General features: G+C 69.7%; 56 protein-coding genes and 2 pseudogenes (1 of these 58 only partly in view). 25 read left to right on the top strand and 33 right to left on the bottom strand.

The genetic code is table 11. The features are described from left to right. Positions 1–129: 129 nt before the first annotated feature. The 3 genes from CES90_RS06895 to afsQ1 are packed head-to-tail and all read right to left on the bottom strand — an operon-like array spanning position 130 to position 3,022. Entirely contained in the window at positions 130–759 is a 630-nt protein-coding gene (locus CES90_RS06895) for a hypothetical protein (protein WP_189782375.1), read from the bottom strand. 8 nt (positions 760–767) lie between these two features. Then, positions 768–2,348 (bottom strand): sensor histidine kinase, encoded by a 1,581-nt coding sequence (locus CES90_RS06890; RefSeq protein WP_189782376.1) that lies wholly within the window; start codon positions 2,346–2,348, stop codon positions 768–770. Then, the gene (gene afsQ1, locus CES90_RS06885; protein WP_055515961.1) at positions 2,345–3,022 is read right to left on the bottom strand and encodes a two-component system response regulator AfsQ1; all 678 of its coding nucleotides are present in this window, start codon (positions 3,020–3,022) and stop codon (positions 2,345–2,347) included. The genes CES90_RS06890 and afsQ1 overlap by 4 nt, the downstream gene beginning before the upstream one ends. Before the next feature lie 275 nt (positions 3,023–3,297). Between afsQ1 and CES90_RS06880 the strand changes: the two genes are divergently transcribed. Beyond that, positions 3,298–4,062 carry a SigE family RNA polymerase sigma factor gene (locus CES90_RS06880; protein ID WP_189782377.1) on the top strand — a complete coding sequence of 255 codons (765 nt, stop codon included), beginning with the start codon at positions 3,298–3,300 and terminating at the stop codon, positions 4,060–4,062. A 215-nt stretch (positions 4,063–4,277) separates the two neighbouring features. Here the strand turns inward: CES90_RS06880 and CES90_RS06875 are convergent, their stop codons facing one another. From CES90_RS06875 to CES90_RS06845, 7 genes are all read right to left on the bottom strand, one after another. Beyond that, positions 4,278–4,919: a uridine kinase family protein gene (locus tag CES90_RS06875; RefSeq protein ID WP_229913745.1), complete on the bottom strand. Its 642-nt coding sequence runs from the start codon at positions 4,917–4,919 to the stop codon at positions 4,278–4,280. 109 nt (positions 4,920–5,028) lie between these two features. Then, positions 5,029–5,916, bottom strand: a complete 888-nt coding sequence (locus CES90_RS06870; protein ID WP_189782378.1) for an aldehyde dehydrogenase family protein — start codon at positions 5,914–5,916, stop codon at positions 5,029–5,031. After that, positions 5,909–7,345, bottom strand: coding sequence for an aldehyde dehydrogenase family protein (locus tag CES90_RS06865; protein WP_189782379.1), 1,437 nt, complete (start codon positions 7,343–7,345; stop codon positions 5,909–5,911). Before CES90_RS06865 ends, CES90_RS06870 begins: the two co-directional genes overlap by 8 nt. A gap of 5 nt (positions 7,346–7,350) precedes the next feature. Continuing rightward, positions 7,351–8,301, bottom strand: a complete 951-nt coding sequence (gene deoC / locus CES90_RS06860) for a deoxyribose-phosphate aldolase (protein WP_189782442.1) — start codon at positions 8,299–8,301, stop codon at positions 7,351–7,353. Between the two features lie 19 nt (positions 8,302–8,320). After that, complete coding sequence (grpE, locus tag CES90_RS06855) at positions 8,321–9,334, bottom strand: nucleotide exchange factor GrpE (RefSeq protein ID WP_208921407.1); 1,014 nt, start codon at positions 9,332–9,334, stop codon at positions 8,321–8,323. A 2-nt stretch (positions 9,335–9,336) separates the two neighbouring features. Next, a complete protein-coding gene (locus CES90_RS06850; RefSeq protein ID WP_189780459.1) occupies positions 9,337–10,218 on the bottom strand; it encodes a C39 family peptidase in 882 nt (293 codons plus the stop codon). After that, on the bottom strand, positions 10,215–11,951 hold the full coding sequence (locus CES90_RS06845) for a dynamin family protein (protein WP_189780458.1): 1,737 nt from the start codon (positions 11,949–11,951) through the stop codon (positions 10,215–10,217). The genes CES90_RS06850 and CES90_RS06845 overlap by 4 nt, the downstream gene beginning before the upstream one ends. 576 nt (positions 11,952–12,527) lie before the next feature. On the opposite strand from CES90_RS06845, the gene CES90_RS06840 reads away from it, so the two are divergent. Then, positions 12,528–13,841 carry a hypothetical protein gene (locus CES90_RS06840; protein WP_229913530.1) on the top strand — a complete coding sequence of 438 codons (1,314 nt, stop codon included), beginning with the start codon at positions 12,528–12,530 and terminating at the stop codon, positions 13,839–13,841. Positions 13,842–14,082: 241 nt separating this feature from the next. After that, a complete protein-coding gene (locus tag CES90_RS06835) occupies positions 14,083–15,051 on the top strand; it encodes a hypothetical protein (RefSeq protein ID WP_189780457.1) in 969 nt (322 codons plus the stop codon). 107 nt (positions 15,052–15,158) lie between these two features. Here CES90_RS06835 and CES90_RS06830 read toward each other — a convergent pair whose 3' ends face one another. Further along, on the bottom strand, positions 15,159–15,533 hold the full coding sequence (locus tag CES90_RS06830) for a hypothetical protein (RefSeq protein ID WP_189780456.1): 375 nt from the start codon (positions 15,531–15,533) through the stop codon (positions 15,159–15,161). Between the two features lie 225 nt (positions 15,534–15,758). On the opposite strand from CES90_RS06830, the gene CES90_RS06825 reads away from it, so the two are divergent. Next, entirely contained in the window at positions 15,759–16,988 is a 1,230-nt protein-coding gene (locus CES90_RS06825; RefSeq protein ID WP_373313240.1) for an MFS transporter, read from the top strand. A gap of 72 nt (positions 16,989–17,060) precedes the next feature. Then, a complete protein-coding gene (locus CES90_RS06820; RefSeq protein ID WP_189780455.1) occupies positions 17,061–18,836 on the top strand; it encodes a glycoside hydrolase family 35 protein in 1,776 nt (591 codons plus the stop codon). Here CES90_RS06820 and CES90_RS06815 read toward each other — a convergent pair. Continuing rightward, complete coding sequence (locus tag CES90_RS06815) at positions 18,799–19,101, bottom strand: hypothetical protein (protein WP_189780454.1); 303 nt, start codon at positions 19,099–19,101, stop codon at positions 18,799–18,801. The genes CES90_RS06820 and CES90_RS06815 overlap by 38 nt on opposite strands. Before the next feature lie 439 nt (positions 19,102–19,540). On the opposite strand from CES90_RS06815, the gene CES90_RS06810 reads away from it, so the two are divergent. Beyond that, positions 19,541–20,641, top strand: coding sequence for a LacI family DNA-binding transcriptional regulator (locus tag CES90_RS06810; protein ID WP_373313239.1), 1,101 nt, complete (start codon positions 19,541–19,543; stop codon positions 20,639–20,641). Between the two features lie 132 nt (positions 20,642–20,773). Here the strand turns inward: CES90_RS06810 and CES90_RS06805 are convergent, their stop codons facing one another. From CES90_RS06805 to CES90_RS06795, 3 genes are read right to left on the bottom strand one after another with little or no spacing between them, the layout of a single operon-like run. Further along, the gene (locus CES90_RS06805) at positions 20,774–21,589 is read right to left on the bottom strand and encodes an SAM-dependent methyltransferase (RefSeq protein WP_189780453.1); all 816 of its coding nucleotides are present in this window, start codon (positions 21,587–21,589) and stop codon (positions 20,774–20,776) included. 57 nt (positions 21,590–21,646) lie between these two features. After that, positions 21,647–21,988: a DUF397 domain-containing protein gene (locus tag CES90_RS51905; RefSeq protein ID WP_373313238.1), complete on the bottom strand. Its 342-nt coding sequence runs from the start codon at positions 21,986–21,988 to the stop codon at positions 21,647–21,649. A gap of 1 nt (position 21,989) precedes the next feature. Further along, the gene (locus tag CES90_RS06795) at positions 21,990–22,865 is read right to left on the bottom strand and encodes a helix-turn-helix domain-containing protein (RefSeq protein ID WP_189780452.1); all 876 of its coding nucleotides are present in this window, start codon (positions 22,863–22,865) and stop codon (positions 21,990–21,992) included. Positions 22,866–23,247: 382 nt separating this feature from the next. Here CES90_RS06795 and CES90_RS06790 point away from each other — a divergent pair, with 382 nt between their 5' ends. Beyond that, positions 23,248–23,802 carry an ATP-binding protein gene (locus CES90_RS06790; RefSeq protein WP_189780451.1) on the top strand — a complete coding sequence of 185 codons (555 nt, stop codon included), beginning with the start codon at positions 23,248–23,250 and terminating at the stop codon, positions 23,800–23,802. Positions 23,803–24,230: 428 nt separating this feature from the next. Continuing rightward, positions 24,231–24,356 (top strand): annotated as a pseudogene (locus tag CES90_RS06785) (adenosine kinase); the annotation flags it as partial. A gap of 4 nt (positions 24,357–24,360) precedes the next feature. On the opposite strand, the gene CES90_RS06780 reads toward CES90_RS06785, so the two are convergent. From CES90_RS06780 to CES90_RS06770, 3 genes are all read right to left on the bottom strand, one after another. After that, positions 24,361–24,972, bottom strand: coding sequence for a GTP-binding protein (locus tag CES90_RS06780; protein ID WP_189780450.1), 612 nt, complete (start codon positions 24,970–24,972; stop codon positions 24,361–24,363). Then, complete coding sequence (locus CES90_RS06775; protein WP_189780449.1) at positions 24,969–25,397, bottom strand: roadblock/LC7 domain-containing protein; 429 nt, start codon at positions 25,395–25,397, stop codon at positions 24,969–24,971. Before CES90_RS06775 ends, CES90_RS06780 begins: the two co-directional genes overlap by 4 nt. 72 nt (positions 25,398–25,469) lie before the next feature. Then, the gene (locus CES90_RS06770; RefSeq protein WP_229913529.1) at positions 25,470–25,721 is read right to left on the bottom strand and encodes a hypothetical protein; all 252 of its coding nucleotides are present in this window, start codon (positions 25,719–25,721) and stop codon (positions 25,470–25,472) included. A 664-nt stretch (positions 25,722–26,385) separates the two neighbouring features. Here CES90_RS06770 and CES90_RS06765 point away from each other — a divergent pair. Beyond that, entirely contained in the window at positions 26,386–27,621 is a 1,236-nt protein-coding gene (locus tag CES90_RS06765; protein WP_189780447.1) for an acyl-CoA dehydrogenase family protein, read from the top strand. A 365-nt stretch (positions 27,622–27,986) separates the two neighbouring features. On the opposite strand, the gene CES90_RS06760 is transcribed toward CES90_RS06765, so the two are convergent. The 6 genes from CES90_RS06760 to CES90_RS06735 form a co-directional block, all read right to left on the bottom strand. Further along, complete coding sequence (locus CES90_RS06760; protein WP_189780446.1) at positions 27,987–28,586, bottom strand: GAF domain-containing protein; 600 nt, start codon at positions 28,584–28,586, stop codon at positions 27,987–27,989. Positions 28,587–28,623: 37 nt separating this feature from the next. Next, positions 28,624–29,226 (bottom strand): GTP-binding protein, encoded by a 603-nt coding sequence (locus tag CES90_RS06755; protein ID WP_189780445.1) that lies wholly within the window; start codon positions 29,224–29,226, stop codon positions 28,624–28,626. Next, positions 29,204–29,572, bottom strand: coding sequence for a DUF742 domain-containing protein (locus CES90_RS06750; RefSeq protein WP_189780444.1), 369 nt, complete (start codon positions 29,570–29,572; stop codon positions 29,204–29,206). The genes CES90_RS06755 and CES90_RS06750 overlap by 23 nt, the downstream gene beginning before the upstream one ends. A gap of 4 nt (positions 29,573–29,576) precedes the next feature. Further along, a complete protein-coding gene (locus tag CES90_RS06745) occupies positions 29,577–30,014 on the bottom strand; it encodes a roadblock/LC7 domain-containing protein (RefSeq protein ID WP_189780443.1) in 438 nt (145 codons plus the stop codon). Next, positions 30,001–31,842 carry a sensor histidine kinase gene (locus CES90_RS06740; RefSeq protein ID WP_189780442.1) on the bottom strand — a complete coding sequence of 614 codons (1,842 nt, stop codon included), beginning with the start codon at positions 31,840–31,842 and terminating at the stop codon, positions 30,001–30,003. Before CES90_RS06740 ends, CES90_RS06745 begins: the two co-directional genes overlap by 14 nt. Before the next feature lie 556 nt (positions 31,843–32,398). Continuing rightward, positions 32,399–33,352, bottom strand: coding sequence for a helix-turn-helix domain-containing protein (locus CES90_RS06735; protein WP_189780441.1), 954 nt, complete (start codon positions 33,350–33,352; stop codon positions 32,399–32,401). A 378-nt stretch (positions 33,353–33,730) separates the two neighbouring features. Here CES90_RS06735 and CES90_RS06730 point away from each other — a divergent pair, with 378 nt between their 5' ends. From CES90_RS06730 to CES90_RS06710, 5 genes are read left to right on the top strand one after another with little or no spacing between them, the layout of a single operon-like run. Then, positions 33,731–35,140, top strand: coding sequence for an ATP-binding protein (locus CES90_RS06730; RefSeq protein WP_189780440.1), 1,410 nt, complete (start codon positions 33,731–33,733; stop codon positions 35,138–35,140). Further along, complete coding sequence (locus CES90_RS06725; protein ID WP_189780439.1) at positions 35,137–35,550, top strand: roadblock/LC7 domain-containing protein; 414 nt, start codon at positions 35,137–35,139, stop codon at positions 35,548–35,550. Before CES90_RS06730 ends, CES90_RS06725 begins: the two co-directional genes overlap by 4 nt. Then, positions 35,547–35,906: a DUF742 domain-containing protein gene (locus CES90_RS06720; protein ID WP_149826198.1), complete on the top strand. Its 360-nt coding sequence runs from the start codon at positions 35,547–35,549 to the stop codon at positions 35,904–35,906. Before CES90_RS06725 ends, CES90_RS06720 begins: the two co-directional genes overlap by 4 nt. Next, entirely contained in the window at positions 35,884–36,492 is a 609-nt protein-coding gene (locus CES90_RS06715) for a GTP-binding protein (RefSeq protein ID WP_189780438.1), read from the top strand. Before CES90_RS06720 ends, CES90_RS06715 begins: the two co-directional genes overlap by 23 nt. A 38-nt stretch (positions 36,493–36,530) precedes the next feature. Further along, positions 36,531–37,841 (top strand): cytochrome P450, encoded by a 1,311-nt coding sequence (locus CES90_RS06710; protein WP_189780700.1) that lies wholly within the window; start codon positions 36,531–36,533, stop codon positions 37,839–37,841. Between the two features lie 249 nt (positions 37,842–38,090). Here the strand turns inward: CES90_RS06710 and CES90_RS06705 are convergent, their stop codons facing one another. Next, complete coding sequence (locus tag CES90_RS06705) at positions 38,091–39,338, bottom strand: cytochrome P450 family protein (RefSeq protein ID WP_189780437.1); 1,248 nt, start codon at positions 39,336–39,338, stop codon at positions 38,091–38,093. A 228-nt stretch (positions 39,339–39,566) separates the two neighbouring features. On the opposite strand from CES90_RS06705, the gene CES90_RS06700 reads away from it, so the two are divergent. After that, the gene (locus CES90_RS06700) at positions 39,567–39,956 is read left to right on the top strand and encodes a hypothetical protein (protein ID WP_189780436.1); all 390 of its coding nucleotides are present in this window, start codon (positions 39,567–39,569) and stop codon (positions 39,954–39,956) included. A 118-nt stretch (positions 39,957–40,074) separates the two neighbouring features. On the opposite strand, the gene CES90_RS06695 is transcribed toward CES90_RS06700, so the two are convergent. Both CES90_RS06695 and CES90_RS06690 read right to left on the bottom strand, forming a co-directional pair. Beyond that, positions 40,075–40,470 carry a DUF6114 domain-containing protein gene (locus CES90_RS06695; protein WP_189780435.1) on the bottom strand — a complete coding sequence of 132 codons (396 nt, stop codon included), beginning with the start codon at positions 40,468–40,470 and terminating at the stop codon, positions 40,075–40,077. Further along, complete coding sequence (locus CES90_RS06690) at positions 40,467–41,129, bottom strand: DUF6230 family protein (RefSeq protein WP_189780434.1); 663 nt, start codon at positions 41,127–41,129, stop codon at positions 40,467–40,469. Before CES90_RS06690 ends, CES90_RS06695 begins: the two co-directional genes overlap by 4 nt. A 728-nt stretch (positions 41,130–41,857) precedes the next feature. Here CES90_RS06690 and CES90_RS06685 point away from each other — a divergent pair. Beyond that, complete coding sequence (locus CES90_RS06685) at positions 41,858–42,511, top strand: Tat pathway signal sequence domain protein (protein ID WP_189780433.1); 654 nt, start codon at positions 41,858–41,860, stop codon at positions 42,509–42,511. 13 nt (positions 42,512–42,524) lie between these two features. Here CES90_RS06685 and CES90_RS06680 read toward each other — a convergent pair whose 3' ends face one another. After that, on the bottom strand, positions 42,525–43,472 hold the full coding sequence (locus CES90_RS06680; RefSeq protein WP_229913528.1) for a lytic polysaccharide monooxygenase auxiliary activity family 9 protein: 948 nt from the start codon (positions 43,470–43,472) through the stop codon (positions 42,525–42,527). 747 nt (positions 43,473–44,219) lie between these two features. Here CES90_RS06680 and CES90_RS06675 point away from each other — a divergent pair. The 4 genes from CES90_RS06675 to CES90_RS06660 all read left to right on the top strand — a co-directional run bounded on the left by CES90_RS06675 (position 44,220) and on the right by CES90_RS06660 (position 49,120). Continuing rightward, complete coding sequence (locus CES90_RS06675) at positions 44,220–46,034, top strand: S8 family peptidase (protein WP_189780432.1); 1,815 nt, start codon at positions 44,220–44,222, stop codon at positions 46,032–46,034. 122 nt (positions 46,035–46,156) lie between these two features. Then, positions 46,157–46,765 (top strand): hypothetical protein, encoded by a 609-nt coding sequence (locus tag CES90_RS06670; RefSeq protein WP_189780431.1) that lies wholly within the window; start codon positions 46,157–46,159, stop codon positions 46,763–46,765. Further along, positions 46,758–47,912, top strand: a complete 1,155-nt coding sequence (locus CES90_RS06665; protein WP_189780430.1) for a damage-control phosphatase ARMT1 family protein — start codon at positions 46,758–46,760, stop codon at positions 47,910–47,912. The genes CES90_RS06670 and CES90_RS06665 overlap by 8 nt, the downstream gene beginning before the upstream one ends. A gap of 38 nt (positions 47,913–47,950) precedes the next feature. After that, on the top strand, positions 47,951–49,120 hold the full coding sequence (locus CES90_RS06660; protein ID WP_189780429.1) for a penicillin-binding transpeptidase domain-containing protein: 1,170 nt from the start codon (positions 47,951–47,953) through the stop codon (positions 49,118–49,120). A gap of 217 nt (positions 49,121–49,337) precedes the next feature. Here the strand turns inward: CES90_RS06660 and CES90_RS06655 are convergent, their stop codons facing one another. Together CES90_RS06655 and CES90_RS06650 are read right to left on the bottom strand one after the other, a co-directional pair. After that, entirely contained in the window at positions 49,338–49,703 is a 366-nt protein-coding gene (locus tag CES90_RS06655) for a group II intron maturase-specific domain-containing protein (RefSeq protein WP_208921406.1), read from the bottom strand. Beyond that, a complete protein-coding gene (locus CES90_RS06650; RefSeq protein ID WP_189780428.1) occupies positions 49,700–50,068 on the bottom strand; it encodes a reverse transcriptase domain-containing protein in 369 nt (122 codons plus the stop codon). Before CES90_RS06650 ends, CES90_RS06655 begins: the two co-directional genes overlap by 4 nt. 357 nt (positions 50,069–50,425) lie before the next feature. On the opposite strand from CES90_RS06650, the gene CES90_RS06645 reads away from it, so the two are divergent. Together CES90_RS06645 and CES90_RS06640 are read left to right on the top strand one after the other, a co-directional pair. After that, a complete protein-coding gene (locus CES90_RS06645) occupies positions 50,426–51,265 on the top strand; it encodes a hypothetical protein (RefSeq protein WP_229913527.1) in 840 nt (279 codons plus the stop codon). Further along, entirely contained in the window at positions 51,262–51,897 is a 636-nt protein-coding gene (locus tag CES90_RS06640) for an IS5 family transposase (RefSeq protein WP_189780427.1), read from the top strand. Before CES90_RS06645 ends, CES90_RS06640 begins: the two co-directional genes overlap by 4 nt. A gap of 210 nt (positions 51,898–52,107) precedes the next feature. Here the strand turns inward: CES90_RS06640 and CES90_RS06635 are convergent, their stop codons facing one another. The 3 genes from CES90_RS06635 to CES90_RS06625 form a co-directional block, all read right to left on the bottom strand. Beyond that, positions 52,108–52,443, bottom strand: coding sequence for a hypothetical protein (locus CES90_RS06635; protein WP_189780426.1), 336 nt, complete (start codon positions 52,441–52,443; stop codon positions 52,108–52,110). A gap of 526 nt (positions 52,444–52,969) precedes the next feature. After that, positions 52,970–53,194 (bottom strand): hypothetical protein, encoded by a 225-nt coding sequence (locus CES90_RS06630; RefSeq protein ID WP_189780425.1) that lies wholly within the window; start codon positions 53,192–53,194, stop codon positions 52,970–52,972. Next, positions 53,191–53,400: a hypothetical protein gene (locus CES90_RS06625; RefSeq protein WP_189780424.1), complete on the bottom strand. Its 210-nt coding sequence runs from the start codon at positions 53,398–53,400 to the stop codon at positions 53,191–53,193. The genes CES90_RS06630 and CES90_RS06625 overlap by 4 nt, the downstream gene beginning before the upstream one ends. A 122-nt stretch (positions 53,401–53,522) precedes the next feature. On the opposite strand from CES90_RS06625, the gene CES90_RS06620 reads away from it, so the two are divergent. The 3 genes and pseudogenes from CES90_RS06620 to cyc2 all read left to right on the top strand — a co-directional run. Next, a complete protein-coding gene (locus tag CES90_RS06620; RefSeq protein WP_189780423.1) occupies positions 53,523–53,933 on the top strand; it encodes a hypothetical protein in 411 nt (136 codons plus the stop codon). 18 nt (positions 53,934–53,951) lie between these two features. Next, a pseudogene (locus CES90_RS06615) lies at positions 53,952–54,258 on the top strand (4a-hydroxytetrahydrobiopterin dehydratase). 215 nt (positions 54,259–54,473) lie between these two features. After that, positions 54,474–55,113, top strand: the start of a protein-coding gene (gene cyc2 / locus CES90_RS06610; RefSeq protein ID WP_189780422.1) for a germacradienol/geosmin synthase Cyc2. The gene runs 1,568 nt beyond the window's last position; the window shows 640 of its 2,208 coding nt (coding positions 1–640); its start codon is at positions 54,474–54,476; the stop codon falls past the right edge of the window.

The raw sequence follows: 55,113 nt of genomic DNA, 5'->3' as shown, positions 1-55,113 counted from the left end.
ACGCCCCCCAAGACGCGCCCTCCGGCACGATCGGTTCCGCCGGTTTGTCCGGGAACCGTAACGACCGGGACCGTAAACGACCGGGACCGTAACGACCGCGCGGGAAAGCGCGCGGCCCCGGTGCCCGGCTCAGGAAACCCCGACCTCCGTCGACGGCGGTGTTCCCGAGCCCGGGTTCGACTGGACCTCCGCGGTGCAGTCGTAGCGACGCAAGGTGTCGGCGCTGGTGCTGCCGAGGACGACCGAGCCGTTGTCGCCGGCGGCCGCGGAGTCGGCGAAGGTGCAGACGATCTGGGCGAGGGCGTACTGGGGCAGGGCGTCCGGCGGGGTGGAGAGGCGGAGGGTGTCGACGGGATCGGCGGGGCGGGGGCCGGTCACCGTGAGGCCGGTCGGGACGGCGGTCCGGTAGCCGGCCTCGTCCTCGGCGTCGGATGGGTCCCCGGCCAGGGCGTCCAGCAGACTCTGGGCGACCACATCCCGCCGCTGCGTCTCGTCGGCGCCCTCGGTGACCTGCACCGAGCGGTTGACCCGCACGAGTGCCCCGGAGCAGAGCAGGAACACCTCGACGGGTATGCCGGACGGCGTGGCCTGCGTCGCGAGGTCCGTCACCGACAGCTCGCAGGGCACCATCGAGGGCGCCGGACCGAAGTCCGTCGGCACCTGCGTGGCACGGATGCCGCAGCCCGCGAGCAGCCCGGCGAGGACGCCGACCACGCCCAGCACCCGTACGTCTCGGGCGCGTACGCCTCGTATCGTCACTGCCCGTCTCACTGCACGTCCCCCTCGGTATCCTCCGTGTCGCCGTCGTCCCGCTCCTGTGCGATCAGCGGGGCCGCGTCCCGGGGCAGGCGCAGGGTGAACACAGCGCCGCCCTTGGGGGAGTTGGCGGCGGTGATCTCACCGCCGTGGATGTGGGCGTTCTCCAGGGCGATGGACAGACCGAGCCCGCTGCCCTCGGAGCGCGGGCGGGAGGCGCTCGCCTTGTAGAACCGGTCGAAGACGTGCGGGAGGACATCCTCGGGGATGCCCGGACCGTGGTCCTGGACGTCGATGACCAGGTCCTCGCCCTCCTCGCGGACCGAGACCCGAACCGGCGAACCGCCGTGCTTGAGCGCGTTGCCGATCAGGTTCGCCATGATCACGTCCAGGCGGCGCGGGTCCAGATTGGCCATGATGCCGCGCTCGGCGTCCAGCTCCACCGCGTCCAGCCAGGCGCGGGCGTCGATGCAGGCGGTGATCTGGTCGGCGATGTCCACGTCGTCGAGGACCAGCCTGGCCGTGCCCGCGTCGAAGCGGGTCACCTCCATCAGGTTCTCGACCAGGTCGTTGAGCCGTCGTGTCTCGCTGACGACGAGTCGTACCGCCGGCTCGATCATGGGATCGAGGCTGCCCGTGTCGGCGTCCAACTCCTCCTCCAGCACCTCCGTGACGGCCGTGATCGCCGTCAGTGGCGTACGCAGCTCATGGGACATGTCGGCGACGAAACGCCGGGATGCCTCCTCGCGGGCGCTCATGTCGTCGACCTTCTTCTCCAGGGACTCCGCCGCGAGGTTGAACGTCCGGGAGAGATCGGCCAGTTCGTCCGTGCCGGAGACCCTGAGCCGGGTGTCGAGCTTGCCCTCGCCGAGCCGCCGGGCGGCGACACCGAGCCGCTGTACCGGCTTCAGCACGGTCGTCGCGGCGGCCTGCGCGAGCAACGCCGAGCCGATGAGCGACAGACCCGTCGCGATGCCGAGCGACCAGGCCAGCGAGTTGAGGTCCTTCGCCTCCGAGGCGAGGGACTTGCGCACATAGCCGGTCGGCCCCCCGCCGATCATCTTCGCGCCGCCCACCAGGTAGGGGGTATCGCCGTCGATGACACGCTGCCAGTACACGTGATACGCGTGCCTGTTGCCGGACGTGATCTTCTGCCGCTTGTTGACGGCCTTCTGCAGGGACGCGGGCACGTCCTCCAGCGAGAAGCCGTCCAGTGAGTTGTCGGTCGAGGACCCGGTCACCGTCCGGCCGTCGGCGCCCTCGGCGACGAGCAGCACACTGGACCGCTCGCCGCCCTCCGCCATCCTCCGTGCCGCGACGCGCAGTTGCTCCTGCGTCGGGTTCGGGCGCAGCGTGCTCACATGGCTCTGCATCTCCCGCTCGAAGTCGTTGAGCGCCGCGTTCTGCGCCCGCGTCTGCACGGCCTCGCGGTTGAGCCAGTACGCGATCCCGGACGCCGACACGGCCGCCGTGAGCGCAACCAGCCCGAAGACGACCACCAGACGCAGCCGCAGACTCGTGAAACGGATCCGTGACTGTACTTTCCTGCGAGCCGCGGACCAGCCGCGGATCCCCCTTCGGGCCTCCGTCACTGAGGAACGTCCAGCCGGTAGCCGACACCACGCACGGTACGGATCAGGGTCGGCGACGACGGCACGTCCTCGACCTTGGCGCGCAGCCGCTGCACGCACGCGTCCACCAGCCGGGAGTCGCCCAGATAGTCGTGCTCCCACACCAGACGCAGCAACTGCTGCCGCGACAGGGCCTGTCCGGGCCGGCGGCTCAGCTCCAGGAGCAACCGCAGCTCGGTGGGCGTCAGCTGGAGGTCCTCGCCGTTCTTCGTCACCGTCATCGCCGCACGGTCGATCACAAGGCTGCCGAAGGTCGCCGCGTCATTGGCCTCGCGCTCACCGCGCCGCAGCACCGCGCGGATACGGGCGTCCAGCACCCGCCCCTGCACGGGCTTGACCACGTAGTCGTCGGCACCGGACTCCAGGCCCACCACGACGTCGATGTCGTCGCTGCGCGCGGTCAGCAGGATGATCGGCAGCTGGTCGGTGCGCCGGATCCGCCGGCACACCTCGAAGCCGTCGATGCCGGGCAGCATCACGTCCAAAACGATCAGATCCGGCCGCTGTTCGCGCAGCAGCTTGAGACCATCCTCGCCGGTGGCGGCGGTGGCGACACGGTGCCCCTGGCGCGTCAGTGAGAGCTCCAGGGCCGTGCGGATGGCGTCGTCGTCCTCGATCAGCAACAGGGAAGGCACGGGCTCATTCTGGCCCATGGCATGGCGCCGAATCGACCGTTGGAGCGCTCCCACCCATCTCTCCCACATGATCGTGCCGTCCGCGTAGCCGTACGACTCTTCTCTGTGATCAAGCTGTGTCTTCCCTGAGGCCGACCCCTGTGACAGGTCTGTGACAGTCGGCGGACACAGCCATGAAGGTGGCCGGGCAGTCTTTTCGGCACAGGCAAGGAAGCACCGCCCGACGGACCGAGCGGCGGGGCGAACGACCGGAACTCCACGACGGGGGGCGCGAGATGAACACGCTGCACAGCACCAGCACTAGCGCAGTTGTCACGCGTCTCCACGACGTCATCCGGAACACGGAGAAGTCCGGTGCCGTGAGCGGGCGGGGGTGCGCTCGCGGCACCGGGCGTCAGCACACCACGTACATGTCGGTGGTTGACGCGCATGTGGGGGGAAGCACCACGGGGGTGACCCACGGGGGAACGGGGGTCGCGGCCGCGTACGGGGAGGGCACGGGGGAGCGCCGTTCTGTGTCGGAGGCGGAGTTCACCGCCTACGTCCAGGAGCGTCGTGCCTCCCTGTACGCAACCGCCTACCACCTGACCGGTGACCGCTTCGAGGCCGAGGACCTCCTCCAGAGCGCCCTCTTCTCGACGTACAAGGCATGGGACCGGATCAGCGACAAGGCCGCGGTCGGGGGCTACCTCCGCCGCACCATGACGAACTTGCACATCAGCGCGTGGCGCCGCCGCAAGCTGAACGAGTACCCGACCGAGGAGCTGCCGGAGACCGCCGGCGACACGGACGCCATGCGCGGCACCGAACTGCGCGCCGTCCTGTGGCAGGCGCTCGCCCGGCTCCCCGAACTCCAGCGCACCATGCTGGTCCTGCGTTACTACGAGGGCCGCACGGACCCGGAGATCGCGGAGATCCTCGACATCAGTGTCGGCACGGTGAAGTCCAGCATCTGGCGGTCCCTCCGCCGGCTGCGCGAGGACGAGGTCCTCAGCTTCGGCCGTGACGAGGAGGAGTCCTTCGGGGAGCTTGTCGCCTGAAGGTCTGCGGGGGGAAGTAAGTGAAGTAGGTAACGGGGGAGTACCCGGGGGGGGGACAGAGGAACCGGCGGGGCCACGGGGGACACGGGGCCGCGCCGGGGACAAGGGGAAAACGGGGGAAGCAGGAAAACGGGGGAAGCGGGACTGGAGGGCCGGGGGGTCCGTCCAGTCCCGCTTTTGTTTGTGTCCACGGGGCTTGCGGTGCCGTACGGCTGTTACGTCGCCGCCTGTGCGCAGCGGCCCTCGGCGGCCGCGGCCAAGCGGCCCAGGGCCTCGGCCTTGTCGCAGGGATGGGCGCCCAACTCCGTCTGGCGGGCCACGATCGAGCGTTCCTGACGCATCAGCCGCCAGCCGCGCCGCAGCAGGAACGGCACCGACTTGCGGCCCTCCTTCAGATCGCGCAGGAAACGGCGGCGGAAGGTCTTCACCGGGCCCCGGGTCAGGCACAGGGCATCCGCCAGTACACCCAACTCCCGGCAGCGCTCGACGATCTCGGCGGCGAAGATGCCCTCCGCGATGAACAGCGGGGTCCGCTCGATGTGCAGCGCCTCCGCGCCGGTGCGGGCGCTGAGGGAGATGTCGTACGTCGGCACGGTCGTACGGCCCGTGCGGCACAGTTCCTCGATCGCCGCGACGGCGGTGTCCGCGTCCCACGACAGCGGGTGGTCCCAGTCGATGTCCGAGCTGCCTTCCACCAGGGGCAGCGTCGGGTCGTCGCCCTCCTTGTAGAAGTCGTCCAGCCGCAGCACGGGCAGGGCGGAACGGGCGGCGAGCAGGGACTTGCCCGAGCCGGACGGACCGGACAGCAGGACGACCCGGGTCGGTATCGGGGGATGTATCGGGGGATGCGAACTCACGAGAGTCCAGTGTGAGGCATCGAGCGGCTCCCGCCGAGACGGCGGGTCGCCTTTGGCGCAACATCACACCTCAAGGCCGGGGCGGCCACCCCGGCCTTGAGGTGCCTTCTCAGTACGACGACCCCGACGCGCCCAGCGAGCCTGTCGGGTGCCAGACCGTCTTCGTCTCCAGGAACGCCGTCATACGGTCGATTCCGGGGGGCGTCGACCAGTTGTCCACAGGCTGTGGACGAAGGACCCGCTTCAGGTTGTCGGCGGCCGCGATCTCCAGTTCCTTCGCCAGTACGTCGTCCGCGCCGGCCAGGTCGATCGCGTTGACGTCCTGGTGGGCGGCGAGCGGGGTCGCGATCTCCGCCGTGCGGCCGGAGAGGATGTTGACCACGCCGCCGGGGACGTCGGACGTGGCGAGGACCTCGCCGAGGGAGAGCGACGGGAGGGGGGACTTCTCGCTCGCCACCACTACCGCCGTGTTGCCCGTGGCGATCACCGGGGCCACCACCGAGACCAGGCCCAGGAAGGACGACTCCTGGGGGGCGACGACGGCTACGACGCCGGTCGGCTCGGGGGTGGAGAGGTTGAAGTACGGGCCCGCGACCGGGTTTCCGCCGCCGACCACCTGGGCGATCTTGTCGGTCCAGCCCGCGTACCAGACCCAGCGGTCGATCGTCGCGTCCACCTGGTCCGCGGCCTTGGACTTCGACAGGCCCTCGGCGTCGGCCACCTCGCGGACGAACTGGGCCTTGCGGCCCTCCAGCATCTCCGCCACTCGGTAGAGGATCTGGCCCCGGTTGTACGCCGTCGCGCCCGACCAGGCGCTGAACGCCTTGCGGGCCGCGACGACCGCGTCACGGGCGTCCTTGCGGGAGGAGAGCGGTGCGTTCGCCAGCCACTGGCCCTTTGCATCGGTCACTTCGTACACCCGGCCGCTTTCGGAGCGGGGGAACTTGCCCCCGACGTACAGCTTGTAGGTCTTGAAGACGCTCAAACGGTCAGACATCGAGGTACGCCTCCAGGCCGTGGCGGCCGCCCTCGCGGCCGAAGCCCGACTCCTTGTAGCCGCCGAACGGCGAGGTCGGGTCGAACTTGTTGAACGTGTTGGACCAGACGACGCCCGCGCGGAGCTTGTTCGCGACGGCCAGGATCCGGGAGCCCTTCTCGGTCCAGATGCCCGCCGAGAGGCCGTACTGGGTGTTGTTGGCCTTGGCGACGGCCTCGTCCGGAGTGCGGAAGGTGAGGACCGACAGCACCGGGCCGAAGATCTCGTCCCGCGCGATGGTGTGTGCCTGGGTGACGTTCGTGAAGAGCGTCGGGGCGAACCAGTAGCCGGACGTGGGCAGTTCGCAGGCCAAGGACCAGCGTTCGGCGCCCTCCGCCTCGCCGCGCTCGACGAGCGAGGTGATGCGCGAGAGCTGTTCCTCGGAGTTGATCGCGCCGATGTCCGTGTTCTTGTCGAGGGGGTCGCCCAGGCGGAGCGTGGAGAGCCTCCGCTTCAGGGAGTCGAGGAGCTCCTCCTGGATCGACTCCTGGACGAGGAGGCGGCTGCCCGCGCAGCAGACCTGGCCCTGGTTGAAGAAGATCCCGTTGACGATCCCTTCCACCGCCTGGTCGATCGGGGCGTCGTCGAAGACGATGTTCGCACCCTTGCCGCCCAGTTCGAGGGTGAGCTTCTTGTGGGTGCCGGCGACTGTTTTCGCGATCTCCTTGCCTACGGCTGTGGAGCCGGTGAAGGCGACCTTGTTGACGTCCGGGTGCGCGACCAGTGCCGCGCCCGTGTCGCCGTAGCCCGGGAGGATGTTGACGACGCCCTTCGGCAGGCCTGCCTGGCGGCAGATGTCCGCGAAGAACAGGGCCGAGAGGGGGGTCGTCTCGGCGGGCTTCAGGACCACCGTGTTGCCTGTCGCCAGGGCCGGGGCGATCTTCCACGCCAGCATCAGGAGGGGGAAGTTCCAGGGGATGACCTGGCCTGCCACGCCCAGTGGCCGGGGGTCCGTGCCGAAGCCGGCGTGGTCGAGTTTGTCGGCCCAGCCCGCGTAGTAGAAGAAGTGCGCGGCGACCAGGGGGAGGTCGGCGTCGCGGGTCTCCTTGATGGGCTTGCCGTTGTCGAGGGTTTCCAGGACGGCCAGTTCGCGGCTGCGTTCCTGGATGATGCGGGCGATGCGGAAGAGGTACTTCGCGCGTTCCGTGCCGGGGAGCGCGGACCACTTCTCGAACGCCTTGCGGGCCGCCTGCACCGCGCGGTCCACGTCCGCCTCGCCCGCCTGGGCGATCTCGGCGAGGACCTCCTCGGAGGCGGGGCTGACCGTCTTGAAGACCTTGCCGTCGGCGGCCTCGGTGAACTCGCCGTCGATGAACAGGCCGTAGGACGGGGCGATGTCCACGATCGCGCGGGACTCGGGGGCCGGTGCGTAATCGAATGCCGATGCCATGGTGATCAGTCCACCGTCACGTAGTCGGGGCCGGAGTAGCGGCCGGTGGCCAGCTTCTGACGCTGCATCAGCAGGTCGTTCAGGAGCGAGGAGGCGCCGAAGCGGAACCAGTGGTTGTCCAGCCAGTCCTCGCCGGTCGTCTCGTTGACCAGGACGAGGAACTTGATGGCGTCCTTGGTGGTGCGGATGCCGCCGGCGGGCTTCACGCCGACCTGGATGCCGGTCTGGGTACGGAAGTCTCGTACCGCTTCCAGCATAAGCAGCGTGTTCGCGGGGGTGGCGTTGACCGCGACCTTGCCGGTGGACGTCTTGATGAAGTCCGCACCGGCGAGCATGCCGAGCCAGCTGGCCCTGCGGATGTTGTCGTACGTCGAGAGTTCGCCCGTTTCGAAGATGACCTTCAGACGGGCGAGTCCGCAGGCCTCTTTCACGGCGACGATCTCGGTGAAAACCTTCATGTAGTCGCCCGCGAGGAACGCGCCGCGGTCGATGACCATGTCGATCTCGTCGGCGCCTGCGGTGACGGCCTCGCGGACGTCCGCCAGCTTCACGGCGAGGGGGGCGCGGCCCGCGGGGAACGCCGTGGCGACCGAGGCGACCTTCACGCTCGAGCCCGCGACGGCTTCCTTGGCCGCGGCCACCATGTCGGGGTAGACGCAGACGGCCGCGGTCGGGGGTGTGGCGCGGTCGGTCGGGTCGGGGTGGACCGCCTTGGCGCCGAGGGCCCGGACCTTGCCCGGGGTGTCCGCGCCTTCCAGGGTCGTCAGATCGACCATCGAGATGGCCAGGTCGATGGCGTACGCCTTGGCGGTCGTCTTGATGGAACGGGTGCCGAGGGAGGCGGCGCGGGCCTCCAGGCCGACCGGGTCTACGCCGGGGAGTCCGTGGAGGAAGCGGCGGAGTGTGCGATCGGATGTGGTGACGTCGGCTAGGGCGTGGGGTGCGGCTGTGGACATGGTCACCAGGTGAGCATATCTACGCGCGTAGCGAGTGTACAGCCCTACGTCTGCCTCCGGCGGTTGGGCGGGGGTGTGTGGGGTTCGTTGGGGGGCGGGGCGGTGTCGGTGTCGGTGTGTCTGTCCGTGGCTTGGTGTGGGGTGGTGCCGGTAGGTCTGCCCGTCGCTTGGTGCGGGGTGCCTCCGGCGGGTGGGCCGGGGCGCGTGGTGTGCGTTGGCCGGGTGCCTGGGGTTTCTCTTGGGAGTCGGGTGGCCGGGGTTTGTCTTGAAGACCGGGCGCCGCCCATGGTTCGTCTTCGGGATCGGGTGGCCAAGGTTTGTCCTCGGGACCGGATGCCGGGGGGTCCTCGGTGAGGCCGGACTGCCAGGGTTCCTCGGTGAGGTCGGCTCGCGAGGGTTCGTCGGCGGGCTCGTACCCCAGGCGTTCCCCCAGGCGTTCCCCCAGGCGTTCCCCCAGGCGTTCCCCCAGGCGTTCCCCCAGGAGTTCGGCCGTGCGGCGTTCCCCGGCGGTATCCGTCGACGCCGTCGCGGGGCCCGGTTGTCTGGGCGGTATGTAGGCGACGACCTCCTGGTGACGCAGTACCGCCTCGCCCCACAGGTAGCCCGGTCGGACCGTCTCCGCGATGGCACCGCGGCGCAGGCCGGACGGGTCGTCGCGGGTGGCCACCACGTTGTGCCGGGTGGGGTCCACCGGGCCCGTGTCCTCGACCGGGGTGACGCCGGACGCGGCCAGCGCGGCCAGTACGCTACGGCGCACCCAGTCCAGCACCGGGTCGCGTCCTTCTGCTCGGCCTTCGACCGAACCGGCGGCCGGGGGCAACTCGGCCATCCGGTCCAGCAGTTGGATGAGCGGGGCCGCGGCCGCCGGTGGGTGATCAGCCGGGGGTGGCCGCCGGCCGTACTCGGCCCGTAACTCCCCCTCGATGCGGTCCCGTTCCGCAGTGAGCCAGTCGGCGCACCTGGCGGCGAGCCCGGCCAGGTCCCCGGGACGGCCGACGTCCCGCTCGACCCCCTTCGCGTCCCCCGCCTTCATGGTCACACCTCCCGTGGTGCGCCCGCGGCGACGAGGAAGTTGCCGGAGTCCTGCCAGGCGCCCATGAACTCGTCGAGCGGCACTTCCAGGCCCTGCCCGTCGGGGTGACCGGAGTCGTTGAGCACGACCATCGGGTTGGCGGGGTCGCTGTTGTCGATGCCGGTGACCCACACGGCGTGGTTGGCCCCCTGACCGGGGATCCCCGGCGCGTCCCCGACCGTGTCGTCGCCGGGGTCGTGCCCCGGCGCCCAGATCTCGTCGGCGTCCAGGCCGACGATCGCCGCGCCACCGTCAGCGAGCACCCCTTCCAGCTGTTCGAGGGAGGCACCCTCCACCTGCTGCACGGGGACACCGTGGAGTTCGAGCAGATTCCCCACGTCGGCGGGCGCCGTACCGTTCGCGTCGTACCACCCCTGGCTCGCCGCCTCGTCGATCAGCTGCTCCTCACTGACGCGCTGACCCGTGAGGTACTCCAGCACCATCCCCTGGGCTCCGATGGCGCAGGCGTTCTCGCCGGTGTGCTGCTGCCACACGTCCATGGCCGCACCGGGGTTGCCGAGCACGGCGGTGGGATCGCTCTGCGCGGGGTCGAAGTTCGGCAGATCGGGCACACCGCCGACGGACGGACCGACGTCCGAGCCTTCATCCGGACCAAAGCCCGGATCAAAGCCCGGATCAAAGCCCGGACCAAAGCCCGGACCAAAGCCCGGATCAAAGCCCGGACCCACGTCCGGACCCACGTCCGGGCCGACATCCGGTACGGCCGTGGGGTCGGCGAAGGGATCCACGATGCCCGGCGGTGCCGTCGGGTCCTCGACGGTCGTCGGGTCCGGCCCCGGACCGAAGTCCGGCTCGGCACCCGGGTCGTACGGATCCCAGCTCATGGAGCACTCCTCTCACCGTTCCGTTCACCGTTCCGTCCGACCGGCTCGTCGTCCCCGTACAGCAGGACGCGCGCCCGGTCCACGAGATCCGCCACACGTTCGTGGGAGCGCAGCACCACGCGCGCCACCATGAGCGTCTGCCGGTCGAGCAGCGGGTCTCCGGCGCGGGCGGCCCAGTGGGCGGCGCGCTCGCGGGCCGTCGCCAGCAGGACGTCGACCGGGGTGCCGGGCGGCAGCGCGAGCCGGGCCGCGCAGCTCGTACCCCGCTCTCCGGTGACCGCGAGGAGCTCGGCCCGCTCCCGCTCGGTCAGGTTCAGCCGGCTGCGGTAGTGGGCGCCCAGCGCGGCGAGTTCGGAGGGCCCGGGGTCGCTGACCCGCATGCTCTCCAGCAGCCCCGCGATCCGGTCCGCCACCGGCGGCGGCCGCCGTCCCGCGCGCTGCGCCGTGGCCCGCAGCCGGGCCACCGCGTCCGCGATCTCGCGCTGCCCGTGGTCCAGTTTGATCAGCGCGGCCCGGTTGCCGAAGTGCCGCAGCACCAGACTCCGCAGCTCGGTCACGCCGCTGCGCTCCAGCAACCGCTCGCGCACCGCCGCCTCGCCCAGCCCGTCCCGGAGGAATCCGGCGGCCAGGAACACCCCCCAGGCGCCCAGCCGCCCCACCAGCGCGGCCCGCACCTCGGCCGGAACGGGCAGGTCCGGGTAGTCGCGTACGCAGAACAGGTGGACGTCCTCCATCCGCTCGGCCAGCAGCCGCGGCTCCACCTTCGCCAGGTCCGCGAGCGGCCCGAACCCGTCGCCGGGCAGGCACTGCGCGCCCACCCCGAGCAGCCCGGAGACGGGCACGACCGTGCGGAACACCCGCCGGACCAGGGGCCGTTCGAGGTAGGAGTCGGCGATACGGCGGGCGGTCGCCATCGGGTCGTAGCCGAAGTAGTCGGACGGGTCCAGGGGCATGCCGTCCCGGCCGGTCTCGCCCACGGGAGGCCAGTACTGGTCACTGCGGGAGAGCACCCCGAACGCCTTCAGCGGGCTGACCACCTCCCCGTACGCCCCGGTGAAGGACTCCACCGCCTGCTGGTCGGCTCGGCCCAGACCACGGCTGAACACGAAGACGACCGCGTCGGCCCGGTCCATCTCGGCGGCGCTCTCGGCATGCACCGAACGGGCGTCCTGGCCGAGCTCCTCGAGCACCTTGGCCGCCGCCGCGCGCTCGGCGGGATCGTCGATGCCGAGGAAGGCGAGGGTGTTCTCGGCGTCGGTGCCGTGCACACTGCTGAGGCCAGGGGTGTCCACCAGGCGGAACCGGCGCAGCAGAGGGCTGGGCCGCCCCACCTCCACCTTGCGCACCGAACGCAGCAGACCCAGCCCGTCCGGCGAGCGTACGGTCAGCCGGGACAGCGCCTCCGGCGGCCACTCCTCCGTCGCCCGGCCGTCCTTGAAGTGGACGAGCAGGCGGGGGCGTTCGGCGTGGTGGAACTCGCAGACATTGAACGTCAGCTCCAACTGCCCGGTGTCGGACACCTCTTCGCCGAGCAGCGCGTTCACCAGCGTCGACTTGCCGCGTTTGATCTGGCCCGCCACCGCCACGCGCATCGGCCGCCCCATACGGGCGCGCGCGGCGCCCACGACGGTGCGGAGGTCGCCCGCGACGGGGTCGGCCGGGTCGATCGCCCGGGCGATCTTGTCGAAGACCTGGTCGTGCGGTGGTAGGGCGTCGCCGTCCGTACTCGGCATGCCGTCACCCCGCTGCCGCGTGGCGTGACGTACGGCCCGTACGCCCAGTACGGCCCGTACGCCCAGTACGGGCCGAGTGAAGTGCCCCCGAAATACACAGAGTTGAGCCCGTGCATGGCTGTGGCATGTGTTCCCCCGATGCCGTGCCAGGACCGGTCCCCCCGCCCCTGTGCCGACGGCAACAGAGTGGCAGTGCGTCGGCCCTCAGGCGAGGGTTTTGGCGGGAACCGTCCGGTTGCTGGGGCGCGCGGCGTATTCGTGGGGGCGTGCGGGGGTATGTGATTCGCTCCGGAGGCGCCCGGGGGTCGTCGGGTGCCGGGGTGTCGTAGGGGGATGGGCCGCCTGACCCTTGACCCGACGGAAAGCGCTTGCCACACTCGCGGCCCGTCACAGGGATCGGCTGCCGTGGCACCGCGGTCGAATCGGGTTCGACGAGACATGGGCCGGCGGCTCACGGCGAACGAACGGCAGGCGAGCCGATCCCGCCCGCAATTCCGCCGCACCCCCGCCCGCAATTCCCCTGCCCCCCGCACCCCCACGCACCCACACACCCACGCCCCCACAGGAGAAACCGAGATGGGACGCAGAGCCGCAACTCACCTCCTCCAAGGCACCGTTGAGACTGCTCAGCCCACCACCCACCGCAGGCGAGCCCTGGTCACCGCAGCCTGCACCACCGCCCTGCTCACCGGCGCCGCCGTACTGACCGCCCCCGCGAGCGCGGCCCCGGAGCCGGCCGCGGCCCCGGAGTCGGCCGCGGCCCCGGAGCCGGCCGCGGCCCCGGAGTCGGCCGCGGCCCCGGAGTCGGCCGCGGCCCCCGGGCCGGCCGAGGTTTCCACCGCGTGCGGCGAGGGCTCGTACCAGGCGGAGGCCGTGCTGAACGGCAGTACCTGGACCGCCCGGCGCGGCAGCAGCGTCACGTACACCGGCACCGACATGCGCGCCGCGATCCAGGCCGCCGTCAACAGCCTGACGTCGGGCCGGACGTCGAAGGAACGCGTCGTGGTGCGCGGCTCGGGCTCCATCAGCGCCGGGTCCCGGGTCTCGCTGCCCAGCTACACCGTGCTCGACGTCTGCGGCACGATCAACGTCACCGGCACCGGATCGGGCGACCAGGCGCCGGTCTACTCCCGCGGCACCCGGGACATCGAGGTCCAGCACCTCAACCTCACCGGCACCCCGCTGTACGGGATCTTCCTGCGCAACGTCCAGAACGTCGTCCTCGGCCGGCTCGACATGCGCCTCTCGCGCGGCCTCGGCGTCCGCATCGACAACCGCGGCGACACCAGCCAGTGGACGCGGAACGTCAGGATCGACAGCGCGTACGTGTCGGGTGCGAGCAGCCACGCCGTCGAGACGTACGGCGTCGACGGCCTGATCGTAGGCACGGTGACCGCCCGCAACGTCGGCGAGTCCGGCCTGCTCCTCAACCAGACCATCAACGCCACCGTCACCAGGGTCGACGCCGACGGCGCGGGCACCGGCACCGGTTACGCGGCCTTCCGCATGGCCAACCGCAACGGCCGGGTCGGCAGTTCGTACCCGACCAACATCCGGGTCGGCGAGGTGATCGCGCGCGGCGGCGGACGCGGTGTCTTCTGTGTCTCCGAGAGCGGCGGCGCGGTCATCGACCGGATCAACCTCACCAACACCGGCAACAACGCGGTCCTGATCGAGAACTGCTACAACGTGAACCTCGCCGCCCAGAGCGGCACCGTCTCCGGCGGCGGCGAGATCCGCCTCGCGGCCCGTTCGGAGTTCCCCAACAACCGCGACATCACCGTCCAGAACCTGACGGTCACCAACTCCTCCATCAGGGAGAGCCCCTGCGGCGAGAACACCACCTTCCGCAACAACCGCCTGGTGAACAGCACCGAGACCATCTGCTGAGGGGGGCAATTGGCAGATCCGTCTCACCGAAACGCCGACTCCATCCCATCAAAGCGGTGCATGAGTGACATATCGCTGGGACGGATCTGCCAATCACTCACCATCACTGGCCCGTACCCAGTCGCGCGGGGCTTGTGATGTGGTTGTGGGGCCGTTGTTACACGCTGCTGGTTGCTTGAGGGCTTGCCCGAGGCGGACGACAGGCTCGGGCGAGAACCCGAGAGCACGTCAAGGAGCTCGAATGTCCTCAACGCTCGCACCTCCGGAACCGGTGCCCATTGGGGAGCAACGCACCGCTTTCCGGCCCCGTACCCGCCCCCGGCCCCGCGTGATCGCGTCGGTGGTCTCCACTGTGATGCTGGCGCTGTGCGCCACCTTGCTGGGGCCCCTCGGCGTGGTGGGGACCGCCCGTGCGGACGGCGACCCCTGCCCCGGAGGCGCCGCCTCGGGGTCCGGCGGAGAGTGGTGTTCCAGTCTGCGCAACCAGAATCTCAATGCGGAGCGGCAATTCCCCGCGAACCTGTATCGAGGGGATTCCCGCTCACCGGATGTGATTTTCCGGGACGGTTTCACGGCCCGGGGAAGCAACAACGACCTCGTCAACCATGTCACCGGTGACCGGTCGCTGACCAGCAACTACATCTCGACGTCGGGATCGCAGAGCGAAGCGGAGCGATTCGCCCGGAGCCAGGGGCAGAACAACCTGGCCACCGTGGCCATGGAGCCGCGCTGCACGAGGGGGCAGTTCCTGGCCCGCCTCTTCATCCCGGGGATCGGTCCTTTCCTGGCGTCGCAATGCCAGGCGGGACAGATAACCGCGCACACCTACGTCTATGTGATCGATCCGACGTGGGCGAGCAACGCGCTGAACGTGGTGGACCAGCTGGAGCGGGAACGTCCGGACCTGGCCAAGCGCTATGAGTCCCAGGACGAATGGGCCTACGTCCACCACATTCCGAACTACGCGATCGTCGGTGTGCGGGTCTATCGGATGACGGCGCACGAGAGCAATGGATTCCTCGATCTCCGTCGGCCCATCACCTTCGACTACGAGAGTTTCGTGGCCAATCCCCACCATGTGGCGGCACGCGTCGAATACGACCCCGCCAATGACGGGTACGCGCACTGGGGTTTCGACACGGACCTGATCTCGGACGACGCGAACGGCTACACCCGAGGTTGCAACCCGATCACCCAGTGCCGTGGCTGATGCCGGACTCCAGGTAGATGCCCTGCGCACTGTCTGACCGAACACCGAACACCGAACACACGTAGGCGCGCCCGGACCCCTGTCCCGGGCGCGCCCGCGTGCACTGCTCAGTACTTCGTCGGGAACAGCTGGATCTTGGCCTTGCCGCCCGAGACCGACTTCACCCAGATCTTCAGGTTGTTGAACTGGACGGTGCCGTTGCCGCTGCCGCTGGTGCTGGCCTCCGAGTAGCCACCGCTCCACCTGGCCCAGAACGTCACCCGGCTGGGGCTGACACCGGCGACCTTGAGCGTGCCGAAGCCGAACTTCTTGCTGCTGACCTTGATGGTCCTGCCCTTGCTCACGGTGGTCTTGCACCGGCCGTCGTAGCAGGGCCCGTTGGCGGCGTTCGCGCCCGGGGCCATCAGGCCGAGGCCCAGCGTTCCGGCCATGGTCAGCGTCAGGGCGGTGGTCGTGGTCCGCCGGAGCACACCCGTAGTCATCAGTTGGACCTCCAGTCCTCTGGGGGATTTCCCGCACGGCTTTTGTAGCCCGCCCCCTACGGGACCCCTCCCGAGGAAACCCCGACCCCCGCGCGCCGGCGGCCGTACCTCGCACGCACCCTCGGCGGCAGCTTGACGGGCTTGATGTTACCGGTAACACTTGCCTTCGCCGGTGTTACCGGTAACACCGGCGAAGGTCCCTGTCACGAAGAGGTGGAGTTCCGCGTGCCCGACCTACCGATCGCGCAACAGGTGCACCCTCCCCGACTCGCCCCGGACACACGGACGTTCAGCCCGGCCGCCGTGGTCGCCTCCTGTGTGGGCTTCGTGCTCATCGGTGTGCTCCAGGCGCTCTACGGCCCCGCGATCCCGGCGTTCCGCGAGGAGTTCGCGCTGTCGCCCTCGGCCGCCGGACTCGGGCTGAGCGCGCACTTCGTCGGCGGGGTCGCCGGGGTGCTGCTCTTCGACCGGCTCTACGGCCGCATCGGCAACCGGGCGATCCTCGGCACCTCGTATCTGCTGATGGCCCTCGGCGCGGCCGGCTTCGCGCTCGCGCCGAACTGGCCCGTCGGACTCGTCGCCGCCCTGCTCGCCGGACTCGGCTTCGGCGGCATCGACTACGGCCTCAACCAGCTCTTCGCCGTCGGCTTCGGCCACCGCTCGACCGCGATGCTGAACATCCTCAACGCGCACTTCGGCATCGGCGCGATCCTCGGCCCCGTCCTGATCGCCACGGTCGGCGCCGAGCACTACCCGGCGGTCTTCCTCGCCTTCGCCGCCGCCAACCTGCCGCTGCTGCTGTGCCTGCGCGGCGTACGCGACCGGGCACCCCTGGCCGTATCCGACACCTCCGGCGCCCGGAGCGGCGGGTCGTCGGCCCGCGGCCGCAGCCTGACCTCGGTGCTCGCCGTGTTCGTCACCCTCTATGTGCTGCACGTGGGCATCGAGGCCGGGGTCGGCGGCTGGGAGCCCACCCACCTGGAGACGGTCGGGTACGGTGCCGGGGCCGCCGCCACCGCCACGTCCGTGTACTGGCTGATGATGACCGTCGGCCGCTTCCTGGTCGCCCCCATCGCCCTGCGCCACTCGGCCCGGACGATCATCACCGTGTCCTGCGCGGGCATGACCGTCTGTCTGCTGCTCGCCTCGGTCCCCTGGCTCGCCCCGTACGCGTACGCCGGTGTCGGGCTCTTCATCGCCCCGATCTTCCCCACCGGCCTGCCCTGGCTGAACGCGGTCGCACCCCGGGCCCGCCGGGCCGGAGCGCTGGTCATCGCCGCGTCCATGGTCGGGGGAGTGGCCGCCGGCCCCGCGCTGGGCAAGGCCATCGAGTGGTCCGGCGTCCGCGCGGTGCCGCTGCTGCTGTGCGCGGTCTCGGCGCTGTGCCTGCTGGCCACGCTGTGGCTGATCCGGGCGACCCGCCCCAATGCCCCTTCCGCGCACCCCGTCGAGTGATCGTCCCCGCTCGTCCCCGCTCGTCCCCTCTCACCCCCCTCGCCCGTACGCCCGAACCGAAGGGAACCCCCCTTGCATACCCCCGCTCTCGCCACCGCCTCCGACGGTTTCCTGCTCCACGGTGAGCCCTTCCGGATCATCTCCGGTGCCATGCACTACTTCCGGATCCACCCGGACCTGTGGGCCGACCGGCTGCGCAAGGCCCGGCTGATGGGCCTGAACACCGTGGAGACGTACGTCCCCTGGAACCTCCACCAGCCCGACCCGGACAGCCCCCTCGTCCTCGACGGCCTGCTCGACCTGCCCCGCTATCTGAGCCTCGCCCGGGACGAGGGCCTCCACGTGCTGCTGCGCCCCGGCCCGTACATCTGCGCCGAGTGGGACGGCGGCGGACTGCCCTCCTGGCTCACCACGGACCCCGACATCCGGCTCCGCTCCAGCGACCCCCGCTTCACCGCCGCCCTCGACCGCTACCTCGACATCCTGCTGCCCCCGCTGCTGCCGCACATGGCCGCGAACGGAGGCTCGGTCATCGCCGTGCAGGTGGAGAACGAGTACGGGGCGTACGGCGACGACACCGCGTACCTCAAGCATGTGCACCAGGCGCTGCGTTCGCGTGGCGTCGAGGAGTTGCTGTTCACCTGTGACCAGGCGGGGTCGGGCCACCATCTGGCGGCCGGGAGCCTGCCCGGAGTCCTGTCCACCGCCACTTTCGGCGGCAGGATCGAGGAATCCCTGGCGGCGCTGCGGGCCCACCAGCCCGAAGGGCCGCTGATGTGCTCGGAGTTCTGGATCGGCTGGTTCGACCACTGGGGCGAGGAGCACCACGTACGGGACGCGGCGAACGCCGCCGCCGATCTCGACAGGTTGCTGGCCGCGGGCGCCTCCGTCAACATCTACATGTTCCACGGCGGCACCAACTTCGGCTTCACCAACGGCGCCAACCACGACCAGTGCTACGCGCCCATCGTCACCTCCTACGACTACGACGCCGCCCTCACCGAGTCCGGCGACCCCGGCCCGAAGTACCACGCCTTCCGCGAGGTGATCGCCCGCCACGCCCCCGTACCGGAGGAGCCGGTCCCGGCGCCCGCACCCAAACTGTCGGGAATCACGGTCGAGTTGACGCGCAGGGCACCCCTCCTGCCGTACGCCACGAGCACCGCCGAGCCGGTCGCACGCACCGAACACCCGGTCACCATGGAGGAGTTGGGGCAGCGCTCCGGATACGTCCTCTACCGCACCACCCTTCCCGAAGCGGGCGACGGTCTGCTGCACTTCGCCGGCGGTGTCGGCGACCGTGCCCAGGTCTTCGTGGACGGCGCCCCCGCCGGCGTACTGGAACGCGAACGCCACGACGAGACCCTGCCCCTGCGCGTCCCGCAGCCCGGCGCCACGCTGGAGGTGCTGGTCGAGAACATGGGCGGCGTCAACTACGGCCCCCGCATCGGCGCACCCAAGGGCCTGCTCGGCCCGGTCACCTTCAACGGCACCGCCCTGCACGGCTGGGACACCCACCGGCTGCCCCTGACCGACCTGTCCGCCGTCCCCTTCGCCCCGGCCGAGGCGACCCCGGTCACCGTGCCCGCCTTCCACCACGGCACCTTCGACGTCGACACCCCCGCCGACACCTTCCTCTCCCTGCCCGGCTGGACCAAGGGCCAGGCCTGGATCAACGGCTTCCACCTCGGCCGCTACTGGAACCGGGGCCCGCAGCGCACCCTGTACGTCCCCGCCCCCGTTCTGCGCCCCGGCGCCAACGAGCTGGTCCTGCTGGAGCTCAACGCCACGACCAACGCCCGCGCCGAGCTCACGGACACGCCGGACCTGGGCCCGGTGAAGCCCTGACGGCGTCCCCGTCCCCGCACCGCTTGCGCGTCCCGGAACCCGCCGCCCTACCACTGCCGTCCGCCGGGTCCACCGTGATGGTGTAGTTCCCGTGCGGGGCCCCGGACTCGCCGTCAGCAGAGAGGAACAGCCCGGCCGCGTCCCACCGCTTGCGCCAGTGCTCGGCCGTGAGCTGGACGTCGGCCAGGTTGTGCCGTGTCTTCGCCGGACGGCGGCCGCCCACCACTACGGACGGCCGTCCTTCGGCGATGTGCTGCTCGACCACGGCAAGACGGGCTTTGAGTGCTCGGAGGCGGCGATGCTTCGAAGCGTTCGCCCGGTCCTGGTAGCCGCGTACCCGGCCGGTGTGCTGCCCCGCACGGCACCGCGAGGCGACGGGCGGTCTCCTCGAGGGCGCGGCGCTCGGCCCGCCGGTCGTCCTTCATCGGTACCCGGCCGATCGCAACGCGCTCAGCGAGATCCACCCGCTGATGACAGCCGAGGAGGTCATTGCAAACTCAGCTGCCATCACCGACCATGCGTTCCCGGCACGCGTCATGCGTTCTCGGCGCGCGTCATGCGTTCCCGGCACGCGCGGGATCCTGGGAACCCGCCCCCGACCGGTCAAGTGATGCTCGCCGAGCCCTCCCGCGCGGCCCGGCCTATCCTGTGGCCCTGCCAGGTGGAACAGGACCGCCGGGACGATTCCGAAGGAAGCAGCAGCCATGCCCGGAAGTGCCACGAACGGCACCACGGCCGGACGTACCGGAGGAAGCAGGTCGACCACCGGCAGCCGCAGCCGCCGGAACTTCGCCGGCTCCCGCCCGGTGATGGACGACGTCGCCCGCCTGGCCGGGGTGTCCAAACAGACTGTCTCCCGCGTGCTCAACGACAACCCGGCGGTGCGGGCGGAGACCCGGGAGGCCGTGTTGGAGGCGATGCGGACGCTCGGCTACCGGCCGAGCAGGAGCGCGCGGTCGCTGGCCAGTGGGCGGACGCGGATGCTCGGGGTGATCTCCTTCGACGCGGCGCGTTACGGCCCCGCCTCCACCCTCACCGCGATCAACACGGCGGCCCAGGAGGCGGGCTACCTGGTGAGTTCCATCGCCCTCGACACGGCGGACCGGGACACGGTCGTCCAGGCCGTGGACCGGCTGTCGGCCGAGGGCGCGGACGGGATCATCGCCATCGCCCCCCAGCGCCCGGTCGCCACCGCACTTGCCCAGGCCCGCCCCGACACCCCACTGGTGATGCTGGACAACGGCCTGGGCGACGGCACGCCCGTCGTCTCCTCGGACTTCCGGGCGGGGGCGCGGCTGGCCACGGAGCATCTGCTGGGTCTCGGGCATCCCACCGTCCGGCACATCGCCGGTCCCAGCGGCTGGACCTCCGCCGACCGCCGCGCCGCGAGCTGGCGCGAGACTCTCACCGATGTCGGCGCGCCCGTCCACGACCCCCTAGTCGGCGACTGGAGCGCCGACTCCGGCTACGAACTGGGCCGGCGGCTCGCGGCCGACCCTGACGTCACCGCCGTCTTCGTCTCCAACGACCAGATGGCCCTCGGTCTGCTGCGGGCCCTGCACGAGGCCGGTCGCCGGGTGCCGGACGACGTCAGCGTGGTCGGCTACGACGACATCCCGGAGGCCGCGCACCTGCTGCCGCCGCTGACGACGATCCGGACCGACTTCTCCTCGATCGGCACGAGGTCGCTGCGCTTGCTTGTGGCGCAGTTGGACGACCCGGGGGATACGGGTGGCTCTCTGGAGAAGGAACCGGTCATCCCTGTTGAGCTGATCATTCGTGACAGTACAGGGCCGGCGCGGTAGTTCGTGCGCCGCCCGGGGTGCCGGGGTGGGTGCTTGGGCGTCTGCGGGTGTGTGGGCTTGTCGCGCCCACGCGGCGGAGCCGCACATCGACACAGCCTCGCGCCCCTTTCGGGGCGCGAGGAACGTTCTGAGTCACGGCTTCCTGGCGATCGCCCCGTACATCGCGATGTCCTCGTCGCGGATGTTCTGCTCGCCGGTGCCGTCCGGGTGCCACTTGTGGACCTGGACGATGCCGGGCTCGACGAGTTCGAGGCCCTCGAAGAACTCGTGGGCCTCGTCGATCGTGCGCAGCCGCATCGGCATGTCGCGGGCCGCGTACTCGCGGGCGACCCTGCCCACCTCCTCCGGCGCGAACTCGGCGGTGCCGATGGTCATCGCCAGATAGCTGCCGGAGGGGAGGGGTTCGAGGAGGCGGCGGACGATGCCGACCGCGTCGTCCTCGTCCAGGACGAAGTGGACGATCGCGATCACGGTCAGCGCGACAGGCTTGTCCAGGTCGAGCGTCTCCCGGAACTCGGCCGAGTTGAGGACGGCGTCCGGGTCCTGGAAGTCGGCCTCGATGTACGCCGTCTTCCCTTCGGGCGTGCTGGCCAGCAGGCCCTGGGAGAGGGTGAGGACGATCGGGTCGTTGTCCACGTAGACGACCCGGGACTCCGGCGCCACCGACTGGGCGATCTCGTGGAGGTTGGGGGAGGTCGGGATCCCGGTGCCGATGTCCAGGAACTGGCGCATCCCGCCCTTCTCGGCGAGCCAGCGCACGGCGCGGTTCATCCAGTCGCGGTTGGCGCGCATGTGGATCGGCAGGGCCGGCCACTCCTGCGCCATCGCGTCACCGGCCTCCTTGTCGGCCGGGTAGTAGTCCTTGCCGCCGAGGATGTAGTCGTAGATGCGCGCGGAGTGCGCGTGCTCGGTGTCGATCCGGTCGGCCGGCCATCCGTTGTTCGGCAAAGCCGCCCCTCCCATCAAGTCGTCTGTCCAGGTGCACGGTCGGATAAAGCCAGGGGTTCAGAAATCAGGCAGCAGAAAGTCGGCCTCGCCCGCCTTCACCCCCGCCAGGAAGCTCGTCATCTCGTACGGGGTGAAGACCAGCGCGGGGCCGTCGGGGTCGGTGGACTGCCGTACGGCGACGCGGCCGTCGGCGAGCTTCTTCACCTCCACGCAGGCACCGCCCGCGTCGTCGCTCCAGGGCCGCTGCCAGTCCTGCGTGCCGAGGTCGCGGGCCGGCATCCCGTTGCGGACGCCCTTGCGGATGTCGTTGCGGATGTCGTTGCGGAGGTCGTTCCGGGTGTCGTGGTGAACGCTGTTGTGGACGTTGTTGTGTACTCCGTCGGATATGCGGTGGTGCACGTCAGAGCTCCTTGCGTATCGCACCGAGGAGAACCTCGGTCTTGCGGGCGGGCGCCGACTGCGCGCCCAACCGGTCCAGGGCCTCGCGGTAGACGAGGACGTCGTCTCCCTTGTCGAGGTACACGGCACCCACCAGACCATTGAGGTAGACGATGTCCGGCAATTCGGGTGCCCTGAACCGGAAGAGATGGAACGCACCGGCCCGCATCGCCGGATGCGGGCCGTTGTGGAAGGGCATGAGCTGGACCGTCACATGCGGCAGCCGGTTCAGCTCGATCAGATGGTCGATCTGGGCGCGCATCACGTCCGGCCCGCCCACCGGCCACCTGAGCACAGTCTCGTCCATGACGACCCACAGCCGTGGCGGTTGCTCACGGGTGAGGAGTTCCTGGCGCCGCATGCGCAGCGCCACCCGGCGTTCGGTGTCCTCGGGCGCCGCGTGCGGGTTGCCGGCGCCCAGCAGGGCGCGCGCGTACTCCTCCGTCTGGAGCAGGCCGTGCACGAACTGCGCCTCGTACGCGCGGATCTGGAGCGCCGCCTGCTCCAGGCTGAGGTATGCGGCGAACCAGTCGGGCAGTACGTCGCGGTAGGTGTGCCACCAGCCACGTTTGTTGGCCTCGCGGACCGACTTGAGGAAGGTCTCGATCTCCTGCTGGTCACGGACGCCGTAGACCTGGAGCAGTTTCTCGACATCCGGCAGGCGGAGCCGGGCGACCTTGGCGGCCTCCATCCGGCGGATCGTGGAGTGGCTCACCCCGATCGCCTCGCCCGCCTGCTCGAAGGTGAGCCCGGCGCGAGTGCGCAGTTCCTCCAGCTGTTTGCCGAGGATCATGCGCAGCACGGAGGGGGCACCGCCCCAGTCGGTCTCCGCGGCCACGCCCACCTCCTCTTCTCGCACGAGCCAGAGGTCCTGCTGAACGTCCTCGTGCCGCTTTGCGCGCTTTCCTGCACGGCTTGCGCGTTGTTGAGCGAGTCGCTTCGAGATCGCAGTCTCGCACGATCTTGGCGAGAACGGAGGCATCCTGCGACCGACGAATTGCAATTTTCAACTTGCTGGTTGCGAGGTGTTGCTGGCGGATGCCACAGTGGGCGTACCGTCACGGCTTCGGTGAACGCTGGGGCTGCGCGGCCAGGTTGGGGGAGATGTGGCCGCAACTCAACGCTGTTCGCAGCGGGTTGCACGACACTCGCGGCGAATGGCGAGACGGCCGGGGCACCGGTACCTCCCGGTGCTAAGAGCCCACGAAAGGCATACGGCGATGGCTCCGCCCACCCTCCCCCAGTCGTCGGCCCGGCTGACGCCGGCCGTGTGTCCACCCCTTGCCCGAGTGGCGTACGAACCGCACAGAGCGGGCGTGTTCGGGCTGCCCGCGGTGCTCGCGTCGGCGGGCGAGGCGCGCAGAACCGTGCGCGAGTTGCTCGGCGAGTGGGAGGTGGGCGCGGAGACCCGTGAGGACGCCCTCCTGATCACGTCCGAGCTGGTCACCAACGCGCTGACGCACACGACGAGCGAATGGATCGTGTGCCGGCTGCACATGACAGGGCAGCGGCTCCGCATCGAGGTCGAGGACCAGCACAGCGGCCACGAACTGCCCGCCCGGCGCCGACCGGGACCCGACGACCAGAACGGGCGAGGGCTCATGCTGGTCGGCGTGCTCAGCAGCGACTGGGGGGTCAGAGACACCCCACAACGGTCCGGTCGCGTCGTCTGGGCAGAACTGCCGTCGGAGGGCGGGAACTCCGCCGAACCCGTCCCTCCGACGGCCCGAACCAACACCGCCGAGGCCCAACTCGCCGACCCTTCTTGGACGTGAACGCTCCGCCGACGAGTCGTGCGAAGGCCGCGGGACCGTCCGTGGCCGGTCACGTCCACGCGGTGGGACCGTGCACCTGACGTCGGAAGAGCGGCGCAGGCCGCCGTGGAGTCGGGACCCACCGCCGAGGTCTTCGCCGCCCTGAGCCATCCGGCGACCCGGGATGTGCCCGCGCACCCGGCGGGCCTGCCCGAGCCCGGAGCGTGCCGATGCGCGCCGGGGCGCACACCGTGGAGCGTGGTCGCACAGCCGTCGCCTCCCGTGCCCCAGGCCGCTCCCCGCCCATCCCCGCTCGGGGCCCCCGCTCAGCCGCCCCAGACGTACGCTGCCTCCGCCATGAACCCGCCGTGATCGGAGGCACGTTGCGTACCGAGTCCGAGATCGACGTGCTTGTGCTGGGCGGGGCCGGCGTCCACACCATCGTGTACCCACCGCACCGCTGCGGCCTCTACGGCGTGATCGCCGGCGCCTACGCCTGCACGGTGCCCTCGACCCGCACGGACTCCATCAGCCGCACCGAACTCCTGGCCCGGGCAGCCGAGCTGAGCCCCTGACCGGTCAGCCCGGGCGCAGGCCCGCCGCCACCAGGCGGGCCTCCATCTTCCGGCGGGCCGCCCCGAGCACCGCCAGCAGGACCTCCTTGCTGGACTTGCTCTCGCGTACGTCGCAGAGGATCACCGGCGCGGCGGGGCCCAGGTCGAGCGCCTGGCGGACCTGCTCGGCGTCGACGTCCCGGCGGCCGTCGAAGCAGTTGACGCCCACGGCGAACGGGATGCCGCGGGACTCGAAGAAGTCGATCGAGGCGAACGACGCGTCGAGCCGCCGGGTGTCGGCGAGGACGACCGCGCCCAGCGCACCGGTGGCCAGGCCGTCCCACATGAACCAGAAGCGCTCCTGGCCCGGCGTACCGAAGAGATACAGCACCAGTTCGGGGGAGATGGTGATGCGGCCGAAGTCCAGGGCGACCGTCGTCGAGGTCTTCCGCTCGACGCCCGTGAGGTCGTCCACGCCCTCACTCGCCACGGTGAGCTGTTCCTCGGTCCGCAGCGGTGACACCTCGCTCACCGAGTTCACCATGGTCGTCTTGCCGACGCCGAAGCCGCCCGCGATGAGGATCTTCAGGGCGGTGGGCACCACGGGACCGCCCGCCGCCGCGCCGCCGCGGGTCATGCGTCCTGCACGTAACCGGTCGGAGTCTCCGAACGGGGCGCGGCGCTCAGGTACTTGCCGACCTGCTTGACCAGCGTGCCCATCTCGAACGCCATCATGCCGACGTCCACCTCCTCCGAGGCGATCGCGGCCAGCCGCGCGCCCCGCCCGGCGGCGGTCACGAAGAGGAACGCCCGCTCCATCTGGATGACCGTCTGCTGGACCTCACCGCCGTGGAAGTGACGTGCCACGCCCCGGGCCAGGCTGTGCATGCCCGAGCCGACCGCGGACAGGTGCTCCGCGTCGTCGAACCGGATGTCCTTCGACTTGCCGATGAGAAGGCCGTCCCCGGAGAGCACGATGGCGCAGCGGATCTCGGGTATCCGCTCCACGAGTCCGTCCAGCAGCCAGTCCAGTTGGGGACCCGGGGGTACCTGCTCACTCATTCCTGAATGTTCCTCACAGTCGGTCGGCGCCAGGGGGACACGCCGAGGCTTCGGGGGCCGCGACGGCGGCCGTCAGTCGGCGCCGTCCGGCTCGGCGAGCCTGGCCCGCATCGATCCCCGCTGGATCGCCGTCATGGCACGGGCCAGGGCGTCCGGGGAGAGGGTGTCTTCGGCGTCGTCATCCTGGGGGCCGCCCGCCGACGCGTCACGGGCCGGAGGCGCGGACGGCGCCGCTCGGGGCCGGGGCCGCCGGGGGAGGCCCTGAGGGCCGCCCGGGGCGGCCGCCTGGTTCTTCGCGTCCTCGGCTGAGGTTCCGGCGCTCATCGATGACATGCCCGGCCGTCGCGGGTATCTGACATCTGATTCCTCGTACGACAGCGAAAGTCCGATGGAGACAAAGTCCGATGGAGACAAGGGGTGTTGCGCTCGGCCGGAGGGAACGGTATCAGGCGCCGAGCCTCGTCGTCAGTAGTCCCCTGAGTAGCCTCAAGCAGTCCCCTGAACCGCAACCCGGGCACGACTGTCGAACGGCCGTCAAGAGGTGACTTGTCGACAGAGAGATACGTCACTATCGACGGGACCAAGCCAGTTCCGACGCCCATCGACGTGGCCGAAAGTCGATATCGTCCTGCTCAAACCTCCGCGGACAGCCCGTCAGTCTGGTATTTGGCCCCAACTGGGGAGTGAGGAAGGTGACTTCGAGGGTGTGGTGCCTGGTGGTCAGGGCGCGTCCAGCTGGCGCTGCGTCAGTGGAAACGCTCAACTTCGGTTAGGGAAGTATCAAAATGTGGACATCGAATAGCCCGTCTCCCACAGTTTGGCGCATATTTCAACAGCCCATGTTTCAGCCAAACCATCTAAACGATCTTGGCGTAACAGGTTGATTTGTAGACCATGTTGCACGTCGGCCAGGTCCCCCCTTGGAACCACAGCCTGACGTACAGCCTCCGCGTCTCCCGGCGCGGGGAAGCACGGAGAAGGGCTTGGCGTGGAACACGTCTTCACCACTCAGGACCACGAGGATCTGCGGCAGCGCGTACGCGAGTTCGCCGAGCGCGTCGTGCGGCCACTGATACCGGAGATGGAGGCATCCCGTACCGCACTGGTCGGGCTGTCCCGATTGATCGCCGAGCAGGGTTGGATCGGCGCCACGATCGACCCGGTGTACGGCGGAATGGGCGCGGGCCATCTGGCCAAAACCATCATCATCGAGGAACTCGCACGCGTCAGTGGCGCGATGGGCGCGATGGTCCAGGCATCGCAGCTGGGCGTCGCCAAGATCGTTCACTTCGGGGACGAGACGCAGAAGCGGACCTGGCTCCCGAGGATCGCCAGGGGGGAGGTGCTGCCCACCATCGCCGTGACCGAGCCGGGGTCGGGGGGCCACGTGGCGGGCATGGAGAGCAACGCCGTACGGGACGGGGACGACTACATCCTCAACGGCCGCAAGGTCTTCGTCGGCAACAGCCATGTGGGAGACCTGCACGGGGTCGTGGTCCGTACCGGGCCGGGCTCCAAAGGCATGACGGCGTTCCTCGTCGAGGCGGACCGGCCCGGCTTCTCCCTCGCGAAGCAGGTGCCGTCCATGGGCCTGCACGGGTTCAGCTTCGGGGAGCTCATCTTCGACAACTGCCGGGTACCGGCCGCGAACCGGCTCGGTGAGGAGGGTGACGGACTGGCCGTCGCGTACTCCTCGTCGGTGCTCTACGGCCGCCTCAATCTCATGGCGGTGTCCCTGGGGATCCATCAGGCGGTGTACGAGGAGACGGCCCGGTACTGCCGGGAAGTGCACCGCTACGGCAAGCCGCTCGGCCACCTGCCCAACATCAAGATCGAGCTGGGCCGGATCCTGCAACGGCTCACCCTCGCGCGGCAGAGCGCCTATCTCGCCGCACACCTGCTGGACAACGGGCGTCCCTGCGACGTCGAGCTCATGGCGGCCAAACTCTTCAACGTCGAGTCGTCCATCGAGTCGGCCCAGGCGGCCATGAAGATGCACGCGGCCTGCGGCCTGCTCACCGACCGCCCGCTGGAGCGCTATCTGCGCGACGCCTTCCACATCTACGCACCCGCCGGCACCTCCGAGATCCAGGCCCTCAGGCTCGGCGAATTCGCCCTGGGCGAGAACCGGGGCCAGTGGTCCGAGCGCCTCGCCGACCTGGTCCGCACCCCGCAGCCCAACCCCCAGCAGACGGAACTCGACCCCGTGGGCGAGCTGGTCTAGGCCTCCCTCCGGCCTGAGGGGTGTGGTGAAAAGAGCCGAGCGACCCCGGCCGAGCAGCGCAATCTGCGGAAATGCCGAGCCACCGCGACCGAGCGGAGCGACGTCGAAAAGCAGAGAAACCGCGGACACAGCGTCGTGTCCGCGGCTTTCGTGAGTCGTTGCCTGGCGGTGGGCTTCCGGCGCTCGGCTTCCGGAGGCCGGCCCCCGTCGGCCCGGCCCCGCCGTGGGCCAAGCCCGGCCCCTTGTCGCCCCGGCGACCGAGTGATGGTGCCCGGTCGGGGTCCCCCGTCGGCCCGGCAACGGGGCGGGTGATACCCCGTCGGGCCCCCTCGCCCCGGCGACCGAGCGATGGCGACCGGCCAGGCTCAGTTGCCGGTTGCCAGGGACTGGATCTGTTCGGACATCTCCTGGGCCATGTGCTTGATGATCTCCAGCCGCTGCCGCCCCCACGTCCGGGAGTCGGTGTCCACCACGCAGATCGTGCCGAGGTTGATGCCCGCGAGCGGGTCGATCAGCGGCGCGCCCATGTAGGAGCGGATGCCGATCTCGTCCACGACCGCGTTGCCCGCGAACCGCGGGTAGTCGCAGACGTCGTCGAGCACCAGCGCCGTGGTCCGCTTGACGGTGTGCGGGCAGAACCCGTGGTCCAGGCCCATCTCCCGGCCCACGGAGGGCGCCGCGCTTTCGTGCATCGGCCGCTGGGCCACGTTCACCGGACCGGCCTCCGGCGTGTACAGCCCGGCGAAGAACTGCCGCCGGTCGTCGATGAAGTTGACCATCGCGTACGGCGCGTCGAGCTCCAGGGCCAGTCGGCGCGCGAACTCGTCGAACTCGATCCGGGGGGTGTCGCGGAGCCCGAGCTGGGCCAGCCGGGCGGCCCGTTGCGGAGCGGCGGGGTCCTCGGGGGTCAGTAGCAGACGGTCGAGCGGTGGCTCGTAGGTGGAGTAGGGGCCAGGGCTGTTCATGAGAACTCCGTTCGATGTCGGCTGGGTTGAGTATGGTTCAACGGAGCGCGGGCGGCTGGTGCATCGCCACACCGGGTGTCATGCCGAGCAGGTGCTGGACGAGTTCGACGAGCACACCCGTGCCGGAACTGCAGTGCCGGGCGTCGCAGAACACGATCGGCGCGTTGGACTTCAGGCCGATGGCGTCGCGGACCTCTTCGATCGAGTACTGGTACGCGCCGTCGAACTCGTTCACGCCCACGACGAACGGGATGCCGCGGACCTCGAAGAAGTCCACCGCCGGGAAGCAGGCGTCGAGGCGCCGGGTGTCGGCGAGGACCACCGCGCCCAGCGCACCGTCGGACAGTTCGTCCCACATGAACCAGAACCGTTCCTGCCCCGGCGTGCCGAACAGGTAGAGGACATGGTTCGAGTCGAGGGTGATACGGCCGAAGTCCATGGCCACGGTGGTGGTGGACTTGTCCTCCACCCCGTCCAGGCTGTCCGTGCGCACACTGGCCGTGGTGATGACTTCCTCGGTGCTCAGGGGCGCGATCTCGCTGACCGCCCCCACGAAGGTGGTCTTGCCCACCCCGAATCCTCCGGCTACGAGGATCTTCAGCGCGGTCGGGAAGGGGTCAGAGCCGTGCGCGTAGGCCATCAAGCACCGCCTCCAAAACTTCTCGGTTGGCGGCGGAGGCCGCCTCAACGGCACGGGGCGCCCGTGCGGTGAGCGCCTCGTGCTGCACAAGGTCGGACAGTAGGACTTTGGTGACGGCGATCGGCAGGTTCATCCGGGCCGCCACCTCGACCACCGGCACCGGCCGGACGCACAGCCCGAGCACCATGTCGTGGTCGGGGCCGAGGTCGGTGGTCGGCTGGATGCCGGTGGCCATCACCAGGCTGAGTAGATCGAGAGGCGTCGAGGGTCGAGTGCGCCCGTTGCTGACGGTGAAGGGCCGGACTAAACGTCCGGCCTCCTCGTCCAGGAACAGCTCGTCCGTCATCGCGTCACATCCCCGCGCTGGAAGGCGCGGTGGTAGGACGGCGGGCCGGGGTGGCGAGGAACGGCTGTACGGCCCGGATCAGCATGCCCATCTCGTAGCCGAGGGTCTCGGTGTGCGTCGAGGCGTCGGCGGTGACCGCGAGCACGGCGCCGTGGCCGGCGGAGGCCACGATGAGGATGCCGTTGTGCAGTTCCACGATGACCTGACGGACCGTTCCGCCGTTGCCCAGAACCCTGTCGTGACCGAAGGAACGGCCCAGGGAGTTGAGCCCGGAGGCTATCGCCGCGAGCCGGTCGGCGTCGTCGGCGCCCAGGTCCACATGCGCCTTGCTCAACCCGTCGGAGGACAGCAACAGCACCTGCCGGGTGCCGGGCACGGTCTTCTTGAGGTTCTCCAGGAGCCAGTCGACGTTCTGACCGGTGGGGTGGCTATCGCTCACCATGGTGGGGTTCTTCTCCTTGCGGTTGAGACGAGGCCCAGCGCGAGTCGTCGACGGGGATCACGTCGGATGTCGCGCCGGCGAGACCGAAGCCTCGGTTGATTCCGGCCAGGAGGCCGGGGCTGAAGTTCAAGTCCTGTTCGTTGGTCTCGGGACGCGCGACGGGCCCGTGGCGGAGCTCGGGGGCCAGGTGCTCCATCGCACGACGCTTCGGCAGCACCGGCCTGGCGGACGATCCGGGCCCCTGCGGGGCGGCGGGGCGCTCATAGTCGGCGGGGCGGTACTCGGACCGGACGTCGGCGACCGGCTGCGCCATGTCGTGCCGGACGGGGGCGGCCAGGGAGGGCGAAGCCATCGGTGCCGGCCGCTGCGGTGCGGGGGCAGGGGAACCCCCGTACGACGCCACTGCGGCCGGGGGCCCCGGGTACGACCCTTCGTGAGCCGGGGAACCGGTGTAGGACGACGCCACGGCGATCGGCGGACCCGACTGCGGCGAGCCCTCCCACGAGGGTGCGGTCGGCTGCGCGGACGCCTGTGCCGGGCGGGGTGCGGCGGGCCGTGCCCGCTCCGGTGCCTGTGCCGGTGCCTGTGCCTGCCCCTCCTCGTCGCCGAGCAGGCCCTGCGGGAGCACCAGGACGGCCTGGACACCGCCGTAGATGTTGCCCTGCAGCTGGACCGCGATGCCGTGCCTGCGGGCCAGGGAGGAGACCACGAACAGACCGATCCGGCCGTCGGCGAGCAGCTTGGCGATGTCGATGCGGACCGGGTCGGCGAGCAGCGCGTTGATCCGGTCCTGGTCCTCCTGGGGGATGCCGAGCCCGCGGTCCTCGACCTCGATGGCGATGCCGGCGGTCACCCGGCGGGAGCGCAGGAGGATCTGGGTGTCGGGGTGGGAGAACATCGTGGCGTTCTCGACCAGCTCGGCCAGCAGGTGGATGACGTCGGCGACCGCGTGCCCGCGCAGCGTGCCCTCGATCGGCGGCACGAGCTTCACCCGGGAGTACTGCTCGACCTCGGCGATGGAGGACCGCAGCACCTCGGTCAGCGTCACCGGGTTGGTCCACTGGCGGCGGGAGACCGCGCCGCCGAGCACCGCGAGGTTCTCCGCGTGCCGCCGGATACGCGTGGCCAGGTGGTCGATGCCGAAGATGCGCCGGAGCAGGTCCGGGTCCTCGACCTGGTTCTCCAGGTCGTCGAGCTCCCGGATCGTGCGGTGGACGAGGGACTGCAGCCGGCGGGCCAGATTGACGAAGACCTCGACCTTGTCGCTGTTGTCGTCGGAGGCCGCCTGGAAGTAGCTCGCCGCCCAGACGAGGGCCTCCCGGGCCCGGTGCTGGGCCGACGCGAGCTCGTACTCCAGCTGCTGGTGGGCGTCCTCGGCGCGCGGTGCCTGGTACGCGAAACCCCGCGACGCGAGCTGCTCGCCCCGCTTGAGCCGGGTCAGGTCCTCGTCCAGCGCCCAGCTGCCGTTCGTGAGTGCCTGCCGCAGCGACTCGACGTGCCGTTCCTCGGTACGGGCCCGGTTCTTGGCCGCGAGTACGGCGCCGGCGAGGCAGCCGCAGCCGAGGACCGCGCCACCGGCGAGGACGCCCCAGGTGGCGGCGTCGGCGGTGCCCTCCTGCAGCCGCAGGACGGTGCCGGTGACGGCAGTGGATATTCCGGCCATGATCGCGGTCGGGAGGACGGCGAGGCGCGTCAGCTTCGGGCGTATCGCAGAGGTGTCCCCAGGAACCGAGGCCCCGGTCTTGCCGTGCCGGTGGCGAGGCGGAGGCGTCGTCGTGTCCGGCCGACCGTGATCCGGGGATGTTGCGAAGGGTGGGGGTTCAGGCATCGGAGTCCTCTCGATCAGCCAGTACGCGACAGAGTAGCGAAGAACGTCAACTATCTGACCAGCAGACCTAGTCGCTCAGGGAAGGGCATTCACCTAAGGTGCCGTCAATCGCGGCAAGGGGCTGCGACGCATTTCTACCGTCTGTCACCGGGGTGGCGCCGCAACAGTTCTTCACACCTCAGCCAGGGTGTGGGGCCGGTTGTGAAAGCAGGGGCCGCGTGCGGGGACGACCTGCGCGGGGCCGCCACCCGGCGGCCCGCTCGTTACCGATCGCCAACCGGGTCGATGCGCGGCGGAATTGACCAGAAGGCGACCCTGGTCACACAGGATGTTCACAGCTAATCCCAGTAATATTCACGCCATGAAGTCGCGAAACGCGCGGTGCGCCGCCTTGCGGCGGGCTCCCGCCCGAGTTGGGCCGGGGAGGCGGACCAGGGTCGATTTCCGGCTGGGCTTTGACTAAGCTTTAGACTTCAACGGAACGCCGTGAGGCGGAAAGAAGAGAGGGCGTGCACGAGGTCGGTACCCCACCCAACTCCCTTGCTTCCAGGACGAGTCAGCGGAGACTCTGTCGCATCTCCCGGGGACTCGCGCCGTAGCGCCGTCGGAAGGCCGTGCTGAGGGCGCTCGCGGAGGAGAAGCCGGCGGAGTACGCGAGGTCGGTGATCGTCATGTGCTCGCACTCCGCGCACAGCAGCCGATCCCGCACCAGGCGCAGCCGCTCCTCGCGGATCAGCTCGCGGGGTGTGGTCCCCGCGAGCTGCAGGGCGAGTTGGATCTGGCGCAACGACCAGCCGAGGGCACGTGCCACCGCTGTACCCGTGAGATTCGGGTCGGCCGCGTGGTCGCGTACATAGCGGCGGACCATCGCCTCCACCTCGGCCAGCTGTCCGGGGACGTCGGGGCGGTCGTCGCCGACGGTCAGCATGCAGATGAGTTCCACGATGCGGTCGGAGACGGAGTCGAACTGCGGGTCGGTCAGATGCTCCCGCTCCCCGTGCAGGCCGGTCAGCATGGAGCCGACGATCCGGCCGAGGCCGCGGGACAGGTCCAGCGCGGCGACGGGGGACTTGGCGTTGAGGCGGCCGTCCACCTCGCGGGCCGGGATGGTGAGGATGAACGCGTTGATGTCGTCGCTCTGTAAGCACTGAAAGGGCGCCCTGAACGTGACCAGCGCTCCGGTGCCCGGGGTGAGCCGTGCCTCCTCGCCCTCCTGGCGGAGCACGATTTCCCCGCTCAGGGGTAACAGCAGGCGGTAGTCCTCGTCGGGGTCCTGGCGGACCTGGCGCATCGTGCGGGTGTACTCGACCTCGCCCGACCGGTACTTCACCAGCTGGTAGTTGTCGGTGCGCTGGCGCACGGTCTGCCCGTGGAAGCGCTCCAGGTGAGGGTATCTGTAGCCCATCCGGGACTGGTACGTGTCTATCGCTTCGGTCCAGAAGTCGGCCCGCTCGCGCGGGTCCAGCTCCTCGGTGGACAGCGCGTCGACGACATAACTACCCGAGGGCAACGCCTTTCCCTTCCCGTGTCGGTCGGAACCCGAGAACCCGACAGCTTCCTTGTGGTCTCATACGACCCCGGACGCCAAAACCTTCAACTTGCCAGTGATCAAAGATGGTTACTGTCCGGTCAGTTGTGCTTCGCAGCCTAGCGCGGCAAGCGATTGCCATGTCGCCCGGTACGGGTGGCCGAATATGCCGGGGGAAGAATCGCGAGGCCGTCCACGTCCCTTGCGTCACTCGTGCGTCCCGTAACAACTTCCGTGCGCGTCACGAAAAGTGCCCGGGTGGTCGCACCACTATCGTCGGGCGCTCCGTCAACTCACGCCCGCCGTCCGGGACCTGAGCGCGTTCCGTGACGTTGAGGACGTAAGGACTCGTGGACTCTCATGACCGATCAGATACCGCAGGCGGTGACCTGGGCCCTCGCCTCAGGCCTGTTCGTCACCGCCGTACTCCTGTTGCGCCAGCACGGGATCACCAGGCGGCAGCGCAGGAAGAACGCCGACCTGGCGGATGAGGTGCGGGCCCGTGAGGAGGAGCTGCGCCATCTGGTCCTGGTCCGGCTGCCGGCCCTCGCGGACCACCCGGGTCAGGACCTACCCGGTGTCGGCCCGCTCGACACCCGGCTCGCCGGAACCGAGTTCGGCAAGGGCCTCGACGAGGTACTGACCCGCTTCTCCGGCGCCGTCGCCCACGCGCAGGCCCGCGCCGACCAGTCCGCCAAGGCCGCGCTCAAGGCGTCGATGCGCTCCATCCAGGCCCTCGCCAACGAGCAGCAGGTGTCCATCTCCGAGATGCAGGACCGGCACGACGACCCCGACGTGCTGCGCGACCTCCTCGAAGTCGACCACACCAACGCCCAGTTCGGCCGCCGCGCCCAGGCCATCGCCGTACTGTGCGGATCCTGGCCCGGCCGGCAGCGCTCGACCTCACCCCTGGTCGAGGTCGTCCGGGGCGCCACCTCCCGCATCCGCGACTACCGTCGCATCCGGATCAACGGCCAGGTCGACATCGCGGTGGAGAGCCGCGCGGTGGAGCCGGTCGTCCTCGCGGTGGCCGAGCTGCTCGACAACGCGGCCCGCCACTCGCAGCCCAACACCGCGGTCGAGGTGACGATCCAGTCCGTGCACAACGGCGCGTGCGTCATCATCGACGACGCCGGCGTCGGCATGGACGGTCAGGCAGTGGACCGCGCCACCCACCTGCTGAGTGGACGCGGCGAGGTGGACGTCACCCGCCTCGACGACCCGCCCCAGTTCGGCTTCGCCGTCATCGGGGTGCTCGCCCGGCGCTACGGGTTCAACATCTCCGTGGACACCCGCTCGCCGTACGGCGGTGTCCGCGCCGTCGCGTTCCTGCCCACCGCACTGCTGACCCAGCTGGAGCCCGCCGCCCCGGAGCCCGCGATCGACCTGACACCTGTACCGGACACCGCCGAACCCACCCCCCGCCGCACGGCCGCCGAGGCCACCACCGAGGCCACCACCGAGGGCGGACTGCCCAAGCGCCGCCGACGCACCCCGCGACGGACGGCCGCCCCCGGGCCGGAGCCCGTCGAGACCGCGGAGGTCTCCGGGCGCACTCCCGAGGAGAACGCCCGCATCATGGGCGCCTTCGCCCGCGGCACCCGCTTCGGCCGGGCGGCGGGACGCATCCTCGACGAGGACGAACACATCAACGCCGCCGCCGCCGACACCGCCGACGCCGCCGACGCCGCCAAGGCCGACGCGTCCGCCGCGAGCACCGACACCGCACCACCCACCCCCCACGAGAACGAAGGGACCCCCCACGCATGATCGAGCCCACGACCAACGAGCTGGGCTGGATGCTCGACGACGTGCTGAAGGTCCCCGAGGCGCGGCACGCCATCCTGCTCTCCGCCGACGGCATGCTCCGCGCCCACTCCGCAGACATCGACCGCGACGACGCCGAGCGTCTCGCCGCCGGACTTTCCGGGCTGCAGTCGATCAGCCGCAGCACCGCCGAGTTCTGCGGCTCCGCGAACAGCCCGTGGCGGCAGACCCTGATCGAGTTCGGGCACGGCTTCGTCTTCCTGGTCGCGGCCGGGGAAGGCGCCTATCTCGCGGTGTCCACCGGCGACGAGGTCGACATGGAGGCGGTGACGTACCGCATGCACAAGCTCGTCGACCGGCTCGGCAAGGAGCTGACCAGCCCGGCGCGGCTGGACACGGGCAGCAGCATATGACGCCCCGCCGCCGGCCCGAGGGGCGTCTGGTGCGGTCGTACGTCGTCACCGACGGCCGCGCCCACCCGACCCGCAACACCCTGGACCTGGTCACGCTGCTGATCGCCGCCACCGACCTGCCGCTGACCGGGCTCAACCCGGAGAAGCGCCGCGTGATGGAGCTGTGCCGGCCCGGCGCGCTCTCCCTCGCCGAGGTCGCGGGCCATCTCCAGCTGCCGGTCAGCGTGACCAAGGTGCTGGTCGCCGACCTCATGGACAGCGGCCACATCGTCACCCGCGCACCGATCCCGGCCGCCCGGCCGTCCGACGCCCGCATCCTCCAGGAGGTCCTCGATGGGCTCCGCGCCCGCCTCTGACGACGTCTATCTGCGGCCGACCGTGAAGACGGCCGTCAAGCTTCTCGTCGTCGGTCACTTCGCCGTCGGCAAGACCACTTTCGTCGGCACGCTCTCCGAGATCCGGCCGCTGCGCACCGAGGAGGTCATGACGCAGGCCGGCGCGGTGGTCGACGACCTCGCCGGCACCCGCGACAAGACCACCACCACGGTCGCCATGGACTTCGGCCGGCTCACCCTCAACGACTCCCTGGTGCTGTACCTGTTCGGCACGCCCGGACAGCAGCGCTTCACCAAGCTCTGGCAGGACATGACCCGCGGCGCCCTCGGCGCGCTGGTCCTCGCCGACACGCGGCGCCTGTCGCACTCCTTCGACGTGATGGGCGTCCTGGAGGAACTGGACCTGCCGTACGCCGTCGCCGTCAACGACTTCGACGGCGCCCCCGTGCACGGCCTGGACGAGGTGCGCGAGGCCCTCGACCTGCTGCCCGAGACCCCGCTCGTGCGCTGCGACGCCCGTGACCCGGAGTCGTCCACGCGGGCGCTGATCTCCCTCGTCGAGTATCTGCTGAGCCGCGAGAGCGAAAGCGAACTGGAGCACGCGTGAACGCCGTACCGCCGCCGGGCTGCCCGGCCCACCAGCCCATGTACGGACCGGAGTTCGCCGCCGACCCGGCCGCGTTCTACGAGCGGGCGCGCGCCACCGGGCCGACCACACCCGTCGAGCTCGCCGCCGGCGTCCGGGCCACCCTCGTCACCTCGTACGACGCCGCCCTGCACGTGCTGCGGAGCACGGAGACGTTCTCCAAGGACGCGCGCCGCTGGAACGACCTCAACGACGGCACCGTCCCCGCGGACAGCCCCGTCGTGCCGATGATGATGTACCGGCCCAACGCCCTGTTCTCCGACGGCGAGGACCACCGGCGACTGCGCGCCGCCATCACCGACAGCCTGGCCCGGGTCGAGCCCAACACCCTGCGCGGCTATGTCGAGCGCAGCGCCGACACGCTCATCGACCGGTTCGCGCCCACCGGCAAGGCGGACCTGCTCGGCGAGTACGCCCAGGTCCTGCCGCTGCTCGTCTTCAACCGTCTCTTCGGCTGCCCCGCCGAGTACGGGCTGAAGCTCGTCGAGGGCATGTCCGGCGTCTTCGACGGGGTAGACGCCGAGCGGGCCAACGAACTGCTCGTCACCACGCTCTTCGAGCTGGTCACGTTGAAGCGCAAGCAGCCCGGGCCGGACGTGACGTCCTGGCTCATCTCGCATCCGGCGGAGCTCACGGACGAGGAGATGATCCACACCCTCGTCGTCCTCATGGGCGCGGGCACCGAGCCCCAGCAGAACCTCATCGCCAACGCGCTGCGCCTGCTGCTGTCCGACGACCGTTTCGCGGGCGATTTGTCCGGCGGCAGCCTCCCCGTCGAGGACGCCCTCGACGAGGTGCTGTGGACCGACCCGCCGATGGCCAACTACGCCGTGCACTACCCGAAACGGGACGTCATGTACGAGGGCGCCCTGCTCAAGGCCGGCGACCCCGTCGTCGTCTCGCTGGCCGCCGCGAACACCGACCCGGCCCTGACGAACGACCAGCGCGCGGGCAACCGCGCCCACCTGGCCTGGAGCGCGGGCCCGCACAACTGCCCCGCCCAGAGCGAGGCCCGGCTGATCGCGTCGGTGGCGGTGGAGAAACTCCTCGATCGACTCCCGGACGTCGAACTCGCCATACCGGTAGGACAGTTGGAATGGCGCCCGGGCCCCTTCCACCGGGCGCTCGCGGCACTGCCGGTGACCTTCCCGCCGACCTGCGCGGTGGGCGCGACCGTGCCCGAGGAACCCACCGGGAGCCGACCCCAGCGACCGTACGGCAGCGCTTACGACGCGCCGGTCGCCGGGCCGGTGCCCGTGCGTTCGAGGAGTGGTTGGGTCCGGCTGTTGGCGTGGTGGCGCGGTGAGTAGCCGTGTCACCGGCGTGGTGTGTCAGGTGTTGCGGACGGGCAGGCGGCGGTGGCCGTTGGAGATGAACGATTCGACGTGGCCCAGTTCCGTGTCCGGGGCCTGGGCCTCCATCGGGGCCGGTCGGAGGGACGGTACGGCAGCGCTTACGACGCGCCGGTCGCCGGGCCGGTGCCCGTGCGTTCGAGGAGTGGTTGGGTCCGGCTGTTGGCGTGGTGGCGCGGTGAGTAGCCGTGTCACCGGCGTGGTGTGTCAGGTGTTGCGGACGGGCAGGCGGCGGTGGCCGTTGGAGATGAACGATTCGACGTGGCCCAGTTCCGTGTCCGTGCCGCCCAGGCGGAGCGACGGGAACCGGTCGAAGAGTGCCGGGAGCGCGATACGGGCCTCCATACGGCCGAGCGGGGCGCCCAGGCAGTAGTGCACCCCGTGGCCGAACGCGAGGTGCTCCTTGTCGGCGCGGGTGACGTCGAAGACGTCGGCGTCCTTCCCGTGCCGCTCGGGGTCGCGCCCGGCGGCCGCGTACGCGGCGAGGATCGGGTCACCCTTGGTGATCACCACGCCCTCGGGGCCCCCGAACTCGGCGAGGTCCAGGTCCTCCACGGCATAGCGCAGCGGCAGGCTCGCCACCGGCGCCTGCACCCGCAGCGTCTCCTCGACCACGTCGTCCCAGGTCGCCCGGCCCTCCCGGACGTGGGCGAGCTGCTCGGGGTGGGTCAGCAGGGCGTGCACGGCCTGGTCGAGGAGGTTGACCGTGGTCTCGTGCCCGGCGCTGACCACCAGCACCAGGGTGTCCAGCAGTTCCTGCTCGCTGAGCCGGGTGTCGTCCACGTCGCGGGCCGCGATCAGCCCGCTGGTGAGGTCGTCGCCCGGCGACTCCCGCTTGACGGCCACCAGTTCGCCGAGTACGCCGTACATCCGCTCATAGGCGGCGTTCATCTCACCCGGCCCGGCGGACGTGTCGAACAGCTTGTCCACCAACTCCTTCAGTACCTGCCCGCGTTCCTCGGGCAGCCCGAACAGCTCGCTGATCACCTGGATCGGCAGCGGATAGCAGAACGCCTTCCGCAGATCGACCGTCTCACCGCGCCTGAAGCCCTCCTCGACACGGTCGAGCAGCTCCTTGGTGATCTCCTCGATGCGCGGCTGCAGCGCGGCCGTCCGGCGCGCCGTGAACGCCTTGGAGACCAGGATGCGCAGTCGTTTGTGGTCACCGCCGTACGCCGTGAACATGTTCTGCACCGCGACCCAGGTGAACAGCGGCCACTCCGGCGTGATCTCACCGGCGGCGAACCTCGGCCAGTGCTGCCGCGCGTCCTTCGACACCCGGGGATCGGTCAGCAACCGCTTGAGCAGATCGGGGCTGCTCACCGCCCAGGCCTCGACGTCGTGCGGCCCCGGAAGCACGACCCGGGTCGCCGGACCCGTCTCGCGGATCCGGGCGGCCTCACCGTGGATGTCACGGCCGGTCGCGTCGATCACAATGGCGCTGGGGTTGCCCATGAGGGCCCTCCTGGCAGTCGTAGACAGTCGTAGACAGTCGTGAAGAGTCGTAAAGAGTCCAACAGCACTACGTACAAGCCCAGTTACGCTACGCCCCGGTAGCGTCGCCGGGCGAGAACGTGTGCCGCGCGCTGCGTACGACGGCAACTTCCCTGCGCGTACTCGCAAGTTGGGTGCGGAGCGCGCTCCTAGGATCGGGCTCCCCCCCATGAAGAGCCGGTGAGTGCCATGACTGTCAGCAGGGCTCCGCGCTGGATGTGTTCCTACAACCCCGAAGTACGTACGGTGCCGGCCGGGCGCTGGTGGAACGCCGTACGGGTGCCGGTCGCCCTCGGCACCCCCGCGCTGAAGTCCCTCGGGGACGCGAGCGGAGCCGTCATCAAGGACGGCTACGGCGGCATCATGTACTGGCTGGTCCCGCCCGGCGCCGCGACCGACTGGCGGCTCACCGACGTCCAGGTCCTCGGCCCCGGCAGCCATGTCGCCGTCCCACCCCTGCGCCGCACCACGGGCCCCGGCCTCTACTGGCGCGTCCCTCTCTCCCAGGACCGTTACTGGACGGACCCGGAGCGCCTGCGCGCGGCTTTGACGGACGCGGCGGTTGCCTCGGCGCTGTGATCAGCGGGGTGGACGACGAACCCGCGCCCCGTCGGGGCGCGGGGCTGCATCGATATGCGGCTCCGCCGCGTGGGCGCGAGCAACCACAAAATCGCCCGCACCCGCCGAACAACCTCGGCTACCCGAGCTCTGCGGCGTGCTTTTCCGGCCGCTCGGCGGAGCGCTTACGTCGGGGTTCCTGGTCCGGCAGCCACCCGAACGTCAGCGTGCTGCCCACCGCCCCCAACAGCAGCCCCACAACAAAGCCGCCGATGTTGGACGTGAGCCAGGTGCCGAGGGAGAGCATGATCCCGAGGATGGAGTAGAACAGGCGCTGCGCGGGGTTGAAAAGGATCAGCGCCCCGCACACGATCATCAGCGAGGGCAGGAGGTAGCCCGCCAGCCCCTGCATGCCGATCTTCAGGATGACCGGCAGCGGCGCCTTCATGGTCACCAGAATCTCCGCGCCGCCCAGCACCAGCAACAGCCCGCCGGCGAACGGCCGGTGGCCCCTCCATTCCCGGAATCGGCTCACTGCTCGCAGCCCTCGCTCTGGAATCTCATGTGCAGGTCGGGGAGCTTGAAGACGGCCGCGGTGGCGGCGTAGTTGTGCTGGTACAGGTCGGTGATGGTGACCGTGTCCGCCTGCTGACCGTAGACACCCGGCGGGCCCTGCCGGTCGACCTTGTCGAACGTGCTGGAGTCGCGGCCGATCTCGATGTTGTTGAACGAGGCGTCGCCCTTGATGTCATCGGAGTCGATCGCCAGGTTCTTCACGCTCACCGGCGTGGACTTGTCGCCCGCGGTGAGGACGAGCTGGATGCCGCCGAGGTCGACGCTCTGGCACAGGTTGGTCAGCTTGCCGCTCTTCACGACCGAGGTCACGACCAGCACCTGACCGCCGGTTTCACCCTCGTTGGGGCTGTTCTCGATCATGTGGTCGAGCGCGCCGAACTGGGCGAAGCCCGAGCCCTCCAGCTTGTCGGCGGTGACCACGAAGGGCATGCCGGAAATGGCGAACTGGACGCCCAGGGCGCCCTGGGCGGTGAGGATCATCAGACCGGCGGCGACCGCCGTGGCAGGCACCGCCATCACGGCGGCACGCTTCAGACGGACCCGCCCACGTCTTCCGGACGCTTCGGGACCCTCGGGTCTTTCATTGGTGGACGCCGTGGCGTCCGAGGACGAGGCCATGTGTGCTCCCTGGACTTACAAGCAAGAACAGTGAAGATGGGGCTGAGCGGGGCCGGGAAAGGCAGGCACGTTGTCCTGGCGCGGACACCGGTTGCGACGCACGCCTGAGCACACCTCCCGAGGGTGCAAGGGCTTACTTGCTACGCCGCAGTAGCCATTTGGGAAGTTACCCGTGGTTACATTCGAGGGTCAAGGCGCTTGTAACAAAAGGATGTTGGTTGTGCGACCTCTGTGAAATGTGAACGTCGCTCACCTTTGGCTTTGTCGATCGCGGCCCTCGACCGCACCACCGCAGGAGAAGCCCACGACGCCTCAACTTCCTTACTACTCCTTGACGTTGGCTCCTCCGCAGGTCTACAACTCTCCCGGGTTTCCCCCAACGGATCCGTGGCGCCGGATCCGACGCGCAGCGCTGGTCACCGTCCCGAGCTCCCCGTCGCCGGCGTGGAGTGTGTGACACACCTGAACGCGCTGCGCGGCCCAACGCAGCACCACCCTTCGCCGCGTGCCGGGCATGGTCGCCTTCCCCTCACTGGGCCGTGCCCGGCCCCGGCTGTCGCTGTCGATCCGTCACGTACGGAGAAGGCGTCACGGGTCGACAGCGACCGTTCCGTTCGGCGCCGTGCGGCACCGCCGCGTTACCCCGCGCGAACGATGTCGACGCGCGTGTTCACCCGCAGTTCTCACCTTCCGAAAGTCCTGAGAACATCCTGAGAAGAGGCACCCCCATGCGTACGCGATCCCTCCTTGCCCTCGTCGGAACCACCGCCGCCCTGATGGTGTCGGCCGTCAGCCCCGCCTCCGCCGCCGACACCGTGCTCACCACCGGCGGCCTCGCCGGTGACGCGGTCGCGGTCGGCGACACCCTCAACGCCTCGCTCGCGTCCGGCACGGCCGGCACGTTCTACTCCAGCGCCACCGGCACGAGCGGAATCTCCTGCGCCCAGTCGGCCTTCAACGCCACGGTCACCGACAACCCGGCGGCGCCCGGCACGGCCACCGAGTCCGTCACCGCCCACACCTTCGGCAGCTGCACCAGCAACGTCCTCGGCGTGCTCGGTGTCACCAGCATCACGGTCAACAACCTGCCCTACACGACCACCGTCACCTCGGGCGGTGTCGTCAAGGTCAGCCCCGCGGCCGGCTCGGTCCTGCAGACCACCGTCGTGCTGAGGACCCTGCTGGGCAGCATCAACTGCGTCTACCAGGCGCCCAGCATCACCGGCACCTCCAACAACGCCGACAACAGCATCAACTTCGTCTCGCAGCCGTTCACGCGGACGTCCGGCTCGTCCCTGTGCTTCAGCACCGGCTACTTCTCGGCGAAGTACGCGCCCGTCACGAACACCACCCAGGGCGGCGGCTCCGTCTTCACCAACTGACGAAGACCACGGCTCAGTCACGGATCCGAGAGCGGCGCCCCCGTCCGCGCAGGAGGAGGACGGCGACCACGGCGAGCACCGACGCCGTGGCGCCGCCCGCCACCAGCGGCACGAGGGCGCCGCTGTCGTCGCTGCTGTCACTCGCGGAGGCCACCGGGCTGTCGGCCACTTCCGCCTGTACGTCCCCGGGCGTCTCCGAGGGCTCCAGCGGCGACGGTGATCCTTCCGTGGGCGTGGACTCGGCGGACGCCTCCGGTGCGGGCTTCTCGGTCTTCGCCGGTGCCGTCTGCGAAGTCCCCTTCTTCTTCGCCGCCGGGAACACCACATCCGAGCACGAGTAGTACGTGTCCACGGTGCTCGTGTTCTGCCAGATCGTGTACAGCACATGACGCCCCGACCGGTCGGCCGGCAGCTTCGCCGAGAAGCGGTACGAGCCGTCCCGCAGCGTCGGATCCGTGATCGAGGCGAACGGCTCCTCGGGCAGATCCGACCACTCCAACGGCTCGGTGGGGTCGTATCCCGGTTTCGTCAGAAACAGCTTGAAGGTCCCGGTGTGGGGGATCGTCGTCCGGTACGTGAGATTCAGCGTGCTGCCGGGGGAGAGGCGGGCCGAGGGCCAGTCGGCACGGGCCAGATCGAGCCCCTTGTAGGGCGCGAGCCCTCCGCTGCACAGCTGCCCGTCCGGGACGACCTCCCGGTCGCGCCCGTTCACCCCGGCGATCCGCATGTTGTCCCACGCGGTGAAGGGCGCCCCGTTCGCGGCGATCGCCGCCTCGCACGCCGCCGATCCCTGACTGTCGCCCTCGGGCGAGCACGCCGACACCCGGCTCACCGGGTCGGTCGGTGCGCCGTGCGCCGCCGCAGGGCTGACGGCCACCGCCGTCAGAAGGAGGGGCGCCGCCATGACGAAGGCGGTGGTGCGGCAGGCGGACAAGCGGTACATCCGGAACGTCCGATCCATGGGGTGAGGGGCTGGGGTGAGGGGCTGGCGGTCCACCGTGTCGTACGGGACCCGGGAGCGCCGCGTTCAACGTGATCTAGCAAGGAATCCCGGCCCTTTAGGGCTCGGGAGGAATTGCTTCTTTCGGTTGCTCTGACCTGCGCGGGCGCACGGGTCTGCACTGTTGTCCTCAGCCGGGACGCACTGCTTTGTCTGCCGGGGGTGCGGGGTCGTTGCCCACGCCGACCGGAATGCTTCCCGCACCATCGCCCACCGCGGCGAGAACGCGTGGAATGCGGGGCGTGAGTCACGCGCCCCTGCCATCCCATAGTCGGGGTGTCTGGACGGAGGAGCCAACCCAGCAGCCAGTTGGGCACTACTTCCAAGCCCGGCCCTTCAGGGCTCGGGTGAAGTTGACAGGTCCGTGCCGCGGTCCGCGCGCCGCCGTTCGACCGGTCGAATCCGGCCGCTCCCGGTGCGGCGGCACGGCATCGGCAAGGTGTCGGCAAAACAGCCGAAGCGCGACATCCGGCCCGACTGCCGTACGGGATAGGGGAGTTCCCGAAGGGGCCGAGGGTTTTCCCCGTATCCCGATGACCAGCGCTTTGCCTAATGTGCTCGCACAGCTGAACCGCAGGTAACCCCTGACTCACAGCTCACGCCTGGCCGGCATTGGCGCCAACCCTTTCTGGACCCCACCGCTTCGATGAAGAAGCGTTTCACCGCCGCTCCTCCCCTGACATGAGCAGGCCACGAAAGGTGAAGACCTTGCGTACCTCCACCCCCCGCACCGCCGGACGGAAGCTCATATCCGTCGCCGCGGTCTCCGTCGCCCTGGTGGCCGGCATGACCTCCTCGGTCGCCGTCGCCCAGGCCCCGTCCGCCAAGGCCGACACCGCGCCCGCCGTCGCCGGTGCCACCGAGGCCGCTCCCGGCACGGTCGCCGAGCGCCTGATCGTCGGCTACAAGTCCGGTGCCGCCGAGGCCAAGTCGAACAAGGCCGCCGACGCCGACGCCGCGGCCAAGGGCAAGGAAGCCGGCGAGACCCTCGACTTCCAGCGCCGCCTCGGCAGCGGTGCCGCCCTGGTCGACCTGGGCGAGAACCTCACCAAGGCGGACGTCGCCGACGTCATCTCCGAGTACCAGGCCGACCCGCAGGTCGCCTACGTCGTACCGGACCGCCTGAACAAGCCGCTGGCCACGCCGAACGACACCGAGTACAGCAAGCAGTGGGACCTCTTCGAGTCCACCGCGGGCATGAACGTGCCGGGCGCCTGGGACAAGGTGACCGGCACCGGTGTGACGGTCGCCGTCATCGACACCGGTTACGTCACCCACTCGGACCTCGCCGCGAACATCGTCGGCGGCTACGACTTCATCGCCGACACCGCGGTCTCCGTCGACGGCAACGGCCGCGACAGCAACCCGGCCGACCCGGGCGACTCGTTCGCGGCCGGGGAGTGCGGTCAGACCGAGGGACAGTCTTCCTCGTGGCACGGCACGCACGTCGCCGGCACCATCGCCGCCGTCACCAACAACAGCAAGGGCATCGCGGGCATCGCCTACGGCGCCAAGGTCTCCCCGGTGCGTGTGCTCGGCAAGTGCGGCGGCTACGACTCCGACATCATCGACGCGATCACCTGGGCGTCCGGCGGCACCGTCTCCGGTGTTCCCGCCAACACCAACGTCGCCAAGGTCATCAACATGAGCCTCGGCGGTGGCGGCGCCTGCACCAGCGCGACCCAGAGCGCGATCAACGCCGCCGTGAACCGCGGCACCACGGTCGTCGTCGCGGCGGGCAACAGCAACGCCAACGCGGCCAACTACTCGCCGGCGAGCTGCAGCAACGTGATCTCGGTGGCGGCCACCAACCGCGCCGGCTCCCGGACCTACTACTCCAACTTCGGCTCGGTCGTCGACATCGCTGCCCCCGGCGGCGAGACCCGGACCACCACGTCGAACGGCATCCTCTCAACGCTGAACACCGGCACCGCCGGCCCGGCGAGCGAGACGTACACCTACTACCAGGGCACCAGCATGGCCGCCCCGCACATCGCGGGCCTCGCCGCGCTGCTGAAGTCGGCGAACTCCTCGCTGACCCCGGCCCAGATCGAGTCCGCGATCAAGACCAACTCGCGTGCTCTGCCGGGTACGTGCTCTGGTGGTTGCGGCGCCGGCCTCGCCGACGCGGCCAAGACGGTGCAGGCGGTGACCGGGGGCTCCGGCGGCTCCACGGGGGGCACCACCTTCACCAACACCACGGCCGTCTCCATCCCGGACAACGGCTCCGCGATCGAGTCCTCGATCTCCGTCACCGGCCGCACCGGCAACGCCCCGTCGGCCCTCCAGGTCGGCGTGGACATCACCCACACCTACCGCGGTGACCTGGTCATCGACCTGGTGGCTCCCGACGGCTCGACCTACCGTCTGAAGTCCTCCTCCTCGGACTCCGCCGACGACGTGAACACCACCTACTCGGTGAACGCGTCCAGCGAGACCGCGAACGGCACCTGGAAGCTCCGCGTCCAGGACGTGGCCTCCGCGGACACCGGCCGGCTCAACAGCTGGAAGCTGACCTTCTGAGCCACTGGGCTTCTGGGAAGACCTGCTGACCGCCACCCCCCACTGCCGGCGGCCGACCGATGCGAGCGGGCATCGGCCGGCCGCCGGCGCATGTGCGTCCGGCGGCCCGTTAGCGTAGGCGCATGTCGACAGAGAAGACGGCGAAGACGGGGAAGACGGAGGGGTACGGTCCGCCCCCGCCCCCGGTCGCGGCGGTGTGCCCCGGCTGCGGCGGTACGGCCCCGGCGGTGCGCACGGTCGCGGAGACCTGCGCCGACCCGGAGTCCCGGCGCGGCGGACTCACCGACAGGCTGCTCAAGTCCCCGGGTGCGCACGGACGTTCCGACAGCGTGCTGCACTTCCTCGAAGGCATGGTCCTGACCGGTATCGGCGTCGGCCTCGCCCACAGCGGCGTCCAGAACGACAAACCGCTCTACACGATCGGCGGTTCGCTTCTCGCCGTGCTGCTGTTCATCGGCACGATCGCGGTGGTCAACGGCGAGCGACGCGAACGCAAGCTCGTCGCGGCGGGCAAGGAACGCGCCGAACGGCTCTGGCGCCCCGCGCACCACTGCTCCGCGTGCGGGTCGGTGTTCTACCCCGGCGGCAGCCCCTGGGCGGGTCCGCTGACGCCGGAGCAGTTCAAGAAGTACGTGTGGACCGAGGCCGGCTACGACAAGCTGCTCGACAACAAGGCCAAGGACGCCTCCCTGCCGCCCGCCGGCCCCGGAGGAACCCCCGGCCATGCCTGACTCCGCCGCCCCGGTCATCCGCAGCGACGACCCGGCCTCCTTCCCGCACAGCGTCCTCGCCGAACGGCACCCCGCCCTCATCCGCAAGGTCCAGGACGCCACGCCCTACGACCCCCAACAGCGCCGCGCGCTCGACGAGTTGCTGAAGAACACGCTCGAAGGCGTCGTCGCACCCCCGGCCGACGACGCGTGGTGGGACACCTGGAACGTACGCCGCCACGCCGGCCGCTCCTGGTTCTCCCTGCCCTTCCTCGCCGCCGAGAGCTGCTTCTACCGCCAACTCCTCAACGCCGTCGGCTACTTCACCCCCGGCCCCTGGCAGGGCGTCGACCCGTTCCGCCCCTTCAAACTCGCCGAACTCGACACCCCCGAGGCGGCCGCGGAACTCACCGCCCTCGACACCCTCGCCGAACAGCCACTCCCCGAGCAGCTCAAGGCCCTGCTGCACGGTTCGCTCTGGGGCAACCGCGCGGACCTGGGCTTCCGTATCCAGACCGCCGAGGAGGGCGCGGCCGCCCACTCCCAACTGGTCGCGGACGACAGCGAGTTGCTGTCGACGCTGCTGACGGACGGCTCGGGCAGGGGCCTGCTCTGCCTGGTCGCCGACAACGCGGGCCGCGAACTGATCCCCGACCTCCTCCTCATCGACCACCTCCTCGCGCACGGCCACTTCGACCGCGCCGTACTGCACCTGAAGCCGTACCCGTACTTCGTCTCCGACGCCACCACCGCCGACACCCTCGACGCCGTACGCCACCTGGTCGCCGCGAAGACCGCCGCCGGGCAACGTCTGTGGTCGGCCCTGTCGGACGGGCGCCTCATCCTCCGCGCCCACCCCTTCTCCTGCGCCCCGCTGCCGTACGCGGACATGCCGGCCGACCTGCGCGACGAGTTCGCCTCCGCCGACCTGACCCTGCTGAAGGGCGACCTCAACTACCGCCGCCTGGTGGGCGACCGCCTCTGGCCACCCACCACCCCCTTCGCCGCGGCCACCGCGTACTTCCCCGGCCCGGTAGCCGCCCTGCGCACCCTCAAGTCCGACGTGATCGTGGGCCTGGACGCGGAGACGGAGGCCGCGCTGGTGGCGGCGGAGGGACAGCGGTGGCGCACGAGCGGGACCCGGGCGTTGATCCAGGTCAGGGTCTGACGAAGGTCTTTCTCTAGAGTATGGGCATGCGGTCGATCATGAGACGTTTCCTTGCGGTGCCCGGACTCCTCGCGCTGCTCACCGGCTGCACCGAAGACCCGGATACGCCCAACGAGGCGGAGAAGACGACGAGTTCGCGTGTCGGTACGTCCGGCGGATACGGCGACATCCTTGTCGCGGGCGAGCCCGTCACGGGATCGGAGCCGAGCGACAACGAGAAGGTCCCCTACCAACGCATCTACACGGACGGCGAGTTGTACGCGCCCGTCACCGGCTACCGCTCGCTCGCGTTCGGCAGCTCCGGGCTGGAGAGCATCTATGAGGACTCGCTGAAATACAGCAGGGGCGAGGACGTCGAGACGACCATCGACCCGGCGGTGCAGGAGGCCGCCTTCGCGGAACTCGGCGGAGAGCGCGGGGCGGCCATCGCGCTCAACGCGGAGACCGGCGACCTGCTCGCCGTCGTGAGCACACCCTCGTACGACCCGACGGCCTTCGCCGGCAACACCTCGAAGGACCAGGAAGCCTGGAAGAAGGCGAACGACGACCCGGACGAACCGATGCTCAACCGCCCGCTCCGGGAGGCCACCGCCCCCGGTGAGACGTTCAACATCGTGATCGCCGCAGCGGCCCTGGAGAACGGCCTGTACGACACGGTCGAGGAACCCACGACCGGCGGCACGGGCCAGTGTGCGAACGCGACCATACGACAGGCGCTCGCCCGGTCCTGTGACGCGGTCTTCGTGAAAATGGCCGACGACCTCGGCGAGGTGAAACTCCGCGAGACCGCCGAGAAGTTCGGCTTCAACGACGCCAATCAGGGTGCCCCTCAGCCTGTCTCGAAGAGCACCTACGACAGCTACCAGGACGGCGACATCACCGTCACCCCGCTCCAACTGGCCAGGGTAGCGGCGTCCCTCGCCGACCGAGGCGAGCTGGTGCGACCGCGGATGGCGGGCGTAAGGGAGCTACCGCTCGTGCGGAGTGTCTCGGCGGCCACGGCGGACCAGCTGTTCCCCGCGGTACGCGACAAGCGCCAGTGGGCCCCGACCGACACCGGCGACGGCGACTCCTCCTCCTGGTCCCTGGCCTACACCACCACCGCGCAGGGCGACCCCGTAGCCCTCGTCGCCCGAGTGACGGGCCCAGACACCGACGAAAAGGCGGCCATACGGGCCACCGAGGCGATGACCGAGGCCCTTTCCTGAGCGGCTGCGCCTCGGCGCGACCTTCCTGGGGGACTGGGCCTCGGCCTCGCCTGCGCGCTCGCGATCCCTCTGGGGCTAGAAGCTGTGTCAGAACCGGTGATATGTGACGTTCTGTAAGTAGGGTCGGGGACTGGCGCGGTGGCTTCCGCTCCGTTTCCAGCCCCCGCCGCTTCAAACCGTACGTGCGGTTCTCCCGCATACGGCTTTCCGACATCGTTCACCGACTGGCATGCTCCGTCGCCCTGCGTACGGTTCCGGTAAGGCGGTAGACCCCGAGCCGGGTGATCCACCCGTGGGTGAAACAGATGGCCCAGTTCCGACCCCGCAGGCCGTGTTTTCGGCTGGCGAGGATAGCCAGCCGCTCGTGGACGTAGCCGTCGACCGCGTTGAACTTCCGCCCGGAGTTCCCGTTACGGAAGTACGCTTCCCAGCCCCGCAGCACGGGGTTGAGCTCGGCGACCACAGCGGACAGCGGCCGTTCAGCCTTCGAAATGACGGTGGCCGCACGGACTTTGTCCCGCAGCACCCGCATCGCTCTGGCCGAGGGCCACCGCTGCAAGTAGTACTTGCCCCGCCACTTCACGACTCCACTTTCCGGTGGTGAAAGCCGAGGAATGCGAAACCCTGCCCGCCCCCGGTGAGACAGGTGATACCGGACTTCTCCGGGTGCAACCGCATCCCGAGCCGCTCCAGCACCCTCGCCGCCAGCAGCCGGGCCTGCCCGGCCCGCTGTCTGGTCGGCGACAGGACCACGAAGTCATCGCAGTACCTCACCAGCACCCCCCACCGGTGACCCTCGTCCTGCCACGCCTCGTCGAGGACATGCAAGGCGATGTTGGCCAGCAGCGGGGAGACCGGCGAGCCCTGCGGGGTTCCCGCCCCGGTCGGAGAGGTCACCCCGCCCTCCAGCACTCCCATCCGCAGCCAGGCCCGGATCAGCTTCAGCATCGGCCGACCCACCACGCCCTGGTTCACGGAAACGCGCACGGTTTCGCACGCGTCGATCGCGGACCGCTTGGGCTGAGCACCTGTGCTGGAGGTGCTCGACGTCGTCGAGCAGCTCGATCTTTCGGCCTTCGAGGACCGCTACCGTGCCGACCGGCAGGGAGGGGCGGCCTACCCGCCCGCGAGCCTGGTCGCCTTGCTCTTGTACTGCTACAGCAAAGGAGTCGCTCCTCCCGCCGTATCGAGCAGGCCTGCTGGGATGACGTGGGTTGCCGGTTGCCGGGTCATCACCGCGAACCGCAGAGTGGACCACTCCACCGTCGCACGGCCCTGCTACGGGTCGGACATGACGGATGCCGAGTGGGTGGTGGTGCGGGCCGCGTTGCCGGCGGAACCTATCGTCTGCTCACCACGCTGAGCGACCACCGCACCGACCCAGCAGACCGCCTGGTCGGTCTCTATCACGAGCGCTGGGAGATCGAGACCGCCTATCTGGCACTGCGTCACACCATGCTCAAAGGGCGCGTTCTACGGTCGAAGGACCCGGTGGGCCTCACCCAGGAGATGTGGGCACTCCTGACCATCTACCAGGCTCTGCGCTCGATGATGGTGACCGCAGTGGAGACAGTGCCTGGCTGCGATCCCGATCGGGCCGGCTTCACCGTGGCCCTGGAGGCCGCGCGCGACACGGTCGTTGGCGTCGCTGGGACGGCTGCGGCCGCAACTCCGAGCGGACGCCTTGACCTGGTAGGACACATTGGCACCCGCGTCCTGAAGGCGTTGCTGCCCAAGAGCCGAATGCGGCTGTCCGCTCGCATCGTCAAGTGCGGTACATCTCGCTACAACATCTGGAACCGCGACGGGCGGCCTCGCGACAGTACGCCGATCACCGCCATTGTGATCACCGTGCATCCACCGGCTCTCCCCACCACGCATGCCGCAGACCGGGCCGCTTCCGGCCGCTGGGGACAGGTCTGCCGGATCTTGGCGGAGAACTCCAACCAGGCCATGCACGCCCGCGACATCGCAGGGCATCTCGGCCTCATCGCCACCGGGCGTGTGCTGAGCGGCTTCAACGCGCAGCTCTGCTACTGGGCGCGCAACGGCCGACTCATCCGTACGGCACCGAGTACGTACAAGATCCCTCTTCCCGGAGCCTTGACACCGTCAACTGAGCCTTTACTTCGTGGCATTGGATGATCGACGCGATCCGCTACCTGGTCGGCAACGGCGTCAAGTGGCGGAACCTGCCCGCGGACTTCCCGCCCTGGAAGCGTGTCTACGCGTTCTTCCGCCGCTGGCGGGACAACGGCCTGATCCGCGATTTCCACGACCGTCTGCGCGACAGAGCAAGGAAGGCGGAAGGCCGTAGCGCCGAGCCCACCGCCGCCATCGCGGACTCGCAGTCGGTGAAGGCCGACGCAGTCGTCAAGAACGACTCACGCGGCTTCGACGGGGGCAAGAAGATCAAGCCGCGGAAGCGGCACGTGATCGTGGACTGCCTCGGGCTGCTGCTGATGGTGCTGGTCACGCCCGCTTCGACCCCCGATCGGGACGCCGCTCAGGAGATGCTGCCCACGCTGCGTGAGGGACTTCGCCGACTGCGGCTGCTCTGGGCTGACAGCGGCTACACCGGCCCCCTCGTCGACTGGGCCGCCCGCGAACTGGACCTCACCGTTGAGGTGGTCAAACGCAGCCCCTCCACCCGCGCCAGAGCAGCCTTCTCACGACTCTCCAGCACTGCCCGCATCGACGGCACCCGCGACCTCCACGCCCTCTCGAACGAATCGGATGTGCCCAGCCTGCCCGGCCAACGCGAAAGTCACGACTGACCTGCAGAAACCCGCACTTCAGGTCCGGAAAGAGGACTGCTTCTCAGCGGCCGGAGGCAGCGGCCCTGCGGCAGGGCATCATCCCCCGGAGGGGGGCGGGAGCTTCCGGGAGCAGGCCGCTCCTGGAACGGGGTGATGGATGAGACTGAAAGAAAGTGTGGTCCCCGGCTGAAGGACGAGTGGGGACCACACGTTCTCGGCGCGGGCGCGTTAGGAGACTTGCTGTCCGGTCGACCGGGCGGTGCTCCGGAAGTAGAACTTGAACAGGGTTCCGTTGCCTACGTCCGTGGCGATCGTCTTGAACCTGTTGGCTGTGGCCAGCTTGTAGCTGGACTGACAGTAGTTGTCGGCGTTCTGCGGGTAGAAGCAGACCTTGATGTACCGGTTCGTGTCGGGGGCAATCTTGATTTCGCCCGTGCAGTCACCGGTGCTGTACCACCCTGAGTAGTGGGTGCCCGCTACCTTGAGGTAGTCGTGGACGCCGTCAGGGTTGCACCTCTGAACGGTAACTCCGCCATTCGACGCCGCGCTGGCGGTGCTGGGCATGGCTGCTCCGCCGAGTGCCGCAACTGCGGTTGCCGCAATGAATGCTTTGCGTACGTTCATGTATCCCCCATGGTGTCGAACTCGGACCTCGCGTTGGTGAAGACGAGGGTGCTGCCGCATGCGTTTGACGCAGCGTCAAGATACCGGCAGCAAGAGCCTGATGGTCCTGAAACGTTCCAGGGTTTCTGGTCGCCTTACGCTGACACCCTTGGCCAACGTAGGCCACATCCTTTCCCGTGGGTGCAAAGGCCCAGCTCGGCCCGTACGTACCCGGGGTCTGGTCGGCGTCAGCTGGTCGGGATGCGATCTCGTCCTCTCCTTGTGAGGAGGACATGGCGCTGGCGGCCCCAGGCGACCAGCACCACTGCTTCCCCCTGCTCCAGATTGGGCTGTCGGTGGCTGGATCCGCGACCTGATTCGACTGGAACCGAACAACGCCACAGCGGAAAGATCATCAGGCCCGTGCCTCACAGCTTCGGGGGAGACCACGGTCTTTCGTGTCGGGCGTGCGCGCCGACCCCGACGCTCATGTGCGTCTCTCCGCGGGTCTCCTGGCCACCTTGTACGCATGCCACAGTTCGGTGGCCTTCCCGCACTGGACCTGCCCGTACCCGCAGTCCGCGCACCCCGTCAGGTGGGCCATGAAGACCCGGTACTCATCCTCGCCAGGAAGGTGATCCGGCAGCACGAACTGCTGCGGATGACTGGTCCTGCCGGACGTGCCGCGCTGCTTCCGTTCTCCGCGGTTCATGTCCGCCTCCGCTTACGGCGTGCCGGGTGGTGGTTGCGGATCTCGACGTTCAGGTCCGAGACTCGCGACAGATCACCCCGCGCTCGGGCCTCGGTCCGCTCGTTGGCCAACGCCGTGCACACCCCACAGTCGTCGGGCGGCGTCGGCTCGTCCAGCGGGAGGCCGAGGCTGACGGGCGGGTCCATCGTCGTCTTCTGTACGGTCATCAACCCAACTCCCCACTGAGCCAACCGGCCATGGAGCGGTCCGTCGTGTTCCGTGTACGTTCGGTGGTCACACGGGGATGATGGGTGAGTATGACAAGGCGCAACTAGGCCACACTGCGGCCATGCACGGCCACGTCCCGGCCATGGCCGGGAACGACGACCTTCCGTGGGGGAACGCGTGTCGTCGTACGCCCGGCTACCTCGAAGTGCAGCGCGCCACCTGCTACGGGAGGCTCGGCCTCGGCGTCGAGGCCGTCTCTCTGTGGTCGCAAGTCCTCGACGTCGTCCCCGAGACCGCGCGCCGTGACCGCGGCGTGTACCTCGCCCGGCACGCTACCGCAGCCGCCGGCGCGGGCGAGCCGGATCAGGCGCTGGAAATTGTTCGTACGGTGGCGGACATCGCCGTCGAGACCCGATCGGCCTGCTTGTGCCGCGAGTTGGTCACCCTTCAACGGGCGATGCTGCCATGGCAGGATGCCCCGGTCGGCCAGGACCTCGCCGAGGTCCTGGCGCCTGTGACGGAGGGGAGTTGAAGCGTGGCAGATACACCGGTGCCGTTGACCGAGGACGAGATCACGGCCGCTCTGGAGTCAGTGCCGGGGTGGCGGCGTGAAGGGGGATGAGATCACCCGCTCGTTCGGGATCCGGTATCACGGTGGCGTGGCGGTGATCGTGCACGTCGCGGATATCGAGCGGCTGATCAGCCACCACGCGGACATCGACCTGCGGTGGGGGGAGGTGCGGTTCTCGATCACCACGCACGACGCCGGCCGCAAACTGACCGAGGCGGACTTCGATCTCGCCCGGCGTATCGACGCCATCGCGCAGGCACATATGGCTGAGCCACTCGACAGCTGAGGGGTACGCGTCTGGTGTGTACCCCTCGCCCTTCTTCGCGCCGCGAAAAAAAGGGTCCTTGACAGGTGATGATCCCTGAGTGGTCCGGCGTTTGAGGACGAGCCCGAAGGGCGACAAAGGCGGCGAGGGCGAGGGAACTGCCTTGGATTCACGCGATGGTGTGACCATGTGCCCCCACCCGGATGCCCGCCCCAGGCGCCGGGTAGGGCCCGCCCATGACGCAGCCGTTCACCCTCCCCCACTTCTACATGCCGTACCCCGCCCGCCTGAACCCCCACCTGGAAGAGGCCCGAACCCACTCCACCCAATGGGCAAGGCGGATGGGCATGCTGGAGGGCTCCGGCGTATGGGACCAGGAGGACCTGGACGCCCACGACTACGGCCTGCTCTGCGCGTACACCCACCCCGACTGCGACGGCCCCGCACTCTCCCTCATCACGGACTGGTACGTGTGGGTGTTCTTCTTCGACGACCACTTCCTGGAACTGTTCAAACGTTCCCAGGACCGCCCCGGCGGCAAGGCGCACCTCGACCGACTCCCGCTCTTCATGCCGCTGGACCTCAACACGCCCGTACCGGAGCCGCAGAACCCGGTGGAGGCGGGCCTCGCCGACCTCTGGGCGCGCACGGTGCCGTCGATGTCGATGGACTGGCGCCGCCGCTTCGCCGTGGCGACCGAGCATCTGCTCAACGAGTCCCTGTGGGAGCTGTCCAACATCAACGAGGGCCGGATCGCCAACCCGGTCGAGTACATCGAGATGCGCCGCAAGGTCGGCGGCGCCCCCTGGTCCGCCGGTCTGGTCGAGTACGCGACCGCCGAAGTCCCCGCGTCCGTGGCCGACTCCCGCCCCCTGC

Source organism: Streptomyces capitiformicae (assembly GCF_002214185.1).
Lineage (GTDB): Bacteria > Actinomycetota > Actinomycetes > Streptomycetales > Streptomycetaceae > Streptomyces > Streptomyces capitiformicae.
The sequence above is the reverse complement of the archived record's forward strand: the minus strand, read 5'-3'. Positions and strand labels throughout refer to the sequence as shown.

What these genes read in the sequence shown, in the direction of transcription:
- CES90_RS06680 (WP_229913528.1), bottom strand. Translation starts at nt 43,472, where the DNA reads ATGGATCGGACGTTCCGGATGTACCGCTTGTCCGCCTGCCGCACCACC.
- deoC (WP_189782442.1), bottom strand. Translation starts at nt 8,301, where the DNA reads ATGTCCACAGCCGCACCCCACGCCCTAGCCGACGTCACCACATCCGAT.
- CES90_RS06775 (WP_189780449.1), bottom strand. Translation starts at nt 25,397, where the DNA reads ATGAGTGAGCAGGTACCCCCGGGTCCCCAACTGGACTGGCTGCTGGAC.
- CES90_RS06650 (WP_189780428.1), bottom strand. Translation starts at nt 50,068, where the DNA reads ATGCTGAAGCTGATCCGGGCCTGGCTGCGGATGGGAGTGCTGGAGGGC.
- CES90_RS06635 (WP_189780426.1), bottom strand. Translation starts at nt 52,443, where the DNA reads ATGCCCAGCACCGCCAGCGCGGCGTCGAATGGCGGAGTTACCGTTCAG.
- CES90_RS06685 (WP_189780433.1), top strand. Translation starts at nt 41,858, where the DNA reads ATGCGTACGCGATCCCTCCTTGCCCTCGTCGGAACCACCGCCGCCCTG.
- CES90_RS06790 (WP_189780451.1), top strand. Translation starts at nt 23,248, where the DNA reads ATGGCTCCGCCCACCCTCCCCCAGTCGTCGGCCCGGCTGACGCCGGCC.
- CES90_RS06665 (WP_189780430.1), top strand. Translation starts at nt 46,758, where the DNA reads ATGCCTGACTCCGCCGCCCCGGTCATCCGCAGCGACGACCCGGCCTCC.
- CES90_RS06755 (WP_189780445.1), bottom strand. Translation starts at nt 29,226, where the DNA reads ATGGCCTACGCGCACGGCTCTGACCCCTTCCCGACCGCGCTGAAGATC.
- CES90_RS06620 (WP_189780423.1), top strand. Translation starts at nt 53,523, where the DNA reads ATGCACGGCCACGTCCCGGCCATGGCCGGGAACGACGACCTTCCGTGG.
- CES90_RS06730 (WP_189780440.1), top strand. Translation starts at nt 33,731, where the DNA reads ATGACCGATCAGATACCGCAGGCGGTGACCTGGGCCCTCGCCTCAGGC.
- CES90_RS06845 (WP_189780458.1), bottom strand. Translation starts at nt 11,951, where the DNA reads ATGCCGAGTACGGACGGCGACGCCCTACCACCGCACGACCAGGTCTTC.
- CES90_RS06700 (WP_189780436.1), top strand. Translation starts at nt 39,567, where the DNA reads ATGACTGTCAGCAGGGCTCCGCGCTGGATGTGTTCCTACAACCCCGAA.
- CES90_RS06670 (WP_189780431.1), top strand. Translation starts at nt 46,157, where the DNA reads ATGTCGACAGAGAAGACGGCGAAGACGGGGAAGACGGAGGGGTACGGT.
- CES90_RS06870 (WP_189782378.1), bottom strand. Translation starts at nt 5,916, where the DNA reads ATGTCTGACCGTTTGAGCGTCTTCAAGACCTACAAGCTGTACGTCGGG.
- CES90_RS06770 (WP_229913529.1), bottom strand. Translation starts at nt 25,721, where the DNA reads ATGAGCGCCGGAACCTCAGCCGAGGACGCGAAGAACCAGGCGGCCGCC.
- CES90_RS06835 (WP_189780457.1), top strand. Translation starts at nt 14,083, where the DNA reads ATGTCCTCAACGCTCGCACCTCCGGAACCGGTGCCCATTGGGGAGCAA.
- CES90_RS06625 (WP_189780424.1), bottom strand. Translation starts at nt 53,400, where the DNA reads ATGACCGTACAGAAGACGACGATGGACCCGCCCGTCAGCCTCGGCCTC.
- CES90_RS06715 (WP_189780438.1), top strand. Translation starts at nt 35,884, where the DNA reads ATGGGCTCCGCGCCCGCCTCTGACGACGTCTATCTGCGGCCGACCGTG.
- CES90_RS06840 (WP_229913530.1), top strand. Translation starts at nt 12,528, where the DNA reads ATGGGACGCAGAGCCGCAACTCACCTCCTCCAAGGCACCGTTGAGACT.
- CES90_RS06725 (WP_189780439.1), top strand. Translation starts at nt 35,137, where the DNA reads ATGATCGAGCCCACGACCAACGAGCTGGGCTGGATGCTCGACGACGTG.
- CES90_RS06780 (WP_189780450.1), bottom strand. Translation starts at nt 24,972, where the DNA reads ATGACCCGCGGCGGCGCGGCGGCGGGCGGTCCCGTGGTGCCCACCGCC.
- CES90_RS06850 (WP_189780459.1), bottom strand. Translation starts at nt 10,218, where the DNA reads ATGAGCTGGGATCCGTACGACCCGGGTGCCGAGCCGGACTTCGGTCCG.
- CES90_RS06830 (WP_189780456.1), bottom strand. Translation starts at nt 15,533, where the DNA reads ATGACTACGGGTGTGCTCCGGCGGACCACGACCACCGCCCTGACGCTG.
- CES90_RS06630 (WP_189780425.1), bottom strand. Translation starts at nt 53,194, where the DNA reads ATGAACCGCGGAGAACGGAAGCAGCGCGGCACGTCCGGCAGGACCAGT.
- CES90_RS06740 (WP_189780442.1), bottom strand. Translation starts at nt 31,842, where the DNA reads ATGCCTGAACCCCCACCCTTCGCAACATCCCCGGATCACGGTCGGCCG.
- CES90_RS06710 (WP_189780700.1), top strand. Translation starts at nt 36,531, where the DNA reads ATGTACGGACCGGAGTTCGCCGCCGACCCGGCCGCGTTCTACGAGCGG.
- CES90_RS06745 (WP_189780443.1), bottom strand. Translation starts at nt 30,014, where the DNA reads ATGGTGAGCGATAGCCACCCCACCGGTCAGAACGTCGACTGGCTCCTG.
- CES90_RS06760 (WP_189780446.1), bottom strand. Translation starts at nt 28,586, where the DNA reads ATGAACAGCCCTGGCCCCTACTCCACCTACGAGCCACCGCTCGACCGT.
- CES90_RS06720 (WP_149826198.1), top strand. Translation starts at nt 35,547, where the DNA reads ATGACGCCCCGCCGCCGGCCCGAGGGGCGTCTGGTGCGGTCGTACGTC.
- CES90_RS06705 (WP_189780437.1), bottom strand. Translation starts at nt 39,338, where the DNA reads ATGGGCAACCCCAGCGCCATTGTGATCGACGCGACCGGCCGTGACATC.
- CES90_RS06640 (WP_189780427.1), top strand. Translation starts at nt 51,262, where the DNA reads ATGATCGACGCGATCCGCTACCTGGTCGGCAACGGCGTCAAGTGGCGG.
- CES90_RS06690 (WP_189780434.1), bottom strand. Translation starts at nt 41,129, where the DNA reads ATGGCCTCGTCCTCGGACGCCACGGCGTCCACCAATGAAAGACCCGAG.
- grpE (WP_208921407.1), bottom strand. Translation starts at nt 9,334, where the DNA reads ATGAAGGCGGGGGACGCGAAGGGGGTCGAGCGGGACGTCGGCCGTCCC.
- CES90_RS06880 (WP_189782377.1), top strand. Translation starts at nt 3,298, where the DNA reads ATGAACACGCTGCACAGCACCAGCACTAGCGCAGTTGTCACGCGTCTC.
- CES90_RS06865 (WP_189782379.1), bottom strand. Translation starts at nt 7,345, where the DNA reads ATGGCATCGGCATTCGATTACGCACCGGCCCCCGAGTCCCGCGCGATC.
- CES90_RS06750 (WP_189780444.1), bottom strand. Translation starts at nt 29,572, where the DNA reads ATGACGGACGAGCTGTTCCTGGACGAGGAGGCCGGACGTTTAGTCCGG.
- CES90_RS06660 (WP_189780429.1), top strand. Translation starts at nt 47,951, where the DNA reads ATGAGACGTTTCCTTGCGGTGCCCGGACTCCTCGCGCTGCTCACCGGC.
- CES90_RS06810 (WP_373313239.1), top strand. Translation starts at nt 19,541, where the DNA reads ATGCCCGGAAGTGCCACGAACGGCACCACGGCCGGACGTACCGGAGGA.